This window comes from Methylobacterium sp. GC_Met_2 (assembly GCF_026540795.1).
Lineage (GTDB): Bacteria > Pseudomonadota > Alphaproteobacteria > Rhizobiales > Beijerinckiaceae > Methylobacterium.
Map to the genome: position 1 here is coordinate 1 of NZ_JALNUM010000027.1, position 54,721 is coordinate 54,721.

Here is a 54,721-nt window from a genome sequence, read left to right on the forward strand (position 1 = left end):
TGAGCTACACCAGGGAACGGGGCGGGCGGCAGCGACGGAGAAGGTAGCAGGGGGACGACGGCGGGATGACGACCCGCGGGGAACCAGGAGGCCCGGGCCCAAGGGGACAACGGGGGGCCAGGGGCCCATATGTGGAACCAATCACCCGATTATCGTTGAGGGAGAACGGGTTACAGCGCCGAGAACGCCCGTCAGGATTTCGTCCATCTTGGCCTCCATCCACGGGCCCTTGGAGGCCGGTACGATGAAGCTATCGTGGACGGGCAGGCAGGGGATGGACGCCTTCTCGCAGGCCTTGAGGACATCCACCGCCATGGCGCTGTCTACGGCCATGCAGCGGATCCCACGGTCTGCAGCGATGTCTGCGGCGATGGGGGTGTTCCGCGCCACGACGGCCTTGAGCAGGCCGCGGGTGTAGTCCCAGCCGTGCTCCCAGTCGTCCTTGTCCATAATGGCCGCCGCTGCCGCGTTCATGGTCTTCGCGTTCAAGGCGACGTTGAGGGCGAGCTTGCCCTCGTCACGGGGAAATGTCCCCGTGACGTAGGGATCGTGGCGCAAGACGTGACCACGGGCTGCGTAGAGGATCCGCGGATGGAGGGTGGCGAAGTCCGGCTCGAAGGCCGCCTCGCCGTTGATGAGGAGCTCCCAACGGCGTCCCTTGGGGAGGTTCTGCCACCATCCGTAGAGCCGGCCGTGGCGGTCCCAACGGCCACGGCCGAACACGCGGTAAACCTCGGGGCTCGGGGTCGGGACGACGCTGGCCCACGTCCCCTTCTCCTTGCGGTCGTTGCGGGCCCGGACAACGCGCGTGGCGTGCTCCCACCCGTCGCCCGTCGGCATCGTGACCGAGACGTTGCCGAGGTAGGCATTGATGCGGTCGAGCTCGGCCTCCAGGCGTCGCGTCTGACGTGTCGGGTCGTAGCCGATGACGTCGCCGGCCTCGTCCTTGAGGATGAGGCGGCAGCGACGCGTCTCGTACTCGAAGGGCGCGTCGCGGAAGGCGTGGACGAGGTCGGGGGTCGCACGCAGGCGGCTCTGCATCCCGGTGGAGAGGTGGTCGCCAGGGCGGGCCCGGACCTCCTCGATCAGCCCGAGCTCGACGAGTTCAGCCACGGCGGCGAGCACGCGGTCGTAGGTGTAGGGCAGGCCCATGTACCGCGATTGACCGGCGTAGAACGCCTTGCGGCGCGAGTAGCTGACCCAGCGATCCTCGCCGGGCGCCATGTCGGCCGCGATGCACGCGGCCGCGAGGACGCTGCGCCTGGCGACGTCCTGCCTGCGATCGGGGATGTCGGGGATGCCGGCGGCCGAGAGGATGTTCTCCGGGATGCGCCAGTGGAAGTCGAGGGCGCGGTCGCGCGCCTGTGCCGTGTTGAGCATGTCGTATCCATCGACACGTCAGGCACCACACCGCCGTGTCGGGACCGATGATCCGCTCGACATTAGCCTTAGTCTATGGGTCTGTGTTTTGGAGATCAGCTGATATACTTCGCGAGACCAGTAGTTCTACCGCCCCGACGGGGTGCATGATCTCACGGGGGTAAAGCATCGATTTCAGCCTCGCCCACGGCCTAACTTCGAGGCACCGGAGGATTCAGCCAACAAGCCCCGTGGACGGCTCCACGGGGCTCTAATGCGGTCGAAAATTTATTTGTGCTCGCATGCGGCCGTCGCCTGATGCCGTGAGGACATATCGAATCCGCGAACAGCTTGGTGAGCTGGTGGCTCGAACTCCTAACCCGATCGGGGTCTACCCGACGACCTCGCGGCGGCCCTGGAGCGGGCCCTGTCGGCCGTGAAGCACATCGACGCCGGTAGGATCGGAGCCGAGGCGTGATGCCCAGTAACCAGGCGTTCCTACTCACCTTCGCAGGCCTGCTGCGAGTCGGCATCCTCGCCGACCCTGTCCCGACCTACCGGGCATGCCGATCGGCTTGCGCCGCCCTTGGGGACGCATCCGTGCCCGTTGACTACACCTGACCGATTCGCGCGGTCCGCTCAGTCCACGAGGAGGATTGGGAGAGTCGGCTGAGGCCCACCCCAACCGCGGCCGCCGTGCGGGCCACGCTGGCGAGCGAGGGCGTGGAGAGCGTCCTGGCACGGTGGGGCGGGCGCTACCGAGGCAAACTCATCGCGGCAGCGAACCGCGCCGCGCGCAGGTCACCGCCCGCCAGACATCCCCTTACGTGTCCGGGATCGGGGGCACGTCCGGAGGCGTCGCCTGCGTGTAGGTGACGGTCTGCACCGTGTAGTCGGGCGTGCCTGAGAAGCTGATGCCCAAGCCGGCGTAAAACCCCATCACGGAGTGGAGCGCGCTCAGGGACGACTTCCTCATCTCGACGGCGACCATGGTCCTCTGGGACAGGCCGACGCGTCGGGAAATTTCGTCCTGCGTCAGGCCGACGAGGGTCCGCGCGGCGCGCAGCTGCATTGGGGAGGGATACACGACGAGGCACTCCGAGCCGGATTCGATGGAAGGCCATTATCACCAAAGCGCCCGAAACGTGCAATGACGGCACATCGAATCGCGTTCTCAGAAGAAGGTGATAACCTTCGATTCGTGCCGACATCGCCGGATCCACTGGCGAAAAAAATGGCCCCGGAAGCGCGCGAACGCCGCCGAGGCCTGGTCAGCCACAGGAGCATCCCCGTGACCGAACCGTGCACCCACCTTACCACCACGACCGCCCCGAACGGTAGCCTCGCCGCGTCCCTCGCCCAGGGAATTTCGCAGTACGCCGAGCGCTTCGAGGAGGCCTCGGTCCTTGAGATCGCGGCGGCCATGAGCGTCGAGGATCCCCACGCGGCGCGGTCGTTCCTCCTGGAGCGCACTGCCGAGCCGGCGTTCCCGATGCTGCGCAGGAGCGTCCTCGGTACGATCGAGCTCCGGATCGAGGCCGCCAAAGCCGCTGCGCGTGACCGCCTCCTCCTGGTGACCGGCGACGACGCGCCGGGCGGGAAGAACGACAAGGCGCGCGAGGCGATCTTCCGCCGGGACCCGGGCGCATTTCTGCCGGGCGCCGAGGTCAGCAAAGTCCGCCCGTTCGCCCGGGCCTTCTGGCACGTCCTGATCGACGGGAAAGACGTGCCCTGCGTCTACGTCTGCCGGGCCGCCGTCGTGAGCGACCTGCACGACATGGTCGAATGCCTGGCCGAGAACAGACAGTACGAGCGGGGCATCGTCATCGGTGCGCCCGAGACCGCGCGGGACATCGCCGGCCTACTGCCCCCGAACATCGCCTTCGTGGCCGTACCCCTCGCCACCGACGGGAGGCGCGCGTGAACGCCATCGTCCGCATCCCGGCCGCGCCGGCGATCTCGATCTTCCGCTTCGACAACCACGACATCCGCGTCGTGGAGATCGACGGGCAGCCCTGGTTCGTCGGCGCCGACGTCTGCAAGGCCGCCCGCCTCTCGAACCCGTCCGTCTCGCTCAAGGCGCTCGACGAGGACGAGAGGGCTAAGATCTTCTTAGGGCATCCCCAGGGCGAGGTCCTGGTCATCACCGAGGGCGGTCTCTACACCCTGCTGATGCGCAGCCAGCGTGCCCTCGTGAAGGGCGCGACGGCATGGCGGTTCCGTCGGTGGGCGATGAACGAGGTCCTCCCCGAGATCCGGCGGACCGGTTCCTACGCCGTGGCACCCGCCCCGACGCCGGTCGCGATCCCCGAGGACCTCGACGACAACAGGGTGCTAAGGAGGATGCTCCTGGCCCCGATGGATCGGGAGGACGCCCTCGTCGAGCGCCTCGTCATCACAGACCAGGAGCTCATCGACACCTCTCGCCAGCTCACCGCCTCGCAGCGGCAGGTACAGCGGGCCCTGCCGGCGGTGGAGTGCGTCGAGCGGTTCGCCGAGAGCGAGGAGCTCTACAGCCTCCAGGCCGGTGGCAAGGCCCTCGGGCAAAAGCCGAACAAGTTCATCGCTTGGCTGAAGGAGCGCGGCGACCTGTTGGATCTGAACAGGTCGAACCTCCCCCGGCAGGACCTCATCGACCGTGCCCTGTTCCGCGTCCGGATCGAGGAGTACGGCGGCAAGCCCCGTGCGACGCCGAAGATGACGTCGAGGGCATCCTCCACTACGGACGCGAGCTCTGCGTCTCCGTCGACTGGCGGGCCGCACGGGAGCCCGACCTGTTCGACTGACACCCCTCAGACTCTGAGTGGTGACGAGGGGCCCGGGTGACCGGGCCCCTTTTTCGTGCCTGAAATCTGGTGCAGCGAAATGGGAGCGAAGGCCGGTTCGGTATCATTGGCAACCCGGCCCGGGCACGCCTGCGCACGGTCTCGGCACGCTCTCAGCATATTTTCGCGCGTTTCAGTCCGCGCGATCGGCGTTACACCGCGAGCGAAATCCGGCCTCGCTCGTGGAGCGCGCTGCAGCACCCCCCGATCCAGGCGCTCGGTGGCCTACGGGCACGGCCCCCCGGACGGCCGCCGCCGGTACCGGACGCCGTAGTGCAGCAGCACGCCGCTGGGCAGGAGGCTGAGCTCCGCCTCGTAGGGGACCGGCCGGCCCCCGTTGCCGTAGCACCGGGAGGCCGTCACCCGGCCGCCTGAGATCCTCGCCCCGTGGCACTCCATCAGATCGATGCCGACCTCGCCGGGGGCGGGCCCGACGACGATGGCGGGGACGTCGGCCCCCTTGGGGCAATAGAGGCCCGGGGCGGGCTGGTAGGGGTCCGCCCCGGCCGGGCCAGCGAGCAGGGCGAGGATGGCGAGCGCACGCATGTCAGATCTCCAGGACTAGGGACGGGTCGAAGGCGGGGTTCTCGCCCCGGCGGCCGCGCGGGTTCGCGAGGATGCGGGTCCCACCGATCCGGTAGTCGGCGGACCGGTGGATGTGCCCGTGGATCCAGAGATCCGGGGCGTGCTCCCCTTCGAGGACGCGGCTGCAGTCCGAGGCGTACGCGGCATCGATCGCCTGCAGCGGCCCCTGCCGCCCGAGCGACGCGGGGTGCGGGGCGTGATGCGTGACGACGACCGTTGGGCCGTCCCACGGCTCCGCAAGCGCGCGCTCGATCCGACCGAGCTGCGTCACGTGTTCCGCGGCGGCCGCGCTCGGACGGAACGCGTTCGTCTCGCCCGATGGCAGCCGGACCTTGACCTTCCTGTGATCTCGCATGCCCGCGGACCGGTCCCCGCACGAGGCCATCGTGGGCGCCCGCCACGCCTCGCCGAGAAGCAGGTAGTCCGTCCAGATCGTGGCGCCGACGATCCGGAGGCCCTCGACGTTCAGGGTCTCCCCAACGGCCAGCAGGTGGATCCCGGCGGCGGCCGCGGCCTCGCGCCCGCGCTCCAGCTCACTCTGCCAACGCGACCCGTAGAAATCGTGATTCCCCGGCACGTAGACGACGGTCCGGACGAACGGCACGACGCACGCCGCGAGCCAGGGGATGGACCTCCGCGTCAGGCCGTCGGCGACGTCCCCGGCCACGACTGCGACTTCGCAGGCCGGCACGGCCGGGCCCTCCCAGGCGTCGGCGTCGTCGTGCACGTCAGAGAAAATCCAGAGCCTCGTCATCCCACCCTCCCACGCACCAAGCCGATCCATCGGCCTCGAACCACGCCCGCGCAGCCCGCGTGACGCACAGTCCATTCGTCCTGAATCCGGGACACCCGATCCGGTATCGAAGCCTCACCGCCGAGGGCGGCCGCGCCCCCTCCGCCACCGTGCCGGACGCCCACGCGTGGACGTCGCGGGCCCCCGTCCTGAGGCACCGCTGCCGGCTCGCCTCCGACGCCCGGAGGACGACGTCGGCAAGTACGATCGCCGGCACGTGGCCGACGACCCGGCCGCCGACGCGCACGGACCAGAGCCGGCGCGTCAGGTTGCGGTAGACGTCACTTCTTCCCGGCGGCATGGGCGTCGCAGCAGGCCTTCGACCAGCCTCCGTGCCGGATCCGACCAGGCGCTCCGCACGTCTCGCAGATGAAGGCCGACAGGTGCTCTACGCAGTCAACTATAGTGTTGACTTCATTGCGCATCGCCTTCCTAGTCTTGCCTTCGATTGAGTAATACCATCGCGCTTGCGCAAACTTTTCCTTCGTCTGCGTCGTGCGGAATCCCGTCGCGCCGGCCTCGGAGATCAGGCTCGCGCCCGCTTCCCATAGCCAACGCCACCCGCCACCCGAGTACGGTCCGCCGTCCTCGAACGTCCTCGGGTGGCGCGCCCGCAGGGTGGCGTCCCAGTCGTCCGGGACGACGGCGCGGCCGGTCTGCCAGCGCAGGGCGAGGGTGCGCGCCAGGACGCGGAGGACGTCCTGCGCGGGGGGCGGCGCCACTGTCCTGCCGTCGTCCTGCCGGGGGAGCACGCTGCCGCCCGTCCACGTCACGAGGGGGCCGTGAGGGCTCGGGCTGACGCCCGTGGGGGCGACGTCGGCGTGGCCCGGATGGCGGCACACGGCGTCGTCGGCGATGGTGCGAAATTCGTCGATGAGCATGGGAAGATCTCCTGGGATGCGGATTGGGCAGAGGGGGGCCGCGCGCGGATTTCACGCCCTGTCTCCGCGCGTGCCCGGCAGGGCGTCGACGAGGCGGACGACGCCCTGGACGAGGCGGTCGACGTCGCAGGGCCCGAGGCGGCCGAGGGCCTGCGCCCGCCGCGCCAGGTGAAGTACAGACAGGCCTGAGAGCTCGGCCTCCAAGCGGAGGTCGCTCGTCTCCCGGCGCGCGCGCAGGGAGAGGATCGCCTCGTCGAGGGAGGCGGCCGGGGCGGCATTCGGGCGTGCGTCGGACATAGAGGGTCTCCTTCAGTGATGAGGTGTCAGTGGCGACGGGCGAGGGTCTCGCGGCCGTCGAGAAGCGTCGTCACGGCGCGGCGGAGCGGGCGCAGGCTGCCCCCCTTCCACACGCGCGCCAGCAGATGCAGCTCGTCGCCGTCGAGGTCGGGGAGCCAGCCGGCGTCGAGGCCACGCTCGTCGCGGAGCTCGGCGACGAGGTTGGCCGCCGCGACGGGGAGGTCCTCGGCCCTGGGAAGGCCGACGTGCACGACGCGGAAGCGGTCCAGGAGGGGGCCGGGGACGCCTCCCGTCCCGTTGGCCGTCGCCAGGAACTGGGTGCCGCTCAGATCGGCGTTCGTTTCCAGATAGACCTCGTGAAAGGCGCGGCTCCCTGCCGGCTCCAGCAGGGCGATCAGGGAGTCCGTGAGGCGCCCGTTCTCCGACCTCGTACCCGCCTTCTCGATCTCGTCGATGATGATTACGGGGTTGGCGACGCGGAGCCGCTGGATCGTCTGCAACGGGACGCTTGCGCGCCCCGTGCTCCACTGGCGCGAGGTTCCTCCGAACGCGGCGTCGGCGACGCCGGCGGCGTTGTAGAGGACGCACGGGATCCCGGCCGCCTCGCAGAACGCCTGCAGGTAGCTCGTCTTCCCACTGCCCGGCGGCGACACCGCGAGAGTGTTCCGCAGCCGGGCTACACCCCCGTTGGCGAGGTCCCGCAGCAGCAGCGCGGTGAGGTCCGTGAACCACGGGAACCGCGCGTCGAGCAGCTTGCCGACGGCCACGACGTCGACGCCATGGACGAGCGGCAGGGCCTCCCCGGCGAGCGTGTTGAACTCCGCGCGCGGCGTGGACCCCCGCGACGTCCGCGATGAGCCCGTGGTCTCGGAACCGGGTAGGTGGTCCAAGGCCCCCTTGGCTAGGACGACGAGCGTCGGGGTGGCGCGCGCCGCCCGGTCCCTCCAGCCTCCGTCGCCGAGGGGCCAGTCCAGCTGCGCCAGCGCGGCGAGGCCGTCCGCCTGCGCGTCGACCCAGTCCTTGGCGGTGCCGCCGGCGCCACCGCGGGCGAGGTCCTCCTCGACGCCGATCTGCCGGTGCGCCGCCGCGATGATCGCGAGCGTCTCGGCGAATCGGGCCACGTGGTTGTCGTACGGCGCCAGGCTGCTGGCCTGGTCCTCGGAAACGTACCCCGCCTCGTCCAGCTCCTCCGTGGCGTCGCTGCAGTATCGAAGGGCGTTCCGCAGGGCGAGCCAAGCGGCGGCGTGATGCCCGTTGGAGGCCGACGCCAGCGCCAGGCGCAAGCAGATCGAGCTGCAGCACGCCGCCGCCTTGGCGGACCCCAGCGCCGCCTGTGCGAAAAGCAGGTCATCCGCCAGCAGCGCCGCGGCGTTCCGGCTCGCGTCCGAGGTGGTCTCCGCGTTGGCGTGCCCGCGCAGCGCCGCCTCCGCCTTCTGCAGGGAGGCGATGCTGACGTCCCGCCGGGTCTGCCCGAGCTGCCGGACTAGCGCGGCCGGGAGCCGGGGCTCCTCGCCGAGGAACCGGGCGAGAGCCAGGCCGGCGTCGACGCGGGCGTCGTACCGCACGTGCTCGCCGCCGAACGCCTTCGCACGCGACCCGATGGGAGCCTCGGGCTGGCGGGGCCCCGTCAGGGCGGTGGAGTCGAGGAGCGTGGCACGGGCGGCCTGGACGGCAGCGGCGCGCGCCCGAGAGGCGTCGTCGGTCATGGGGATCTCGCTGGAACGGGAGTGCACGCGGGGCGCGCCGAGCAGGGCTCAGGCGGCGGGGCGATGCATCCGTTTCGAGCGAGGGAAGGTCATGGCGAGAACTCCGGTGTGACCCCTATGTGCGCCAAGCCGGCTCAGGGTGCAAGGGATGTGCAGCCGTTGCGGACCGAGTGGGGTTCCTAAGGTTAACCAAGCCCTAGCGCCGCCTTCAGCACCGGGCTGCTATCGGCCTCCTCGTCCTGCGCGATGAGGTCGTCGAGGCTGGGCCGGCCCTGGTTGTACGTCGACAGCCGCAGGTCCAGCCCAAGCACATGGAGGCATCGCAACACGCGGTGCATCGATGGCTCCATGCTGTCACCGCGCTCGAAGCGGGACACCCACTCGACGCTTACGTCGGCCTTGGCCGCGAGGGCCCGCTGCGAGAGGCGGCGATGGCGGCGGGCGGTGGCGAGGGACTCGCCGAGTTCGAAGATGCTCATGGCCGAAGCCTACCCGATCGGCATGCAAGGAACCCCCTGCGACTCAGCCGGCTGCGCGAATTTTTGGACGCCGTCCAGTGGAAATCTTCGGGGCGTGGCAGACTGCTGTTCTGCACGGATTCGATGGGGGAAATGGGATGGCGCAGGTCAAGGAGCTGGGTGGCGAGGCGCCCAAGCGCCACGTCGCGATTGAGGACGACATCGCCGCGGTGCGGGCCGCCCTGCGCGAGGCCGAGGCCTGCACGGACCCCGACGACATCGATGGGATGACGCTCGTCCGGGCGCTCCGGGACAGCCTCGACGGCCTGCTCGCCGAGCAGCGCCGGGCGGCCGAGGCCAAGGCACGGAGGCCGGCATGACCAAGTCTGAGCGTGGCATCCGCCGACAGCTCCGGCGTTCAGGCCTGTCGGCACACGCCATCCCGCGGACGGCCAGGCGCTTGGCGGCCCAAGCCGACTGCGACACCTCGGCCGGTACGCTGGAGGCGCTGATCTCACGCCGGACATGGCGGGAGGGAGATCCTGCGGCTGCGCATGCGGCTCAGCAGGGAGCGACCATGGGCGCGGCCTTCGCTCTCGGGATGCTCGACGCTGGTCGCTGGATGAGCACCGGGCTGCGCCGCCTTCAGGCTCATGTGAACGGACGGGATGCCTGACCATGCGCATCTACACCGAGACGCCCTTCCGCATGACGCCACCCCGGATGGCCGTGGTCATGCCGGGAGAGATGTCGTCCCTATGGGTTGCCTCCATCAACGGGCCGATCGCGAGGGAAGCCCTCGAAGCGATCGGCCTCCCCTCGGACAGCGAAGAGATCCGGATCGGGACCTAAGGCGACGTCGTCACCGTCAACGGCTCGAGGGTGACGCAGGGCGACGCCGTGATCGTCTACTGCGCCTGGCACTGCACCCCGAACGATTTCCGCGAGGACCCCTCCGAGGAATTCGTCCGCCAGGTTCGCCACGCCATCGCCGTCCGCCTCGGCATTGAGAGGCAGCTGCAGGGGCTACGGGCATGAGCGAGAGCATCCACATCGCCGGTCGCCGGATCCCCTTGAGGCGCATGGGCGTGCGCGAGGTGGTCGAGCGCATGGCACGATCCACCGAGCTCGCGGCCGAGTTCGATGTGACCTGCCGGGAGATGAGCCCGTTCGTCGCGTCGCTGGCCTTCCGCCGGCCCGACGACGCCGGCCCCAACCGCAAGACGCGCCGGGCCTCCGAGGCCAAGGCACGGAGGCGGGCATGACGAAGGCGACACTTACCCCCAACGGCGACGGTACATTCGCCTTGTCCACGGACAGGATGCACCTCAACCGCGTGGCTCTCCAGTCGCTGCGCGGGGTGGTGACCTGCCGAACCCTGCAGGCGACGGTCACCGGTAACGAGGGTTCGAAGGATGGGTCCTGGTCCGTCGCGCTCGCCGACTTGAAGCTCTCTGCCGACCCCGTCTTCAAGGTCGAGCCGACCTGCCCGCTCGCGGAGTACCTGAGGAAGCGCGTGCAGGCCGCCATCGACGCGGGCTCGTACACCCCGCCGGAGGGCCTCAACGCCGGGGACATCGTGGCCGGAATGACGTTCAGTCCGGTCGGATCGAAGACCTTCATCGGCGAGGGTGACGTCGAGCGGGTCGAGCGGGTCGAGCGGGTCGAGTTCGGCTACGTGCGAGACCTGTGGTGAGGCAGTCCACGATCGACGAGCTCGCCCGCGGCGCCACGAGGACCGTCGAGCGCATCATCGCCGCGGATCCCGGGGACGGCCCGGCCGCGCGGGAGTCCCGGATCCGGGACGCGCTCGCCCTGTGGATCGGGCACGCCGTGGAGCGCGAGGCCCGCAACGACCGGCGCCGCGTGGGACGCAGGCAGGCCTAAGGACGGGAGCCCTGGACGGGGCGTCGCCAGCCCGCGAGAGTGCCTCAACCTCGGGGGGGCACATGGCGAGACAGGACAAACGCGCGCGGCTGAAATCGATCGTCACGGACGGGACGATGGCGATCCCGGAGGTCGAGGGAGAGTGGCACCACGACCCCTATCGGACCCTCTGGGTCGAGGTCTCGAACCTCAAGATGGGTCAGGCCGTCTCCACGGACTACGGGACCATCAGCCGGACACCCCAGCTGTCCGGGATGGCCGCGATCCGGAGGGACACCGTCCGGCTCGCGGGATGGGGCGACACGTGCCGGGTCCTGCCCGTGACGATCCGGCCCGCCATCCCCCAGGAGGACGGCAACGGCTACACCCCGTTCACCGGCGTGCTCGGCTTCATCGCCGGTGACCGGGAGTTCAAGAGCGAGGACGCCTGGTTCCTGGAGTGCTGGATCCCCGAGATGGACATGGCCGCGATGCTCGCGGCCTACCGCGCTGGCGAGATGCCGTCGTTCCACCTCGGCGTGAAGCTCGATCTCTGGATCACGAAGGGCGACGAGCACACGCCGCCCGGCTACGGCGTCACTTGGTATCTGGCTCCCCATGCGGACAACGCGAGCGAGAGCCCAGAGGTGGCCCGCGGCACCGTCCGCCATCTCAGCTGGAGCGACGCGCCGCAGCCGAAGGTCGACGAGGATGATGGGGTGCCGGAACAGGGGCCGCCGCCTCAGGCTCCCGCGGATCCCGTCCCCAACCTGGATGCCGCCAATCTGACCGCAGCGATCGACCGCCTGCGTTCCACCGTTCTGCAGGTCGGCCTCGGCATCGCGGTCGCCCTGGTGGTCAGCTGGTTCGTCTGACCGAGGGCCGAAACGTCGCGTCCAGGGATCGACTCCCGCACCAATTTGTTCTCCATTCGTTCTCATGTGCGAATCAATGGAGGTGCTCGTGGACGAAATGGAGCGGGCGTACATGGAGGCCGCCGACGGCGACGCGAGGGACGCCCTGAGGAGGGCGCTCGGCGATGCCCTGACGGAGATGGCCGAGATCTCGGGGCAGGTCAGCCGCGGCTTCGTGCGGGCGCAGCGGCCGGCGGACCTGGCAAGGAAGCTCGGTCCGGAGCGCCGGGCCCGCGAGGCCGGCCGCTCCGCCGGCTGACGGGCGGTTAACGGCTCGCCCGCATCATGCGGGCATGTCCGACGTCAAACCCGAACCCGTCATCGAGACCTTCACCCGGGTCGACGCGCCCCCCGGCGAGATCGTGTTCACGCCCCTGCCGGTCGGCGAGCTCGCCGGGCACGCGCTGTTCCTGGCGTCCCAGCTGTCGAACGTGAACCGGAAGCGCGTGGCCAAGGAGGCCTGCGCGGCCTGGATCGCAACGTCGGATTGGTTCAGGCAGCAGACGCCGGACGCCCTCGTGGTGTGGTTCAAGCCCGGCCCCCCCGGGTACGACGGCGTGTACCTGACGCCCGAGAAGGGGGCCAAGAAGCTCAAGCCCGCCCCGGCCGTCATCCTGCTGCGCGACGGGGCCTACCGTCTCCTCGACAAGCGGGAGATCGCGGCCGCGGTCGGGCCGCTGCTGGAAGCCCAACCCGAGATCCTCGCGCCGCCGGATCCGGAGGACGCGAAGTATCTCGGCCGGCTCGCCCCCTGACGCAGGATTTAGCCGCCCGCGGGAATCCGGGTGGCCGGCGCTGAAATCCCTCGATCGGCTAAAAACCGTCTATGTGCGACAGCGCACACGAGGTCGGAAATTCCTGGCTTGGGACTGTCCACGGCGCGTGAGAGCGTCGGCCTGCAACCGAATGGCCGGTCCCGTTTCAATCGGGGCCTGCGATCGCCTTCCACCCTGCCGGGGGTCTCCCGGGCGGGGTTTTCGCACGTTTCGGGACCAATAACGGGACCAGGGGGCCAGGAACGCAAAAGGCCACCCGAAGGTGGCCTCTGCTAACGCGCTGTAATCGCGTTCTGATCTGTCCGAGTGAATTGGAGCGGGCGAAGGGATTCGAACCCTCGACCCCAACCTTGGCAAGGTTGTGCTCTACCCCTGAGCTACACCCGCTCACTAGTGCCGCGCCGCCTGGACTTTCGTGCCGGCGGCCCCGACGGCGCTTTCTAAACACCATTCCGACGGGCGACGCAAGCGTCTCTTTGCCCGCTCACGACGATTCACCAATGCGGGTCCGCAGGGAGGCCGCGCCGCACCTCGTCGAGGCGGGCGCGGGTGCCGCGGGTCGTCCCCTCTGGCAGCGCATCGGTCGGGAAGAACGCGCAGGCGGCGATCTCCCGGTCGGGTGCCTTCGGCCGCAGCACCGTGAAGGCCGACAGGACGAACAGGGCCACGTGATCGCGCGGCTCGGCGGCGGCGTTCCGGTACAGGCCGACGAGGCGGGGCGGCGCATCCGGGACGATTTCCGATTCCTCGCGGAATTCGCGGATCATCGCCTCGGCCGCACTCTCCCCGCGTTCGACGCCACCGCCCGGCAAGTGCCATCCACTGACATAGGTGTGGCGCACCAGAGCCACGCGGCCCTGCGGATCGATGGCGATTCCGCGGACGCCGAGCGTCATGCCCCGCGAGGCGAACGCCCCGAGGTGAAACAGGCGCCGCAGCAGCCAACGATCGAGGAGCATGACGGTCCGCGGCTGCCGGATCAGATGACGTCGAGGGTGATCGCGCCGAGGCCGGCGACCGAGGCCACCATGCGCTGACCGCGCTCGACCGGACCGACGCCCGACGGCGTGCCGGTGAAGATCAGGTCCCCCGGCTGCAGCGCGAAGTAGCCCGACAGGTAGGCGATCTGCTCGGCCACCGACCAGATCATATCGCCGAGGTCGCCCGTCTGGCGCGTCTGCCCATCCACCGCCAACGTGATGGCTCCGCGCGCCGGATGGCCGACCAGCGAGACCGGATGCAGGGCGCCGATCGGGCCCGATCCGTCCGCCGCCTTGGCGGTGTCCCAGGGCCGCGACAGCCGCTTGGCCTCGTCCTGAACGTCGCGTCGGGTCATGTCGAGACCGATCGCGTAGCCGTAGACGTGATCGAGAGCGTTCTCGACGGGAAGATCGGTGCCGCCGCCGGCGAGCGCGGCCACCAGTTCGACCTCGAAATGGTAGTTGCTGGTCTTGGACGGATAGGGGTGCGGCGTCGGTTCGGAACCCACGATCTGAAGCGCGTCGGCGGGCTTCATGAAGAAGAATGGCGGCTCGCGATCCGGATCGGCCCCCATCTCCCGTGCATGGGCGGCGTAGTTGCGGCCGACGCAGTAGACGCGGCGGACGGGGAACAGATCGCTGCTGCCGACGATCGGGAGCGCGATGCGGGGCGGGTTCTGGATGACGGAGAGCATCTCTGCCTCTGCGGTGGAACGTCCGGGATCGGGCAAACCCTGCCCGCGATCGACGCGACCGTTGTAAGGTGCCTCCCGCCGCGCGCCAGACGGCCGCTTGCCGAGGGCGCGCCCTCGTCTAAAAAAATCTTCGCGATGACACCCATGGCGTCCAACCCCGATACCCTGCTCGCCGCGCTCCGCGACGGCCTCGGCGCGCGACACGTGCTGACCGAGCCGGCGGATCTCGCCCCCTATCTGATCGAGACCCGGAAGCTGTTCACCGGCTCGGCCGTGGCGGTGCTGCGGCCGGGCTCCACCGATGAGGTGGCGTTCGCCGTCCGCGCCTGCACGCAGGCCGGCCTTCCGGTGGTGCCGCTCGGCGGCAATACCGGGCTCACCGGGGCGGGCGTCCCGCAGGGCGGGGTGGTCCTGTCGCTGGAGCGGATGACGCGGCTGCGCGCCGTGGACCCGGTGGACGCCACCATCACGGTGGAGGCCGGGATGATCCTTCAGGAGGTTCAGGAGGCCGCCGACGCGGCCGGCATGCTGTTCCCGCTCTCCTACGCGTCGCGGGGCTCGGCCCGGATCGGCGGCGGGATCAGCACCAATGCGGGCGGCATCGCGGTGCTGGCTTACGGCAATGCCCGCGATCTCGTCCTCGGGCTCGAGGTCGTCCTGGCCGACGGGCGGGTGTGGAACGGTCTCCGGGCGCTGCGCAAGGACAATGCCGGCTACGACCTCAAGCAGCTCTTCATCGGCTCGGAGGGTACGCTCGGCATCGTCACCGCGGCGGTGCTGAAGCTGTTCCCGAAGCCGCGCAGCACCAGCGTCGCCTTCGTGGGCTTGGACTCGGCACAGGCGGCCCTCGACCTGTTCGTGACGCTGCGGACCCGGCTCGACCGGGATCTGACGGCCTTCGAGTACCTTCCGCCCTTCGCGCTGGAGATCGTCCTGCGGCATGTCCCGGGCACGGTCCCGCCGCTGGCCGGCGCGCACGGTGCCTACGCGCTGATCGAGGCCGCCTCGGCTCGGCCGGACGCCGACATGCAGGGCTCGCTGGAAGCCGCTCTGGGCGATGCGTTGGAGGCCGGGACGGTCGCAGATGCGGTGATCGGCGCCAGCGGCGCGCAGAACGGCGCCCTCTGGCGGCTGCGCGAGGGAGTTCCCGAGGCGCAGACCCGCGAAGGCGCCTCGATCAAGCACGACGTGTCGGTTCCCCTCTCGCGCCTGCCGCATTTTCTCGCGCGGGCCGGCGCGGCCTGCGTCGCCGAGATGCCGGGCCTGCGCCCCTGCGGCTTCGGCCATTTCGGAGACGGCAACATCCACTTCAACCTGTCGCAGCCCCCCGGCATGCCGGCGGCGGACTTTCTGGCGCAATGGGGCCGGTTCAACAGGATCGTCCACGACATCGTCGACGATCTCGGCGGCTCCATCGCGGCCGAGCATGGGGTCGGCCTGATCAAGCGCGAGGAACTCGCGCATTACGGCGATCCGGCCGGTCTCGACCTGATGCGGCGGCTCAAGGATGCCCTCGATCCCGGGCACATGCTGAACCCCGGCAAGATCCTGGCGGATGTCGCCCCCGAACGCGCTCAAGCGCCCGAATCCAAGTCATGAAAAATTGTGCGGCGCGCCATAATTCGGCGCTGAGGCCGGTGCAGGACAGACACGGCCCGCCACCATCCGCGGCGGCCGACTACCGCGTTAAGCGTCTGCTAACGCGGTGGCCAGACCTTCTCAGATGACGGCGCAGGCGTGTCGGTAGTAGCCCGGCATGGCAATTGCTCTGGAGCCTTCCTATCTCGCACGTGCGAGATCGAGCGACGAACCGTCAACGACAGGCTGGATCACGTCCTTTAGGAGATCGACGGAATGCCTACCTCACTGGCCCGCGTGCAGACCGCGGAAGCGAGCCGCTACCTTCAGCAGCTCTGCCGGCACTGGAGCCACAAGTTCAAGGTCGAGGCGACCCCGGAGCACGGCACCGTGCCGTTCGGCGAGGATCGCGTCTGCACCTTCGATGCCGAGCCCGACGCGCTGGTGATGCGCATCGACAGCGCGGACCCGGTCAACCTCACCCGGCTGGAGAACGTCGTGGCCGATCACTTGGCCCGCTTCGCCTTCCGTGAGAGCCTCGGCGACATCCGCTGGTCGCGCGCCGCCTGACGGCGCGGGAGCGGTTGGATCGATCCCAGACGCTTGAGGGCGTGAGCGCGCGCCCTCAGCCGACGCCCATCAGGCTGGCATTGCCACCGGCGGCGGCCGTATTGATCGCGGTCGACACCTCCTCGACGAGTCCGGCCAAACCGTAAAGATCGCCGTCCGCCAGCGCGCCCGAAGTGCGGGCCTGGACCGATAGGATCGCGCCGTCTCGGGCCGCAACCGCCATGTTGATGGCCGCCAAGCCGACTGCGTCGCCCTCGAACAGGACCGCCCGGATATCGCCAGCGGCGTCGAGATCCGGTGCATGCGCGACCCGCGCCGCCACGTCGGACGGCAGGTCCTGCAGGAGGGCCCCGTGCCGCTCGCCGCGCACCACGACGACGTGGTTGCCGCAGGCCAGAATCATCCCAATCTGAATCAGAAGCCCCGGTCCCGTCTCGGCGATCGCAGCGACGCGCCCGCGCGGTCGAAGGGCGTAGAGATTGCGCTCGCCGACCGGTCCCACCAGTTCGATCTCCCTCTGGGCCGGATAGCATAATGTGGCCAAGCGATCCGCCAGCGGGCCATGCCCCGTCGCGATCAGCCAAGCGCGGTAGGTCGGTACCGGAAAGGCATCAGCCACGAACCGATCGTACGCCCCCTCGGGCGCTCGCCGGACCAGCCGGTCGAGGTAAAGCGGGCCGCCCGCCTTCGGGCCCGTACCCGAGAGGCCTGACCCGCCGAAAGGCTGCACGCCGACCACGGCGCCGATGATGTTGCGATTCACATACCGGTTGCCGGCCCGGACGCGGCCGAGGGCCCGGGCGATCGTCCGGTCGATGCGGCTGTGCAGGCCGAAGGTCAGGCCGTAGCCGGTGGCCTCGATCGCGCCCAGCAGATCGTCGAGGTCCGCCCGCCTGTAGCGCAGCACGTGCAGCACCGGCCCGAAGACCTCGCGCTCGACATCCGCCACGCGGCCGATCTCGATCAGGGTCGGCGGCACGAAGGTCCCGCTGGTGGTTTCGGGCGACAGGTCGAGCTGGTCGACGGCAAATCCCCGGGCCTGCATCGCCGCGACGTGTCGGCCAATCCCCTCGGCCGCTTCGGGGGTGATGACCGGACCGACATCCGAGGAAAGGCGGCGCGGGTCGCCCACCGCCAGCTCGCGCATCGCGCCCTTCAGCATGCCCAGAATCCGGTCGGCGATCTCCTCCTGCAGGCACAGGATCCGCAGGGCCGAGCAGCGTTGGCCCGCCGAGTCGAAGGCGGAGGCGATCACGTCCGCGACCACCTGCTCGGCCAGGGCCGAGGAATCCACCACCAGGGCGTTCTGGCCGCCGGTCTCGGCGATGAAGGGCACGGGCTCGCCGTAACGGTTCAACCGCTCGGCCAGGCAACGCTGAATCGACTTGGCGACCGCCGTCGAGCCCGTGAACATCACGCCCTGGACCCGCGCATCCGCGACCAGAGCGGCGGCGACCGCGCCGTCCCCCGGCAGGATCTGCAGCACGTCCTGCGGAATGCCCGCATCGTGCAGCATCCGCACCGCCTCCGCGGCGGTGAGCGGCGTCTCCTCGGCGGGCTTGGCCAGGACCGTGTTGCCCGCCGCCAGGGCGGCGGCCACCTGCCCGACGAAGATCGCCAGCGGGAAATTCCAGGGTGCGATGCTGGCCACGGGCCCGAGCGGTTCATGGCCACGATGGAGCGTCCGTTCCGCCTCGGCCGTATAATAGCGCAGGAAGTCGACGGCCTCGCGGATCTCCGCGACCGCGTTGCCGGCGGACTTGCCCGCCTCGCGCATGATGAGACCGAGCAGCGCCGGCATCCGCGCCTCGAAGGCGTCGGCAGCACGGCGCAGGATGACGGCCCGCTCGGCTGTGGGCGTCGCGGCCCAGCGCGGGGCGGCCACGTCCGCCTGCGCCAGGGCCCGATCGATGTCGGCGGCCGTTGCCGCTCGGTAGAAGCCGACCACGTCCTGATGATCGGCCGGGTTGCGTACGGGTGTCTCGGCAGTACCGGCCCCCTGCGGCATGGCCCGCCACGCCGTCCGGCCGCTTTCCGTCAGCCCGTCCGCCAGATGGGCGAGCACCGCCTCATCGGCGAGATCGAGACCGGCGGCGTTCGCCCGTCTGGGTCGGAAGAGATCGCGGGGCGGCGCGATCTGCGCGTGCTGCGCACCGGGCACCGGCATGGCCTGCACCACGGCCACCGGATCGGCCACCAGGGTCTCGACCGGCACCGACTCATCAGCGACGCGATTGACGAACGAGGTGTTCGCTCCGTTCTCGAGAAGCCGGCGCACCAGATAGGCCAGCAGCGTCTCGTGCGTCCCCACGGGCGCATAGATCCGGCACGGGCGCCGCAGATTCACGCCCGACACCACGTCTTCGTAGAGCGGCTCGCCCATCCCGTGGAGGCACTGGAACTCGTACTGCCCGAGCCGGAAGTCGGGCCCCGCCATCTCCACGATGGCGGAGAGCGTCTGCGCGTTGTGGGTCGCGAATTGCGGGAACACCGCATCCGGCACATCCAGCAGCCGACGTGCGCAGGCGAGATACGACACGTCGGTGTGGACCTTGCGGGTGAAGACCGGAAAGTCGGCGAGCCCATCGACCTGAGCGCGCTTGATCTCGCTGTCCCAGTAGGCACCCTTGACCAGCCGCACCATCAGGCGCCGCCGGCTGCGCCGGGCGAGATCGATCAGCACGTCGATCACGAAGGGGCAGCGCCTGCCGTAGGCCTGGACCACGAAGCCCAGCCCGTCCCAGCCCGCGAGTTCCGGGTCCAAGGCGAGCCGTTCCAGGATGTCCAGCGACAGATCGAGCCGGTCGGCTTCCTCGGCGTCGATGTTGAGGCCGATGTCGAAGCCCCTGGCGAGGCGCGCCAAGCCCTGGACGCGCGGCACCAGCTCGGCCAGGACGCGCCCGCGCTGTGAACGGACATAGCGCGGATGGAGCGCCGACAGCTTGATCGAGATCCCCGGCCCGCGCAGCACGCCGCGCCCATCGGAGGCCGCCCCGATCGCCCGGATCGCGTCCTCGTAGGCGTCGAGATACCGCGTCGCATCCGCGGCGGTGACGGCGGCCTCGCCCAGCATATCGTACGAGTAGGTGAAGCCCTTCGCCTCCAGCGTGGCGGCGTTGCGCAGGGCCTCGGCGATCGACCGGCCGGTGACGAACTGCTCGCCCATCATCCGCACCGCGAGATCGACGCCCCCGCGGATCAACGGCTCTCCGCCGCGGGCGATCAGGCGGGTCAGCGCGGCGGACAGGCCGGCCTCGTCCCGGGTGGCGACCAAGCGACCGGTGACCAGTAAGCCCCAGGTCGCCGCGTTGACGAAGGGCGACGGGCTGTGGCCGAGATGGGCCGCCCAATCGCCCGGCGCGATCTTGTCACGGATCAGCGCGTCGCGGGTGGCGGCATCGGGGATACGCAGCAGCGCCTCGGCGAGGCACATCAGCGCGACACCCTCCTCGCTCGACAGGGCATATTCGTGGATCAGGGCCTCGACGCCGCCGCGGCGGCCACGGCGGCGCAGGGACTCAACGCGGCGGCGGGCCGTGGCGACGACGCGCGCGGCGGCCTCGGCGGGCAAGCGCGCCTGTTCGAGGAGCGGCGCGATGCAATCGGGCTCAGGACGCCGGCAGGCGGCCACGACCGCCCGCCGCAGGGGCGATAGATCGGTGACCGCGTCGGCGAACGCTGCGAATGGGTCGGGATTGCCGGATTCGGACATGATGCCCCTTGCGGGATCGCGCTTCGCCTCAGCGATCCCCGCCCCAGGCTACATCGTCCGCAGCAACCGGCCAGACCCGCCGCGGATATCCGGATGGCGCCCAGCGCCACACGGCGATGCCCTAGGTCACCGCGAAACCTAACCGCCGGGCGACGCCGAAGCTAAGACAAACTGCTCCGCTGGTGGCCTGAACGGGCAAACAATCGCGATCTGCCCGAAGACACGCGCTTGCCGGATCGACTTCAAATCGTCGCCCTGCCCGCCGCCGGGATCGCGGATCGAAACGCCGTTGCAGGGAGCCAGCATGCCGCGTGTGGAGATCACCGGAACGGAGCGCCACTTCAAGACCGTGGCCGCCGTCGAGGACCAGGGTACATGGCGCCTGTTCCGGCCGTTCCGGGACGGCAAGATCGTTTCAGCGGTGTGCTTCGGCGACGATCGCCTCGCCTGCTTCTCGGAGGGAGGAGAACTCGCCCTGATCGACTGGCGCGCGAACAGGGAGATCCTGCGGAGAAAACTTTCCGTCAAGTCGACTTCACTCTATCGCCTGTTCGTGACGGCCGACACGGAGCTGATCGCGCTCTATCAACGTGCTCGCCAGCCCGACGGCCAGCATTATGTCTTTCACCTTCAGCTTCTGCGGGTGCAGGACCTGCAGATGGTCGCGGAAGGCGAGGGCCTGCGATGGTCGGAGGACCATTCGGTCGCGCGACTGGTCATGGGATACGTCTACCCGCCCACGGACAACGACCCGCTCTACCTGTCGATCTGCAGCGACCTGTTCGAGGACCCTGCCGGACGGCTCTCGTTCATCGGCTTCGATTGCCATCCCACGGGGCTGCACTACGGAGTTTTCCATCTGGATCGTTCCGATTGGACCGTGCGCTACGAGCCGCTCACGGACGAAACGAAACCGTGGTGGCTCAGTCCCGGCCGCCGGTATCTGGCGACGCTGTCTCGCGGATTACCCGTCATCCGCGAGGGCTCGGCCAACACGCCGGCCGCGCATCGGGATGCCAACGGGGCCGGGCGCGTTGAGCAGGCCCTGGATGTCTGGACGACCGTCCCCCTTCAACGCATCGCCGCCGGCATCGCATCGGAGCGCCATCTCAAGATCAGCCAGATCGTCTGGGAGCCGGATGAGACGGCGTTCTGGATCCGGTTTGGTTATTCCTGGGACACGCGGACCGAATTTCAGCGCGTCGCTCTGGATGGCACCCTCTCGCCTGTCTTCAGCTTTCAGCGTTTCGACGGAAAAAAACTCGTCCTCGAGATCGCCGACGTGACGCGTGCGGATCACGTCGTGATCAGTGCGTTTCCCGATACGGTCACCATCCCACGCGCCTGGTGTGCGAGCACCGCGGCCAACCGCGTGATCTCGGAAGACGAGGACGGCTTCCAGGCCGGGGGCTTGACGGGCCCGAGCGGGATGGCGGTCCAACGGTTCCTGTCCAAGACGAGTCGCCGGCCCGTGGTGCCCGTCGCGAGCTTTTCGCAGGCCGACATCGCCGCCGCGCTGGAACAGCTGACGCAGGAGATCCGCACGCGTCTGGTCAACCTCATGCAGGGCGAGTACCTGGAACTGTCCTTCGTGGTCGCCGGCCGCAAGATGACCGAGACGGCGTTCTTCGCGCGCGTGGCCAGCGAGCGGATCCCGGTCGCCTCGGCCCTGCGCGCGCTCCTGACCACCTATCTCGAAGTCCAGCCCGCCGCCGTCGAGGCCATGCGGCTGTTTCGCCAGATCTGGGGGCCGAAGGCGGATCAGGGCGCCCTCGCCCCAGCGATGGAGGCCCTGCTCCGTCTCGATCCGGAATCCCACGACGTGTTCCGCGACTATCTCGCGAAGCGCGACGGAGAGCACGAGACCTATTCGACCGACGTGATGGTGAAGGCTTACCTCGCCGAGACGGGCTGGCGCGACGCGGCGATGCTCGGCTTCGGCATCTACGTCGCGCTGATCCAGTACCGGGACGGCCTCATCTGGCTCGGCGGCGGCTTCCTGGCGAATCACGGCCTGCTCGACGCTGCCGAAACCCAGCTCGGCGCAGGCATCTTCGCCGATCTGATGCTTCAGGAACTCGACCGGTTCGTCGCGATCCCCGACATCGACTGCCGGTTCAGCAGGGACGAGCTGTATGGCCACCTTTTAAGCGGTCTGGAGGGCACGCCGTTCGGTGTGCGGGTGATCCGATGCGCTCGCGGCACGGCGCCCCCTCCCGGCGCCCAGCCGAGGCTGAGCGCCAAGCCACGCGTCACCGGCTTGCGGCGTGGGCCGCGTCGAGGGCGTCGACGAGGACGGGTTTGGCGCCCTCCCGGCGCAGGATGGCGGTTGGGATCACCACCGTATCGGCACAGGCCTGGACGACGTGCGCCAGATCGAACTGCACCGCCAGACCGCCCTCCTTGGCGTCGAGCCAAGCCATCATGGCCGGCGGATCGCCGGAGAACGTCTCCGTCACGGCCTCGCGGCACTCCTTGTCGTCCGCGTCGTCCTGCTTCGAATCGCCGGTCTTCGGGCGGTATCGTTCGAGGTAGAGTCTGTGCAGCCTCTTGGAGGCCAGCGTGACCATCTTGGTCCCGTCCATTCCCTCCGCGAGCGCGACCGTTCCAGTCAGGGAGGGCGGAAGCAGCTTGGTCCAATCGACCGGCGCGCCGGTGGTCAGATCGTAGACGATCGACATCGTGCTGCTGTTCGGATGTGCGCCGCCGCAGAACGAATCGTCGTGAATAACGAAACTCACGAAACTGGGGCCGCGCATCGAGGTTTCGACGCTCCGACCCCAGTCCCCGGGCTTCCCGTCTCCGAGCGTACATTGCTTCGCAGCCTTGCGGACATTGCCGTCGAGCCGCTTCAGCGCGGTATTGATCCGCCGCTCCGCCTCGTCCACCGGCGCATCGATCTGCGGCATCACCACGATGTCGGCCTTAGCCTCCGGCTGAGCCTTCAGCGTCACGGTCCGGTCTGCGGCCCAGGCCGGCGCAGCCATGGCGAGGAGGACGGCACAGGCGCCGTGCCGGATCGCGGCCCTGCCGCCCCGCGATGCCGTCGACCGGAGGTTCCGCTTCATCCTCTTGCCGCTCCCAAACGTGACGGAGACCGGGCGATCCGAGCCGCCCGACGCCTCGCGTTCCAATCGTGCGAATCCGCGTCGTTCCTCGGTGTGCTTTGATACGAGCCGACGCGGTGGCAGAAGTCGGGCATGAGCACGATCCTCATCTACGGCGCCACGGGCTATACAGGCAGACTCATCTCCGAGCGCGCGCGCGCGCAAGGCCTGCGGCCGATCCTGGCGGGGCGCGATCCGGACAAGCTCCGTCCGCTCGCCGAGCAGCTCGGCCTCGAAGCGCGCGCCGCCCGCCTCGACGAACCGGAACGCCTGCGAACCGCGCTTGCCGGAGTCGCGGCCGTGATCCACGCCGCCGGCCCGTTCTCCAGGACCGCCCGGCCGATGGCCGAGGCCTGCCTCGCCGCGGGGGCGCACTACGTCGACATCACCGGCGAGATCTCGGTGCTGGAGGCGCTCGCCGCCCGCGACGCGGAGGCGAAGGCGGCCGGCATCGTGCTGCTCCCGGCCGCGGGCTTCGACGTGGTGCCGAGCGATTGCCTCGCAGCCCATGTGGCGCGTCGACTCCCCGGCGCGACACATCTGTGGATCTCGATCGGCGGGTTCGGCGGGTTCAGTCAGGGCACCGCCCGCACCATGGTCGAGGGCATCGCCTGGGGCACGCGGGTGCGCCGGGACGGCCGGATCGTCGAGTTGCCGAGCCCGCCCCGCGGCAGCGCCGATTTCGGCCGCGGCCCCCGGCGCACGGTCGGCCTCGGCTGGGGTGACGTGTCGAGTGCGTGGTACTCGACGCGGGTCCCCAACATCGACGTGTATTTCGAGGCCTTCCCCGCCATGGCGGCCGCCGCCGGTTTGCCGGCCGGGATCCGGCGGATCATCGCGGGCGGGGCCGCACAGCGGCTGATCAACCGCGGCATCGATCGGCTTCCCGCCGGGCCGTCGGAGACAGCGCGGAAAACGGCACGCAGCACCTTCCTGGCCGAGGCCTGGGATGGCGCCGGGCGGAAGGCGGCCAGCCGGATGGAGACGCCCGAAGGCTACACGCTCACGGCCGCGACGGCCCTGGAAGTCGCCCGGCGCCTCGCCTCGGGCGCGGTGCCGGCAGGCTTCCACACGCCGGTGACCGCCTTCGGCCCCGACTTCATCCTGGGTTTCCCGGGCGTGGTGCGGACGGACCTCTGAGCCTCACACCGTCGCGCCGATTTGCCAGGGCGCGAATTCCGAGGATCCGAAATCAAATTGCTCGCTCTTCGTGCGCTCACCGCCCGCGACTTTCAGGATCCGCTCGAAGATCCGCCGCCCGGCCTGCTCGACACTCTCGTCTCCATCGAGGATCGTGCCGCAATTGACATCCATGTCCTCCTCAAGCCGCCGGTACATCGCCGAGTTGGTGGCGATCTTGATCGACGGCGCCGGCTTGCAGCCGAACACGCTGCCCCGACCGGTGGTGAAGCACACGAGGTTCGCCCCGCCGGCCACCTGCCCGGTCGCCGAGACCGGATCGTAGCCGGGCGTGTCCATGAACACGAAGCCCTTAGCGGTGACCGGATCGGCGTAGCGCAGCACGTCCACGAGGTTGGTGCTCCCAGCCTTCGCCATGGCGCCGAGCGACTTTTCCAGGATCGTGGTCAGGCCGCCGGCCTTGTTGCCGGGCGAGGGGTTGGCGTCGATCTCCGAGCCCTCCTTGCGGGTGTACTCCTCCCACCAGCGCATCAGATCGACGAGCTTCTGGCCGACCTCCGGGCTCTCGGCGCGGCGGGTGAACAGGTGCTCGGCGCCATAGGTCTCCGTGGTCTCCGACAGGATCACCGTGCCGCCGTTCTGCACCACGAGGTCGCTGGCGATCCCGAGCGCCGGGTTGGCCGAGACGCCCGAATACCCGTCCGAGCCGCCGCATTGCAGCGCGACGATCAGCTCGCTCGCCGGCACCGGCTCACGATGGACCACGTTGGCCTCGTCCAGAATCCCCTTCACGAAGTCGATGCCGGCCTCGACGGTCTTGCGGGTGCCCCCGAGGCTCTGGATGTTCATGCTGCGGATCCGGTCGCCCAGCCCCTGCTCCTCCAGGAAGGCGCCGATCTGGTTCACCTCGCAGCCGAGCCCGATCATCACGATGTGCGAGAAGTTGACGTGCCGCGCATAGCCCGCGAGCGTCCGGCGCAGGAGCCGCAGCGGCTCGCCCATCGCCATGCCGCAGCCGGTCTTGTGGGTGAGCGCCACCACACCGTCGATGTTCGGGTACGCCGCGAGCGGGTCGAGCCCGAGGATCGGGTGGCGCCGGAACGCGTCGGCGATCAGGTCGGCGACGTGGGCGCTGCAATTCACCGAGGTGAGGATGCCGACATAGTTGCGGGTCGCGATCCGCCCGTCCGGGCGGCGAATGCCCTGGAAGGTTGCGGGCGGCGTGACCAGCCGGGTCGGCTTCGCATCGACCCCGAACGCATAGTCGCGGGCGAACGCGCCCATCCCGAGATTGTGGACGTGGACGTGCCGCCCGGCCGCGATCTCCTCCTTGGCGAAGCCGATGATCTGGCCGTACTTGGTCACCGCCTCGCCGCTCCGATGCGTGCGCACCGCGACCTTGTGGCCGGCCGGGATCCGCTCGGCGGCGGTGACGCCCTCGGCGACCGGCGTGCCGGGCTCGATGGCGCCGCGGGCGACGACGACGCCGTCGTCCGGCCGCAGGGCGATGACGGGATAGGCAGGCATGGCTGTCTCCTAGCGGTGCGTCGTGTCGCTCATCGGGCAGCTTCGGGCTGCAGCCCCGGGGCGCGAGCCTCCCGGACCGGCAGCGGCGCGATCTCGCCGACCACGAACAGGTAGATGACGGCGCCGAGCAGGCAGAACCCGCCGGCCACGATCAGCGGGATGACGAACGAGCCCTGCGTGACGGTCAGCATCACGCCGGTGAAGGTCGTGGTCACGATGCCGGCGACGTTCGAGGCGAAGTTCTGGATGCCGCCGATCGAGGCCACATGGGCCGGCGTCGGCGCCACGTCGCCGGGGAGCGCCCAGATCGAGGCCGCCGTGAAGGCCAGGCTGCCATAAGCCACCGCGAAGCACAGCAACGCCACGTAGACGTTGGGCGCGATGATCGAGAGCGTGATCACCGAGGACATCAGCATGCCGCCGACGAGGCAGGTCTTGCGGGCGGCCGTCAGGCTCCAGCCCCGGCGGTAGAGCGCGTCGGAGGCAAAGCCGCCGAGCCAACCTGCCGGGATCGAGGCGAGCGCGGGCAGGCTGCCCAAGGTGCCGAGTTCGGCGAGCGAGAAGCCGCGCGCCTTGACGAGGTAGGTCGGGAACCACGTGATGAAGAAGTAGATCACGAAGTTCAGGCAGAAGAACCCGGCCATCATCCCCCAGACCGTGCGGTAGCGGAACAGGGACAGCCACGGCACCTGTTCCTGCGCCTCCGCAGCATCGACGGATTTCGGCCGGTCCTGTGCGGCGCGGAGCCGGGCGAGGTCTTCGGGCGAGACGGCGGGGTGGTTCTCGGGCTCGCGATAGAGCCACATCCAGAACACCGCCCAGACGAAGCCGAGCACGCCGGTGACGATGAAGGATTCGCGCCAGCCGAGCGTCGCGATCACCCAGGAGACCAGCGGGATCGCCAGCGCCGAGCCGACCCGCGAGCCGCTGTCGAAGATGCTGCTGGCAAAGCTCCGCTCGCCACGGGGGAACCACGAGGCCGTGACCTTGGCGAAGGACGGGTAGGCGCCCGCCTCGCCGACGCCGAGCAGCATGCGCAGGCCCAGCAGCGACAGGAAGCCCCGCCCGGCCGCGGTCAGCGCCGTGCAGGCCGACCACCAGACCACCGCCACGACCAGCGAGAGCCGCGCCCCGACCCGGTCGGCGACGTAGCCGAACGGCAATTGCATGATCGCGTAGGTCCAGAAGAAGCCCGACAGGATCAGGCCCATATCGGTGGCATTGAGGCCCAACTCCTTCGACATGGAGGGGGCGGCGACCGCGAGATTGGCGCGGTCGATGTAGTTGATGGCGTTGGCGGCCATGCAGAGGCCGATCATGAGCCAGCGCAAGCGAGGCATCGCGTTCCTCCCGAAGCGCGGGGATGGCGTCCCCGCTTGGCGCGGCGCCCCCATTGTGACCGGGGGTCGCCGCAAAGACCGTCGTCCGCCGCGCCCGATCAGGCGCGGTAGGCATCCCCGTCGAGCCCGTGCGGGCGACCGGCGGCGAGCAGCGTCTCCCAGACCGGTTCCGGCAGAGGTACGCCCTCCGCAAGGCGCTGGACCCGCATCCGGCGCTCCGGCTCGCCGGGCAGCAGCACCTCGGCGCCGGGCATCGGGCGGGCGCTCTTGAAGAAATCGAGATAGGCCCGCGCCTCGGTGGCCAGCACATCCTCGGTCCCGAGCGCCGCGGGCGTCACGTAGATCGAGAGCATGCCGTTGCAGATCCGGCGCTTGCCCGGCCCCGCCGTGCCGGATCCGGTGAGCGCGCCGGCGAGCAGCTCGCACATCAGCGCCAGCCCCGAGCCCTTGTGCTCGCCGAAAGCCCGGATTGCGCCGACGCCGCGCTGGTTGTCGCGCTCGTCCCCGTCGAGGGGGCCGAACAGGGTCGCCGGATCCGCGCTGAGGCGACCGTCGGGCTCGATCAGCGCGCCCTCCGGCAGCGCCTTGCCGCCCCGGGAGGCGACCAGCACCTTGCCCTCGGCCACCAACGAGGTGGCGAAGTCGAGGATGATCGGATCGGCATCCGGCACAGGAAAACCGGCGGAGAACGGCGCGGTGGAGAACCGCCGCTCGACGGAGCCGAACGGTGCCACCAGCAGGCTGCCCGCCACATTGACGAAATGGACCGAGACCAGCCCGGCAGCGGCGGCGCGCTCGGACCATTCGCCGATCCGGCCGATATGCCCGGAATGCCGGAGGGCAATTATCGCGACGCCGTTCGCCCGCGCCTTCGCGATTCCGAGATCGACCGCGAAAGGTCCGGCGGTCTGCCCGAACCCGTAGAGCGCGTCCACGAGGGCGAAGCACGGCGCGTCAGTGACGATTTCGGGCGTGCGGCCCGCCTCGACCTCGCCGGTGCGCAGCCACGCGACGTAGCGGGGCACCCGGACGACGCCGTGGCTGTCGTGGCCCGTCAGGTTGGCCGCGACCAGGAAGCGGCCGATCCGCTCGGCCTCCGCCTCCGCACAGCCCTCGCGCACGAAGATGTCCCGCACAAAGGCGGACAGCCCGTCAGCCGAGATCCGCATTCCGGCTCCTCCCTGGCCGCGCCTCGCCGGGCGCGTGCGGGATGAAGCTAGTGCCCACGATCGTGCTGTGCGAGCCGTTCGGGTGACGCCTTCACCGGCGGCGTCACGAAATCTCGCGGATCAACTTGGCGATGATGGCGCGTCCGAACGCTGAGAAGGTCTCCGCGCTCATCACGAACGCGCCCGCGCCGCCGATGACGTGATCCCGGTAATACGCCGCGAGGCCCCCGGGCGGGTTGGTGTGCTCCCTCAGGAAGTTCGGCATGCCATCCGGATCGGTGAGGACGACGATGCCGTTCACCGTGATGCCGGCCGAGATGGCGGCGTCGCGCGCGTCCGAGATCGGGCGCCCGGCATTGCCGGTCCCATCGCCCGAGATGTCGATCACCTTCCGCTCGGTCCGGAACGGTGCCCGCGCCAGGAGATCGGCCGCGAAGTCGAGGGCGGAGCCGATCGCGGTCCGGCCGTAGAACGGACGCATCGCCGCGTCGAGCCGCGCTGCGAACAGAGCTGCGTCCTGTGCGGACGCGATGGTCATCCAGTCGACCGCGACGCGCTGCTCTCCGGGCCCGGCCCAGTCGAACAGCGCGACACCGATGCGCCCGGCAGGCCCATCACCGATGGCGCGCAGGACTCTGGCGTCGGCGAAAGCCTCGGCATAGCCGCGCCGTTCGAGATCGAAGCGCGCCTCGCTGATGCTGAGCGACACATCCACGGCGAGCACCAGGAGAACATCGACCTCCGGGTCGGCCGCCTCGGCGCGGCGTCCCGCGAGCGAAAGTGTCGCGAGCAAGCCGGACAGGAGGTGGCGTCGCCGCATGGTCGACACTCGATCTGGATGGCGACGCGAAAGCGCCGCCGTATCGCAGGCAACGGGCTTGCTGCCCCTGCGGTTCGCGAACCCCAACCTCCGTCGAGCCCCCCGCCGGATGCGCTTCGATTTGGTTCCGCACGCCCTCGTCGAAGCAGCGCCGCTTTTGGTCTCATCGCGCCGGCCTTCGACAACGCTACTTCGCGCAGGCAAAGGCGTTTCCCGCGCCGCAAACATCGAGACTGCCGTCCATGCATCGTGTTCGCCGGATCGTACGCGCCATCGAGAGCCTCATCGTCGCTGCCGTGATCGGTACCGTCGCCCTGGTAAGCCGTGTCATCGATGGAACGATCGGCTTGGTCGGCCGCCTGTCCGACCGGTTCGATGCCAAACTCGCCGAACTGGCGCACGAGTCGAAGACGCGGCACAGGCGCGAGGGTCGCCGTCAGATCGACCCGATCAGTCTCGAATAGGGCGTCCCGGGGCACGGAAAACCCGGCGGTTCAGAGCCCTGGTCCCTTCGCGGCTCCCAAGATGCGGCCGGGTTTGGTGTCGGCGCCGCCCTGAAGCAGCACGACCCAGCTGTCCGCATCGGCGATCTCGGCCAGCGTGCCGGGCACGTCGAAGCTGAGCGGCTGACCGCCCCAATGGCCGAGATGCTGCAGGCCCCGAACCACGTTGACATAGGTTGCGGTCCGCCCGCCATTCTCGCCGGACTGGATCGCGACCGCCCGGCGGCGCAACACGGGGACCAGCCAGACCTCGCCGCGCGCCTGCGTCTTGGCGTCCGGCGCAGCCCCGATCTCGACGCGAATGCGGTCGCCGCGCGCCTCACCGTGAACGGCGATCGGCAATCCATCTTGCTGGACGCCGTCCCGCATCAGCCGGTCGAGGGCGACCCTGTCCGAACCCACGGCCACGCCGCTGCCATCGACCACCGCCTGCGGCGTGAAGACCTGCCGGCCCCCGCGTCCCCGGGCATACGCGCGCTGGCGCTCGGTCAGCGGTCGCGACGCCAGCGTGTCCTTCCAGCCCAGATAGTCCCAGTAGGTCACCGGCAGGGTCAGGGCGATCACCCCGGGCTGACGCGACAGGTCGCGCAGGATGGGCTCGGCCGTGCGGCAGGCACCGCAGCCCTGACTGGTGAACAGCTCCACGACCGCGCGGACCGGCTCGGCCCGTGCCGCGGAGGTAGCCACGGCGGCCACGAGCAGGACCGCGGCGCCAAGCGCGCTGCGTTCGCGGATCCAGGCTTGGTGCCGAGACGTCATGGCGCTATCAGAGCGCCTGGTCCGCCGCCTGGGAAATCACGTTGGCTTGAGACGGTTGTACCGGTACTGCGGCCGATGGCGGCATGGCCCGCGCCTTGGGCAGCATGTCAGGCCTCCAGCGACGGTGCATCCACAGCCACTGGCCGGGATTCTCGCGCACCCAGGATTCGACCACGGCGGTCATCGCCTGCATGGCGCCGGGCACGTCGATGGTGCCGTCCGCGGCCCGCGGCAGATCGAGTGGTGGTGTCAGTTCGAGCCTGAAACGGCCCTCCGGCAGCCGGACGACCCGGACACCGTGGACCGGGCATTCATAGTGCCGGACGAGCTTGGCGAGCAGCGGATTGGCAAGGCAGGGCCGCCCGAGGAACTGCACCACGACGCCGCGGGTGAAGTGCTGGTCGATCAACTGGCCGAGATGACCGCCCTGCTCCACGACGTCGCGCATGGCGAAGACGGCGCCCGGCTTCGAGGCGGCCAGTCCGCCCATGGACCGGCGGCGGACCTCCTGCACGAGACGCGCGGCCGCCGGATTGTTGGGCGGCCGGAACACGGCCGTCGCGTCCAGGCCGAACCGCGCCGCGGCGATCGCCGGCAATTCCCAGTTGGCGAGATGCGCGGAGAAGATCAGGCCCGGCTCGCCGTCGTCGCGCAGGGTGGCGAAGTGCTCGATCCCGGCGACCTCGGTCCGCAACGGGCCCGCTGCCGCCGGATCGTAGTCGAACAGGCTGTCGAGATGGGCGTACTCGGCCCCGACACGGCCGAGATTGTCCCAGGCCTCGAGTGCGATGAGTCGCCGTTCGGCCTCCGGCATCTCCGGGAAGGCTGCCCGCAGGTTCGCCAGCGCGGTGCGATGAGCCGGCAGGAGCGGCCCGATCCGGCGGAGCAGGCCTGCGCCGAAGGCGGTCGAGCGCTGCGGCCCCAGGAGGCGCGCCAGCCAGACCAGAGCACGGATCAACGGGATCATGGCGTAGCCCGCAAGGCGCGGCCAGGACCGTTTCAGAACGAGGGCGAGACGCAGCACTGTTACTTCCCAGGCAGATCCGGGCCGCCCCCACGCACCCTTACGGCCCCGTTTACGCCATGTCCGGCGCAGCGCGAAGCCCGCTACAGACCGACGAGGATCTTGCCGAACACCGTCCGCGATTCCAGGCGTTCCAGCCCCTGCGCGAAGTCGGCCAGGGGGTAGACGGTGTCGACGACGGGCCGGATGCCGGCGGCCATCTTGTCGAGGGCCTGATGGATATTGGCGAGCGAGCAGCCGAACGAACCGGTGATGCGGTATTGCTGCTGGAACAGTTGCATCAGGTTCATGGTCGCCGAGACGCCGGAGGTCGAGCCGCAGGTGACCAGACGTCCGCCGCGCTTGAGGCAGAGCAGCGAGCCGTTCCACGTGTCGGCGCCGACATGCTCGAACACGACATCGACGCCCTTGCGCTTGGTCAGGCGCCGGACCTCGCCCTCGAACCGCTCGGTCCGGTAGTTGATGACGTGGTCGGCGCCCAACTCCGCGGCCCGGCGTCCCTTCTCGTCGTCGCCGACCGTCGTGTAGACCGTGCAGCCGATCGCCTTCGCCATGCGGATCGCCGCGGTGCCGATCCCCGAGCCGCCGGCATGGACGAGCACGCTCTCGCCGGGCTCCAGACGGGCGTTGTCGAACAGCATGTGCTGGACGGTGCCGAACGCGATGCCCGCGCAGGCGGCATCGGTGTCGCTCACCCCATCCGGCACCTTCACGACGAGGCGCGCCGGCAGGGTCACCAGTTCCCGGGCGAAGCCGTCGAGATGGAAGCCCATCACGCCGGAGACGTCCTCGCAGAGGTTGTCGCGCCCCTCGCGGCAGGCCCGGCACTGGCCGCAGGTCATGGCGCCGTAGGGCACGATCCGATCACCGGGCGCGAGACCCGCGACGCCCGCCCCCACCGACTCGATCGCGCCCGCGGCTTCCGCCCCGACCACGAGGGGCAGCTTGCGCTTGACGAAGGCCATGCCGCGAAAGCCCCAGACGTCGATGAAGTTGAGCCCGACGGCGCGGATGCGGATCCGCACCTCGCCCGGACCGGGCGCCGGCGCGGCCTCGATCTCGGTCAGGCGCAGGTCGCGGTCGCCGAAGAGCTGAAGGGCTTGTACCATCATCGTCTTTCCATCATCGGCGCCCTTGATTTCGGATGCGCCGCGATCAGCATCAGGCATGCAGGATCGCTTCGAAATGGGTTGCGAGTTGCGCGCGATCCGCCTCCGCGAGATGTCCGATCCGGCGGCCGATCTGCGTGTTCGGCAGCGTGAAAAGCTTGCAGCGGACCACCGAAGGATGCTTCAGGCCGGCCGCCGTCAGATCGATGATCAAATGGTCGCTCGGCCAGTGGCTACCGATGCCTGTCGTGATCATCGCACTCACGACAGGCCCGTTCGCGGTGTTGAAAGTGCCGTTCGAGAGCACCTTCACCGGCCGCGGTTTGCGGACCGGAACGTCGATGAAGGGAAAAAGCGCCGTGAGAACATCAAAGCGTTCAAAGGCCGTCATAGGCTGCGGCATCGTCCGGGCTGTTCCATTCCGTCAGCGTCGCGCTCAGAGGCAGTAGATACGGATCAGGCATCGGCCGCTCTGGATCTACGGTGATCATCGAACCGCGGCGGGTCTGCAAGTCATGCCAAATCTCTGCATCGGCCGGCTCCGGCCGGACGCCATCGGTCGGGTGTCCGGTCTCAGTGTCGACGATCTTGCGGAAGCGCAGGGGCTTGCCCTCGACCCGGAGAACGATGAGTTGGTCCGGCCGCAGCGTGCGGATCGCCCGCGCAGGATCAGGGTCGCCATCGTTTCACCTCTCACCGAGAGCTACGCGCCGGCCCGTCGCAGATCAACATGGCCTCGCGCATCGAAGCACAGAGCGGCAGCAGCCAGCTCGCGCTGGCGCCCTATTCCGGCGCCAGATACCGCCGCCGCGCCCAGCCCAGGGTCCGCCCGGCCTTGACGCGGCACCATGTCGTGCGGCTCGGCGTGTCGTTGGTACAGCCGAAGACCAGGGCGCGGACACGGATCTCGCCGATCTGCTCGGCGGCGGCGTCCGGCTCAACGCGAATGCTCAGTGCCTCGCCCGGCGCCAAGCCCGTGACCCGGTAGGCTTCGGGCTCGGCCCGGGCCGGCCCGGCGGCGAACGGCGCCCCGATACAGAAGACCATGGCGAGGGCAGAGCTGGCACGCATCGGCGGTATCGTCCGGTTCGGCATGCTCCGGTCAGGTCCGGTGGACGCCCATCATCGCGGTCAGACCGCCGTCCACCGGCAGCACCGCCCCGGTGATGTAGGACGCGCCCGCGCCCATCAAGAAGGTTGCGAGCGCTGCGACATCTTCGGGCTGCGCGAACCGCCCGGCCGGGATCTGGCGCTCCATCCCATCGCGATACGCGGCGTAGCGCGCCATCATGGCGGTGTCGACGAAGCCGGGCGCGATCACGTTGACGGTGACGCCGCGCTTGGCCGTCTCGATCGCGAGCGTGCGGCAGTAGGCGATCAGCGCGCCCTTGGTGGCGGCGTAGGCGGCGTTGCCGGCATTGGCCCGCAGGGCGGCGACCGACCCGATCGCGACGATGCGGCCGGACCGCGCCCGCGTCATCGGGCGGATCAGCGCCTTGGCGAGCCGGGTCAGCGAGAAGAAGTTGACCTGCATGGCGGCCTCGGCCTGCTCCTGGTCGAGCATGGCGGCGAGCGCGTCGTAGGACTGGCCGGCATTGTGGACGAGGCCGTAATAATCGCCCTCCTCGGCTGCCGTGCAGAAGGCGTCGAGGGCCGCCCGATCTGCGAGGTCCAGGGCATGGGCCGCGAAGCCGCAGTCCGGATGGGCCGCTCCGAGCTCGGACAGCAGCGCCTGGGCGTCGTCGGCCGAGGATCGATAGGTGAATTCCACCGCAAAGCCCGCGCCGGCCAGGGCCCGGACGATCGCCGCACCGATCCCTGACGCGCCGCCGGTCACGAGGATACGGCGGGGGGCCGTCGCCGCGCTCACGCCGGCTCCGCTCCGAAGACGAGGCACGTATTCTGGCCGCCGAACCCGAAGGAATTCGACAGCACGGTGCGCACCGGAAGGTCCCGGGCCGTTTCGACGATATCGAGGGCGATCGTCGGATCCGGCACGCGGTGGTTGAGGGTCGGCGGGATGCGGCCATGGCGGATGGTCATGAGCGACACCGCCGCCTCGATGGCGCCGGCGGCCGTCAGGGTGTGGCCGATCATCGATTTGTTGGAGGTCACCGGCAGGGCGGCTGCGCGGTCGCCGAAGACGGCACCGAGACCCAGCGCCTCCATCTTGTCGTTCTCGGGCGTCGAGGTGCCGTGGGCGTTGACCGTGTCGATCCCGTCGGGTTCGAGCCCGGCATCCCCCAGGCTCGCCCGGATCGCCGCGATGATCGGCGCCCCGTCGGGGCTGGAGCGGGTGCGGTGGAAGCCGTCGCCCTTCTCGCCGCAGCCGAGGACGTAGCCGAGGATCTTTGCGCCGCGCGCCCGGGCCGACGCAGCGTCTTCGAGCACCAGAGCGGCGGCACCCTCACCCATCACGAAGCCGTCCCGGTCCTTGGAGAACGGCTTCGAGGCCGCCTCCGGATCGTCGTTGCGGGTGGACAGGGCCGAGAGCAGCGAGAAGCGGATCAGCGATTCCGGGTTCACCGAGCCGTCCGTGCCGATGCACAAAGCCGCTGTGGCCTCGCCGCGCCGGATCGCCTCGACGCCGAGCTGGATTGCGGTGGCGCCGGAGGAGCAGGCGGTCGAGAGCGAGATCGGCGAGCCCTTCGTGCCGAACCGCTCGGCGATGCGATCGGCCACGGTGCCGAAGATGAACAGATCGTGCCAGGCGTCGAACCGGCGCGTCGCGGCGGCCCGAAGCAGGCCGGCGTAATCGACCGGGCCGTCACCGCCGGCTGCCTCGGCCAGGGCCTGCCGCTGCGGCCATTCCATCTCCACCGGGGGCACCGCGATGAACAAGGCGCCGGGGAAATCACCCGCCGTGCCGATCCCGGCCTGGGCGATCGCCTCCTCGGCCGCCACCGCTGCGAAGCGCTCGGACAGGAGCGGCGCCACCAGCGGCTCGGTGTCGAGGAAATCAACCGTGCCGGCGATCCGGGTGCGCAGGCCCTCGGTGGGGAACCGCGCGATGGCGTGGATGCCGGACCGACCCTCGGTCATGGCAGCCCAGGTCTCGGCCTGCCCCTGGCCGAGGGAGGAGACGACGCCGAGGCCGGTGACCGCGACGAGCGGTCGGCCCCTGGCGTCGCGGTAGGATTGCGCGCTCATGGGGCGGCCCTTAGCGGATTTTCCGCCGCCTTACACCACCGGACATCCGATGGCCGCCCCGTCATTCCGAGGCGGACGCGCCGGGTCCGGTCTCGCGGGGGGCGTTGGCGAGGCGCAGCACGGTCTGGAGCAGCACGTCGGTGCCGGCCGCGCAGTCGGCCTGGGTGGCGGATTCCGACTCGTTGTGGCTGATCCCGTCCTTGCATGGCACGAAGATCATCGCGGCGGGCACCCGGGCGGCGAGGTTGCAGGCATCGTGCCCGGCTCCCGAGATGATCCGGCGCCGGGGATGGCCGAGTCCTTCGGCCGCCGCGTCGATCGCCGCCACGATGGCGGGGTCGAACGGCACCGGCTCCTTGCGCCAGATCCGGTTGAGCTGGATCTCCAGGCGGCGGCGCCCGGCGATCTCGGCAGCCGCCTCCTGCAGGGCGGTCTCCATGGCGTCGAGGGTGGCCGAGCGCGGGTCACGCACGTCCACCGTGAAGGCGACCCGTCCGGGCACGACGTTGCGGGACGGCGCCAGAATCGCGGCCTCACCGATCGTGGCCACCGCCGAGGGGGCGTGCGCCAGGGCGATGCGCTCCGCGGCCAGCGCGAATTCGGAGAGCGCCAGCAGCGCATCCCGGCGGCGGGGCATCGGCGTGGTGCCAGCATGGCTCTCGAAACCGGTGATCACCCCGTCGAACCACATGATGCCCTGGCCGCCCTCGACCACCCCGATGGTCTTGCCCTCGGCTTCCAGGATCGGCCCCTGCTCGATGTGCAGCTCGACGAAGGCGCCGATCTCGCGCGTCCCGACGGCCTCGACCCCACGATAGCCGATGGCGTCGAGCGCCTCGGCAACCGTGGTCCCGGCAGCATCGCGCTTGGCGAGGATCTCGTCGGTGGTGAAATCTCCGGCGTAGGCTGCCGAGGCCATCATGGCGGGCGCGAAGCGGGAGCCTTCCTCGTTGGTCCAGTTGACCACGAGGAGCGGCGCCTCGGTCTCGATGCCGGCATCGTTGAGAACTCGCATCACTTCGAGACCGGCCAGAACGCCGAGCACCCCGTCGAACTTGCCCCCCGTGGGCTGCGTGTCGAGATGCGAACCGAAGGCGATCGGCTTCCGGCCCATATCCCGGCCGGGGCGGAGGGCATACTGCGTCCCGAGCGCGTCCACCGAGACCTCCAGCCCGGCCGCGATGCAGGCCTCGCGGAACCAGTCCCGGACGCGGCCATCCTCGGCCGAGAGTGTCAGACGATTGATGCCGCCGGCCGGCGTGCCGCCGAACGCGGCCGTCTCCAGGATGGTGGACCAGAGCCGTGTGCCATCGGCGCGCAGGTTGTGGGTCTTGCTCAGATTCGTCTCGGCCATGCCGGTTCCTCTCACGGCGCAGCGCCGTGTCACGCCTGGGTCGTCGATCCGCCCGCCGTTCTGCGCCGGGCGCACCGTCTCAGCAACGCCGATGCCAGTCAGGCCGGCGGCCGACGCACCGGGTTGGCCCGCAGGAGCCCGACGCCGTCGACCTGCAGAGCGGCGGCGATCGCCCCGAGGGCACTCGCCTCGATATTGCTGATCCCGTCCTGATCGGCGACATCGGCGGCGATCAGGAAGACGTTCTCGCGCTGGCTGTCGGGCCGCTCCGCGATCGCCGTGACGTTGCGCAGGTTCTCCGCGCGGCCGAGGCGGGTCCGCGCCCGGGCGATCCCCTCGTAGAGTTCGGTCTCGAGCATCAGCGCATCGTAGCCCTTCATCAGCACCGGATCGGCGCTCAACCCGAGGAGGGCAGCGTCAAATTCCTGACCGGCCACCTCACCGTCGGCCACGATGACGTTGGCCGCAGCCGAGACCGCAGCGAGCATCAGCGCCTTATCGCCGACATAGGCCGTAACGGTGCGGCCCACGTGGCCGAGGAGGTCGCGGAGTAAGCTCATGAAGGCTGTGCCGGGGGCTGGGCGCGGGCTGAATACGGGAGGGATAGCAGAGGCTGGCGCGGAAGGAAGCCGAGGTCGCGCAACGGCTCGACGCACCGATCGCCGGCGCGACCAGAATCTGCAACTTCTGCGGTCTCTTGGCTTGGTAGACACGCTCGGGCAACATCGCCATGCGACGAGTCGGTTCAGCCGCGCCGATGCGCGGTCGACGGGTGGCGGGCCAAGTCCCCCCAGCGAGTTCCGCCACCGTCGTCACGCCGCCGGAACGAGGTTCGGGTGCCCCCCAGGCCCGACCTTCGCGCCGGCGGCGGTTTCTACCTGTGGGCGATCTTCGTTTTCGATGCGCCTGCCCCTGGACCCGATCCGAACGCCCCGTCGGCCCGTGCGGCCATAAGCGGCTACGATGTGTGCGAATCTGACTTCGGTTGCTGGCTACTGGATAAGTAGTTTACGGGACACGACAGTCATCCGCTGACATGCCTGACAGGCGCTCTCCCTCCCCCTTTGCGGGGGAGGGAGGGAAGCGGCTGCCGGATCTGCCTTGTCCAACGCCGATATATGAACCCGGTATGCCACGCCGGAACAGGAACCCGCGCCCCCTCCGCAGGGCGCGAGATCCGCAAGCGGTAGCGTGCGCCTCAGCGCCAGAATGGCTTCAGGTCGAGGAGATCCGACCGGGCATCGGCGGCAGCCTTCAGGAGCTGCTGCGCGCTCGGATCGTCCGAACCGGGCATCGGCGGCCCCGAGAGGCGTTCCGTCATCGCACGGGCGGTCTCAAGGTCGTTGAGCGCCCCGAGATGATCCTGCAGATCCGACAGGGCGTCGCCGAACTTTTCCTGCCGACGGCGCGCTTTCTTCTTGTGGTAGAGTCCTGCGAAGAATTCCGCGCCGTAGCGCAACTTCTTGGCCGCGATCCGGGCCCTGTGCCGAGTGTGCGGATCGAGATGCTTCAAGCCGCGACCGCGCTTCCTCAGTCGCTCGCGCGCCTTGTCGAGTACGCGGACGGCAAAGTCGCGCCCGTCCTCGGCGGCGGCCGGCTGCGTGGTCCAGGCGCCGGTCTCGACCCAACCGGCGAAATCGATGATCAGGCTGCGCCATTGCGGGCTCTGCAGCGTCGACAGGACCACCGCGTAGGCGCGCTCCCGTTCGGCCTCGGCCCGCTCGCGAAGCCCGTCGAGCCCGGCCTCGTCCGGGCGCTCCTTCACCAGGTCCGGCAGGGTGTGTCCGAGGAACACATCGAGGTTGCGGCCCTCACCGAAGGGTTCGGTGACACGCTTGATCTCGTCGGCGAAGCTCACCGCCCGGGGATCCCCCGCGAGCATCGGGGCGAACAGCGACAAAGCCGAACGCAGGCGACGCAGGGCAACGCGGATCTGATGGAGAGCCTCGGGCGGCTGCCCGTCCTCCAGGAACACCGTCTCGTTGAGCCGCATGTGGCGCAGGCAGGCCCGTGCCACCGTGCGAAACACCGTGCCGGCGCTCGCATCCTCCGGCAGATCGATCGCCTCGGACTTGACGATGGAGCGTCCGCCGCCGTCGATCAGCGCGAAGCCGATCGCGCTCTTGCTGTAGACGCTCAGGCGCAGCGGCACCGTCTCGGCCAGGGCCTGCGCCAGCTGGAACAGGTCGGCCGGATCGCCCTCCTGGAGCTCCAGCTCGATCTCGCAGAGTGGCGCCTCGCCCGAAGGGCTTTCCACCCGGCCTTCGTCGAGGGTGACGAAGATCCGCGACTCGCCTTGGGTGACCGGGATTTCCCGGCGCATCACGACAGTCGAGAAGAGCCGCTCCACCGGCGCATCAGCCTCGCGCAGCACCGCCTCGGCGGCCGTTCCGGCCCAGGCGGCGGGATCGGGATCCTCGCCGGCGATCTCGGTCTCCCACTCGGCCCGGTCGAACAGTCCGATATCGCCCGCGCCCGCCTTCACGGTCTGGATATGGCGGCCACCCTTGGCACGCACCCGCAGCGTCAGGCCGGCCGCCTGCAAATCGCGGTTGGCTGTGTCGAAATAGACGCTGATCAGCTGGTCGGGCTCGACATCCGCCGCGCCCGGCAGCCGCGGATGGGCGGCGAGCACCGTCAGATCGGGCCCCGCGCAGGCGAGCTTCAACTCGACTTCGCGCGGCTCCCCGGCGTTGCGTCTGCTCTCGCTCATGCTCTCCTCGTCGTAACCATGCATGCCCAACCGTCTAAGGCATGCGTCGGGTTGCCGCGACCTGTCGCGGCCAGACCAAACGGCCGCGATCGCAATCGACGTCAGTGTAGCAAAATCGCGCGGTGCGCGGAGTCGCACCGAAATCGCTCAGTCGCATTGCAAGCCGGGCATGTTGCACTGCGTAAAAATCGCTCTTCCCCAAATCGAAAACGCATGGCAAAACAAATTGTCCACAATCCATCTGCCGTGCATGCCCCGGCCCCGACCGCCCGGCGGCCCCTGGTTCGACGATGAGCCGGCACGGCGGGATTCCCGACGATTCGAGTGGTGTGCGCGGCATGGACGGCAGCGTCGCGGAGATAGTCAGGTCGGTGACTGCGTTGAAGACACTTCTCGTGGGCGTGGTCGGACACGTGGATCACGGCAAGACGGCGCTCGTCCGGGCGCTCACCGGGGTCGAGACGGACAGGCTCAAGGAAGAACGCGCCCGCGGCGTCTCGATCGTGCCGGGCTTCGCGCTCCTGCCCACCAACGCGGGAGAGATCGACCTCGTTGATCTGCCCGGCCACGAGCGCTTCGTCCGCGCCATGGTGTCGGGGGCGACCGGCATGCGGGCCGTCCTGCTGGCGGTGGATGCGCATGAGGGCATCAAGCCGCAGACCGTCGAGCACCTCGAGATCGCACGGCTGATCGGCGTGCGCCGCGGTGTCCTGGCGCTCACCAAATCCGATCTGGTCAGCCCCGAGGTGGTCGCGGCACGTTCGGCCGAGATCACGGCCGCCGCGGCTCGGGCCGGCCTTGAGGCAGGACCGGTCATTCCGACCTCCACGGTCACCGGCGCGGGCCTGTCCGACCTCGGGACGGCCCTCGCCGAGCTGCTGGCCGACGCCGAAACCGGCCGCGACGACGGTTTCCCGTACCTTCCGGTGGACCGGGTCTTCTCCCGCGCCGGCTTCGGGACGGTGGTGACCGGAACCCTGCGACGGGGGGGGCTCTCGGTCGGCGACTTAATCGAGATCGTACCGGGCGGGCGCAGCGCGGTTGTGCGTGGTCTCCAGATCCACGGGCGTCCGGTCGAGCGGGCCGAGCCGGGGCGACGCACGGCGGTCGCCCTGCGTGGGGTCGGGCTCGATGAGATCGCTCGGGGACAGGCCCTGGCGCCGGCGGGTCTGCTCGAGTCGAGCGCGTGGCTCGACGTGGCGATCACGGCCGCCGCCAGCGCGGACGCCGCCGTGGCGAGCGGTACGACCTGTCGCCTGCTGTTCGGGACCACCGAGGTCGAAGCCCGGCTGCGCCTGCTCGATCGTGACGTCCTGGAGCCGGGAGCCAGCACGCAGGCGCAGCTGCACCTCGCGCAGCCGGTCTCCGTCCCGGCGCGGGAGCCCTATGTTCTGCGGCTCGATTCGCCCGCCGCGACCATCGCGGGCGGGCACATCCTCGATCCGGCGAGCCGGCGCCGGCGCCGCAACGATCCGCGTACCATGGCCAATCTGGCCGCGCTGGCATCGGGAGGGCCGGCGAAGGCGATCTCGGTCCGTCTCGGGCAGGTCGGCGCGGCCGGTGCCCCCCTCGCAGAACTGGCCAGGCTCGCCGGCACGGCCCCGGACCGCGCCCGGGAAATCCTGACCGCATCCGGCGCGCGCGAGGTCGGCGACCGCTTCATCGGCGCGCCGGCCTTCGAGGCTTTGCAGACCGGGATCCTGGCGACGCTCTCGCAGCATCACCGCGACTTCCCGATGGAGCACGGGATCGCCCTGGAACGCCTGTCGCGGTCGCTCGTGCTTTCCGACCTCCTCGTTAGCTCGGCTCTGCGGGCCCTCGTGGCGGCGGGGGGTGTAAGTCAGGCCGGCACCCTGTGGCGGCGCGCCGATTTCGATCCTGCGCGCAACGAGAGCGAGGCCGCCCGCCGGCTGGAACAGATGTTCCGACGTGCCGGACTGAACCCGCCCGACGAGAGCGAAGCCGTGGGGCGGGACGTGCGCCGTCGAGAAGCGCTGACTTATCTGGTCGGCGCCGGGACGGTGATCCGAGCCGTCGACCGCGTGCAACGCCGCGCGGTCCTGTTCCACCAGGAGGCGGTGGCCGATGCCCGGACGCGCCTTTTGGAGGCCTTCCCCAACGCCGGGACGCCGGAGACCGGCTTCCTCGCCCGGGAAGCGGGCGCGACGCTTGGGATCTCCCGCAAGTTCTCGATCCCCCTCCTCGAGCATCTCGACGCCACGGGCTTCACCCGGCGGGCAGGCGACCGGCGGATCCTCGTAACCCTCGAATCGCCCTCCGGCATCGCGGAAGCCGGCTAGAAATCTGCGCCGGGCCAGTCCCCCGGTCCGGGCTCGTAGCAGGTATAGCCGATCAGGCAGTTCGGGTTGTCCCGGGTGGGGCGGAAGGCGCGCTTGGCGATCTCAGTGGGCTCGCAGAACGACCGGTCGCGCACGAACCGGTCGTAGGTCATCCCACCGGTGCCGAGGACGAGGGCACCCCGCCCCTGGATCAGCCGGCTCGTCTGCTGACAGGTCATTGCCTTACTGGAGGGCCGCGTCTGCGCTCCGACGGGCGTCGCGGCCAGGACGAAGGCCGCAGCAATCCGGGTCACCATAACGTTCGTCTGCCTCGATCGTGAGCCGTGCGGCTCGGACCTGACGACAACCCCTGTTCGCATGCGTTTATCCCGAAGCGAAGCACGCAAGGCGCGGCGATCACTCCTCGAAGGCTTCGACGTATACGGTTCCGGAATCCTGGCGGCTGGCAGCCTCCTCGATCCGGGCGAGTTGCGCCTGGGCCCGCCCGCACGGAAAGCCGTAGCGGGCCTGAACGCGCTCGCTGGCGATGCCGAGGGCGACGCGGCTCAGGCCCACGAACTCATCGAGCGGGTAGTCCTGCCCGACCGCGAGGTGGTCCTTGATGACCAGCGAGGGCGAGTAGCAGGCCTCGCGGGAGCCGTCCGGCCAGCGGATGTGGAAGCGCATCTCAGGCATCGGTGGGTACCCGCGTGATGTTCCAGGCCGCCGCGCCGGTGGCCGGCGGCACGGCCAATCTTGGTTCCTGTAGGAGCGTCGCATAGCCCGGCAGATGCCGTGCCGCGCAGGCCGCCCAGGTATGGACGCGGGCCGCATCGATGCCGGCATTGCGCAGACGGGCGCGCCGCGCCGGTGCCAGGCTCTCCCGCATCGCCACCGTTAGGGCTTCCCCATCTTCGGGATTGACCATCAGGGCCTCGCCGGGGGCGAGATACTCGGTGAAGGGTGGCCGCTTGGAGACGATCACCGGGATGCCGCAGGCCATGGCCTCCAGCACGCATTGGCCGTACCCCTCGGCCAGGGAGGGAGAGACCAGCGTCGTGCAAAGTCGGTAGAGCCCCGGCATGTCGGCCTGGTCGACCGGCCCAGTGCGAATCACCGGCTTGCCCGGACCGACCGCCAAGCCCGCGCGTTCCAGCGCGGCGCAGCAAAAGGCCTCGTAATCCGTCGGTTCAGGGGATGACGCTGTGCCCACCACGACGAGTTGAGCCTTCGGGACGCGTCGGTGCAGCGTCGCGAACGCCTCGATGATCGCGAGGCCGTTTTTGCGGGCATCGAAAGCGCCGATGCTCAGGAAAACCGGTCCGCGGCCGAGCCCAAGGCGCCGGCGCAGGGCCTCGTCGCCGGGTTCCGGATCGGGCCTGAAGGCCGTCCCGTCGACGCCGGTGCCGACCACCTCGGCCCGCGCTCCGTACTCGGCCGCAAGCGTCGCGGCCCAGGTTTGGCTGAGGCAGAACAGCTGCCCGGCATCGACGATCGCGCGATCCTGCCATCGGGCCAGTTGCGGGTCCGAGAGCATCTCGGTCCGGTGGACCGTGCGCGCGAAGCCGGCGATGAGGCGTCGCCGGGTCAGCGTCGTCAGCGCGTTGCCGCCGATGCCGCACTGCGCGTGGAAGACATCGAAATCGCAGGCCGCGGGTGTCGAGAAATGCGCCAGATAGTCGGCGATCCGTGCCCCGACCAGCGCGGCTCCGGCGCCGCGGATCGGTTTTGCCGCCACCGACACCACCGGACAGCTGGCATCGCGGAAGAAACCGCGGCCGGTCGGATCGGGGGCGTGAACCACGGCCTCGTGGCCTAACGCGCACAAAGCTTCGCCGAGTGCCAGCGCATGGATCCCGGTGCCGTGGGGTTCGGTGGAAGAGGTGAGGATCGCGATGCGCACGCTGTCGACCCTGGGACGGCGCAACCCGGTTCGCGGCCGGTTCGGACGTCATGCCCAGCGACCCGAACCCCGGTCTCCGCCGCCCTCTCGGAGACCCGGAGCCCGACATACGCATCGTCCGTGCCGCAGATCGATCAAGGGGACGGACGCAAAGCGGTGGGCGATCCGCGGGCGTTAATTTTGTGTTACGAATTCACTTCAGATTAACACCGCTGGCCGAACGGCCCTTTTCAAATCCCCGTGTGAGACTGTAACCATTGCTCGCGAGTGCCGGAGCTGTCGGTCCAGTGTTCAAGTCCGCGAAAAACCAGTCCTCGAACACTCAGGTCGCCCCCCGGTCGACCCGCGGTATGCTGCGCCGGCTCGGCCTGCTGTGCGGCCTGCTCGTAATCCCGACGGCGGTACTCGCCTACGCGGATCTGTTGCCCGAATCGCTCGACCTCCTGGGTATCGATCTGCGCGAAAGCCCGGATCTTCCGCATGTCGCCCGCCAAATCGCCATCGGTGCGCCGCTGAAGATCGTGGCGTTCGGTTCGTCGTCGACCGAGGGCATCGGCGCGTCGAGCCCCGCGAACGCCTATCCGGCCCGGCTGCAGACCGACCTGCGCAAGAAGCTGCACGGCATCGACGTGGCGGTGATCAACCGCGGCATCGGCGGCGAGCACGTGGATGACATGCTGGCGCGCCTGGACCGCGACGTGATCAAGGCGGAGCCGCAGCTTGTCATCTGGCAGACGGGCAGCAACGATCCGCTGCGCGGCGTGTCCGTGGCTCATTTCCGCGCCGCCACGGTGGCGGCGATCCGTCGGATCCGCGAGGCCGGCATCGACGTGGTGCTGATGGAACCGCAATGGTGCCCGAAGCTCGAGTCGACGCCGGGTGCCTCCCGCTTCCTTGAGGCCGTTCGCAGCATCGGGGACGAGCTGGACGTGCCGGTCATCCGGCGCGCCGACCTGATGCATGGCTGGGTGCAAGACGGGAAGCTGACCACGAAGCAGCTCTTCGCCTCCGACGGCCTGCATATGGCCGATGGCGGCTACGCCCTCCTGGCCGAAGCTGCGGCGCAGTCGATCCTGTCGGATGCGGGATCGGTGCAGACGCCTGAGGCGGTGGCCGAGTAGAGCAAGCCGTCGGGTCCCCGCGAGAACCGGGCAAGATCCCAGGATTGCGGTGACGATCCGGCTGGACGTGGCCGGCCAATCTCCCCATCTCGACGCGATCGAGATCGGAGCCGACCGTTGAGCCAGGACACATTCAGGTACGACGACCGGGGCGCGGTGCCCCAGATGCATGCCACCACCATCCTGATGGTCCGAAAGGGTGGCCGCGTGGTGCTGGGCGGCGATGGACAGGTCAGCCTCGGACAGACCATCGTCAAGGGCAATGCCCGGAAGGTCCGGCGTCTTGCCAAGGGCGCCGTGATCGGCGGCTTCGCGGGCGCCACGGCCGACGCCTTCACCCTGTTCGAGCGGCTCGAAGCCAAGCTCGAACAATATCCCGGACAGCTGACCCGCGCCTGCGTGGAGCTGACGAAGGATTGGCGAACGGACCGCTACCTGCGCCGGCTGGAAGCCATGATGCTGGTCGCCGACCGCGACGTCAGCCTGCTCCTGTCGGGATCGGGCGACGTGCTGGAACCCGAGAGCGGCGTGATGGCCATCGGCTCGGGCGGCAACTACGCGCTGGCGGCAGCGCGGGCCCTGGAGGATGGCGATCTCGACGCGGAGGCGATCGTGCGCCGCGCCATGGCGATCGCCGCCGAGATCTGCGTCTATACCAACGGCAATCTGGTCATGGAGGCGCTCGATGGCGCCTGACTTCTAGCCAGGTGAGATCCATCGTTGCGGGTGCGCAGCACGGTCGTGCGAATACAGATCCATCCGCCCACGGGCGGTTAACGGCCTCTTGAACTATCAACGATATTTTGCATCCAACCGAGCCTCTAGGGTTGGAGCACTATGAATATCGGCGGGAAACTTCTGGGCTTCGTGGGCGCGTGCAGCCTGACGACGCTGGTGGTCGCGGGCGTCGGCGTGGTGACGCTGCGAAGCTTTGAGACGTCCCTATCGAACGTCGAGAATGCCTCAATCCGTGCGCTCAACGCGGCGAACTTCAACCGGCTCGCCGCGGAGGTCACGATGGACTCCCGGGGCGTCTACGCCTCCGCCGACCGGGCCGAGGCGGCGAAATATGCCGCCGGCATCCGGAAGGGCCTGAGCGAGATGGATGCCCTCCGGACCGAGTGGGCTCCGCAACTGGCCGAGTCCGAGCGTCCGCTCTTCGAGGCCATGACCCGCAACTTCGAAGCCTACCGCACCCTCCGAAGCGCCCTGGCGGACGCCGGAGAGACGGCCGGCCCGCGCGCCGCCGCCGAGCTCGGCTTCAACGACTCCAACCGCGCCAATCGCAAAGCCTTCCAGGCCAGCATCGACGCCCTGGTCAGCCAGGGACGGGTCGAGATGGCGGCGATCCGGGGCGATACCCAGGCGCTGTTCCAGGCGCGGACGATCCTCCTTCTGGGCCTCGCGCTCCTCGGCACGTTGATCTGCGGCGCCCTGGGTCTGCTCGTCGGACAGCGGCAGATCGCCCGGCCGCTACGCGCGGTCTCGGACGCGATCGAGCGCCTGTCGCGGGGGGATCACGCGCTGCCGGCCGTAACGGTTCGCCGCGACGAGATCGGCGCGATCTGGACGAGCACGCGGATCCTCAGCGAGATGCTGCAGAAGGCGGAGGCGCAGCGCCAGGATCACCAGCGCTCGGACGCGGATTCGACGACGCGCAAGCGTAGCGAGATGACCGCCCTCGCCGATCAATTCCAGGGCAATATCGGTGGCCTCGTCCAACACCTCGCCGGTGCGGCCGCCGGGATGGAGCGGGCCGCCGCCACGATGGCCGGCAATGCCGAGCGGACAGGCAGCCAGTCGCAGGCCGTGACGCGCGCCGCCGAGACCACGTCGCACAACGTCGAGGCGGTGGCAGCCGCGACGGAGGAACTCGCGGCCACGGCGAGCGAGATCGGCGTTCAGGTTTCCCAGACCTCGAGCGCCGCCGAGAGCGCGGTCGAGGCGACCCGGCGCACACGGGCCAGCGTCCAGGCCCTGGCCCGAAGCGCCGATGGGATCGGGCGGGTCGTGTCGCTGATCTCGACCATCGCCGGGCAGACCAATCTGCTCGCGCTCAATGCCACGATCGAAGCAGCGCGCGCCGGAGAGGCCGGGCGGGGCTTCGCGGTGGTGGCGACCGAGGTGAAGGATCTGGCGACGCAGACCGCCAAGGCGACCGAGGAGATCGCCGGCCAGATCGCCGCCATGCGCACCGCGACGCACGAGGCGGTGGCGGCGATCGAGGAGATCGGCGGCACGATCGAGCAGGTCCACGGCATCGCCCTCGGCGTGGCCGCCGCGGTCGAGGAGCAGCAGGTCGCCACGCAGGAGATCGCGCGCAGCATCGCCGAAGCGGCGAGCGGCACCCGCTCGGTCACCGACACGATGGCCCTGGTGCTCGGCGCGGCAAACGAGACCGGCATCAGCGCGGCACAGGTGCTCGAGGCTGCCGCCGACATCGCCCGGCGGTCGAACGGGCTCGGCGGAGAGGTGGCGGGCTTCGTCACGCAGGTCCGGGCCGCCTAAGCAGGGTTCGCGAAAGCGGCCACCGGTTTTGCGATAAAAACCTGCAACCGGCCAAGAACCCAAGCAGCGTTGGCACGCCAACGCTGCTTCGGGGCGGTCCTGCACGGGGCGACGTTGCGTTGCAGCGCGAAGCGCCGTAGGGATACGGCATTCGCAAGGACCCGGTGAAAGCCCGGGTGGCTCTTCCGGCCGCCGATCCGCCGGACCACGCATCCGAGTCGCCAGTTTGTCCGCTCCAAGGCGCGGACGTGCGCCTCGTGCGGAACATCCCATGCAATCCAGCTTGTCCGGACCCACTGGCCTTCGCGGCCGGTGGTTCTCCAATCTTCGCGGCGACACCCTTTCGGGCATCGTCGTCGCCCTCGCCCTCATCCCGGAAGCGATTGGCTTCTCGGTAATCGCCGGGGTCGATCCCAAGGTCGGCCTCTACGCTTCGGTGGTCATCGCCTGCACGATCGCGTTCGCGGGCGGACGCCCTGCGATGATCTCGGCCGCCACTGCCGCCACCGCCGTCGTCATGGTCGAGCTCGTGCGCGAGCACGGGGTTCAGTACCTCTTCGCCGCGACCATCCTGATGGGGCTCATCCAGATCCTGGCCGGCGTGCTGAAGCTCGGCCGGCTGATGCGGTTCGTCTCGCAATCGGTGATGACCGGCTTCGTCAACGCCTTGGCGATCCTGATCTTTTTAGCGCAGCTGCCCGAACTCACCGGCGTGACCCCGGCGACCTACGGGCTGATCGCACTGGGACTCGCGATCATCTACGGCGTCCCGCGGATCACCCGGGCCGTTCCGTCCCCCCTGGTGGCGATCGCCGTTCTGACCGTCGTCACGGCTGTGTTCCACCTCGACGTGCGCACCGTCGCGCACCTCGGCGCCCTACCGTCGTCGCTGCCGAGCTTCGCGCTGCCGGACGTGCCCCTGAACTGGGAGACGTTGCGCATCATCCTGCCCTACGCGGCGACGCTTGCCGCCGTCGGCCTTCTGGAGAGTCTGCTGACCGCGCAGATCGTCGACGACATGACCGACACCGGCAGCGACAAGAATCGCGAATGCATGGGTCAGGGCGTCGCCAACATGGCGTCGGCCGTGTTCGGCGGCATGGGTGGCTGCGCGATGATCGGCCAGTCGGTGATCAACGTCTCCTCCGGGGCGCGGGGCCGGCTATCGACTCTCGTGGCCGGGGCCTTCCTGCTCCTGCTGTTGGTGGCGCTTCAGGATCTGCTCGCCGTCGTGCCGGTGGCGGCGCTCACCGCCGTGATGATCATGGTCTCGCTCAACACCTTCTCGTGGCGCTCGCTGGCGCAGTTGCGCACCAACCCCCTGCCCTCGTCGGCGGTGATGCTGGCGACGGTCCTCGTCGTGGTTGCCACCAAGGATCTCGCCATCGGCGTCCTGGTCGGTGTGCTCCTGTCGGGGGTGTTCTTCGCCGGGAAGGTTTCGCGCCTCAGCCAGGTTACGTCCGCGTTGTCGCCCGACGGGAAAACCCGAACCTACCGGGTCACCGGGCAGATCTTCTTCGCCTCCGCCGGCACCTTCGCGGAGGCGATCGATGTGCTCGAACCGGTCGAGCGCCTCGTCATCGACGTGACGGGCGCGCATTTCTGGGACATCTCGGCCGTGGCTACCCTCGACCGCGTGGTGCTCAAGGCCCGTGCGCGAGGGCGCGTGGTCGAGGTCGTGGGGCTGAACGCAGCCAGTGCGACGCTGGTCGAGCGATTCGGAACGCACGACAAGGCCGATGCGGCGCCCTCGCTCGGGACGCACTAAGGCGGCACTACGACCCCGCGCAGCCCCTTGCGCGGGGGCGCGCGGGACCCCATTCCCGACCGTGGGCCGCGGGATGCGGCCGGCAACAGGGATGGCACAGCGGTGACGACGTTCTCTCCGCGCGAGATCGTGTCCGAACTCGATCGCTTCATCGTCGGGCAGCATGACGCCAAACGCGCCGTGGCCATTGCGCTGCGCAACCGCTGGCGCCGCCAGCAGCTCACCGGGCCGCTCCGCGAGGAGGTCGCGCCCAAGAACATCCTGATGATCGGGCCCACGGGCTGCGGCAAGACCGAGATCGCCCGGCGCCTCGCCCGCCTTGCCAACGCGCCCTTCCTGAAGATCGAAGCCACGAAGTTCACCGAGGTCGGCTATGTCGGCCGCGATGTCGAACAGATCGTACGCGACCTCGTGGAGGTGGCGATCGGCCTGACCCGGCAGACCAAGCGCGACGGCGTGCGGGCCAAGGCCGAGGCGGCTGCCGAGAACCGGATCCTCGATGCCCTGGTCGGTCCCACGGCCAGTGCGGCCACCCGTGACAGCTTCCGCCGCAAGCTGCGCGACAGTGAGCTCGACGACAAGGAAGTGGAGCTGGAACTGGCCTCGGGCCCGCCTGCGGGCATGCCGATGTTCGAGATTCCCGGCATGCCCGGCGCGTCGATGGGGGCGATCAACATCGGCGACATGCTGGGCAAGGCGCTCGGCGGCCAGCGCGGCAAGCCGCGGCGGATCCTCGTGCGTGACGCCTTCGCGCCGCTGATCGCCGAGGAATCCGACAAGCTGGTCGACGATGAGGCGCTGGTCCGCGAAGCGATCCGCGAGGTCGAGAACAACGGCATCGTCTTCCTGGACGAGATCGACAAGATCTGCGCCCGCGAAGGCCGCTCCTCCGGCGACGTCTCCCGCGAGGGGGTGCAGCGTGACCTGCTGCCGCTGATCGAGGGCACCACGGTGGCGACCAAGCACGGGCCGGTGAAGACCGACCACATCCTGTTCATCGCCTCTGGGGCCTTCCATGTCTCGAAGCCGGCCGATCTCCTGCCGGAATTGCAGGGCCGTCTCCCGATCCGGGTCGAGCTGCAACCGCTGACGGTGGACGACTTCCGCCAGATCCTGACCTCCACGGAGGCGAGCTTGCTGAAGCAGACCGTGGCGCTGATGGAGACCGAGGGTGTGACCCTGACCTTCACGGACGATGCCGTGGACGCTCTGGCCAAGGTCGCCGTGGAGGTGAATTCCTCGGTGGAGAATATCGGCGCCCGGCGGCTCCAGACGGTGCTGGAACGGGTGATCGACGAGATCTCCTTCACGGCCACTGACAGGTCGGGCGAGACCGTGCCGATCGACGCCGCCTATGTACGGTCCCGCGTTGCGGATCTGGCAGCCAATGCGGATCTGAGCCGGTTCATCTTGTGAGCGTGGTCGGACGGGCGCGCCCGTCCCCCGTCATCCTCTCAATCGCCGCCCTCGTGACCGGCATGGTCTCGCTCCAATGCGGCGCCACCTTCGCCAAGAGCCTGTTCCCGGTGCTCGGCGCGGCCGGTACGTCGTCCCTGCGGGTCGGCTTCTCGGCGCTGATTCTCGTCGCGATCTGGCGACCGTGGCGTCGCATCCTGCCGCTCCGTGAGGCCGGATGGATCGCCCAGTACGGCGCGGCGCTGGGGGCGATGAACCTGCTGTTCTACCTGGCTCTGGCCCGTCTACCGCTCGGACCGGCGGTGGCGATCGAGTTTGCCGGACCGCTTTCGGTCGCGCTGATTGCCTCGCGCCGCAGGTCGGATTTCCTGTGGATCGGCCTTGCCGTCCTCGGGCTGATGCTGCTTCTGCCGATCGCCACGACGGACGGCCTCGATCCGATTGGCGTCGTCCTCGATCTCGGCGCTGCCGCGGCCTGGGCGCTCTACATCCTGTTCGGGCAGCGCGCGGGCCGAATCGATGGCGGTCAGGCGGTCTCGCTGGGCATGCTGACGGCCGCCCTCGTGGTCGCGCCCTTCGGCGTGGTTGAAGCTGGATCCGCATTGCTGGCGCCGGGCGTGCTGCTGGCCGGCCTCGTCTTGGCGCTGATGTCGAGCGCCCTGCCCTATTCCCTTGAGATGGTCGCCCTGCGCCGCCTCGACCGGAAGAGTTTCGGCGTGTTGATGAGCCTGGAGCCGGCGGTCGCGGCCTGCGCCGGGCTGATGCTGCTGGGCGAGCGAATCACGCTCGTGCAGTGCCTCGCGATCGGCCTCGTCATCGCCGCTTCGATCGGAATCACCGCGGGCTCGCGGCGTCCGCCACGCGAACTGGCGCTTCTGGAAGCCTGAAAGCCTATTTCCCGGCGAGCACGCGGGAGGCGACGTTGATGTATTTGCGCCCCGCCTCCTGGGCGTGGAGCACAGCATCGCCGAGATTCTCCTCGTCGCGGACGCTGGCGAGCTTGATCAGCATCGGCAGGTTGATGCCCGCCACCACCTCGACCGACCCGCCATTCATGCAGGACAGCGCAAGGTTGGAGGGAGTCCCGCCGAACATGTCGGTGAGCACCACGACCCCCTCGCCGGTATTCACGCGGCAGACCGCGGACATGATGTCCCGCCGCCGCAATTCCATATCGTCCTCCGGCCCGATCGTGATCGTTTCGATCTGATCCTGGGGGCCGACCACGTGCTCCAGAGCGGCCTTGAATTCGGTCGCCAGCAGCCCGTGAGTGACGAGCACCATGCCAATCATCGACACGTGTTCCAACGTCCTGTGTGTGCCGCCATGTTGTGCATCGCACATCCCCCCACAAGGCGAACGCGACTTTTTTGCCCGGACAACCCTGCGATCATGGCACGGCTGCTGCGCGTGCGCCATGGGGCAGCACCACCGCTGCGCGACTCGGGCGACGTGTGCGGCTGCGAAGTCACGGGCATCGCTTTCGCAGCGCCGCACGAATGAGGAGCGGCGCCAAGCCGGCGGCGCGGACACCACGATCGAGGACGAGGCGGGGGAGCGGAATGCCCAGAAGGCCCTCGGAACCGGCCGGCTCCGGCAGGCGCGGCACAGAGGCGACGAGATCGACGATGAGATCGAGTACCGTCTCGGGATTGGCCGAGACGCCGAGGTCGGCCACCGAAAGGATCCCCTGTCCCCGCACCTCGACGCGACCGGAGAGCGCCGGATGCGGGCGGGCGATGACACGGCCGCGGACGATTACGCAGACGACCCGATCATCGGCTACGAAGGCACCGTCTTCGGCCGCTGCAAGCAGCAGGGCCAGGCTCGATTTCCCGGCGCCGGCCGCGCCCCGGATCAGAATACCGGCGCCGCCGAGCGCGCAGCAGGCGCCGTGGAGCGTCGTCGTCACGCGTGGAGCTGGCGGGGTGCGGCCGGCAGACGGACGATGAAGCGGGCGCCGCGCACGGTGGGTTCACCGTCCTCGTCGGGCGCGCCGGGGCGGTTCTCGGCGCGGATCGTGCCGCGATGGGCCTGCACGATCTGGCGCGAGATCGACAGGCCGAGCCCGGAATTCTGGCCGAACCCCTGTTCGGGGCGGTCGGTGTAGAAGCGCTCGAAGATGCGCTCCAGGGCATGCTCGGGGATGCCCGGCCCCTCATCCTCGCAGACCAGCTCGATCTCACTCCGAACCCGGCGCAGCACGACGCGGACCTTCGCGTCGCTGGGCGAGAACGAGCGGGCATTGTCGAGCAGGTTGTTGACGACTTGGCCGAGCCGGCTGTCGTGGCCGATGATCGTGAACGGCGCCTCGTTGTCGAACGCGGTCGCCTCAACGTCGAGCTGGATCAGGCAATCCTTCGGCCGCCGGCGCTCGTTGGCCACCGACACGACGGTGCTGAGCAGGCGCCGGAGATCCACGCGCCGGGCCTCCGCCCGGGCGAGTTCGGCATCGAGGCGCGAGGCGTCGGCGATGTCGCTAATCAGGCGATCGAGGCGCTTCACGTCGTGCTGGATGATCGCCATCAGGCGCCCACGCGAATCGTCGTTCCGGGCGAGCGGCAGGGTCTCGACGGCGCTGCGCAGCGAGGTCAGCGGGTTCTTCAATTCGTGGCTGACATCCGCGGCAAAACTCTCGATGGCGTCGATCCGTCGGTAGAGCGCCTGAGTCATGTCGCGGAGCGCCCCGGAGAGATGGCCGATCTCGTCGGTCCGCTCGGTGAAGTCCGGAATCTCCTCGCGGGTCTTGATGCCCATCCGCACCTTCTCGGCCGCCTCGGCGAGGCGGCGCACCGGGCCCGCGATGGCCCCGGCCAACAGGAACGACAGCACCACCATCACGGCCGAGGCGACCAGGAACACCTGCAGCAGGCCGAAGCGCTCCGAGGCGATCACCCGGTCGATGGCGTCGCCCTGCGTCGAGATCAGCAGCGCGCCGCGGACCGATCCGGCCCGGTGGATCGGTACGGCCACCGACACCGTGGTCTCGCCCTCCTTGTTGCGGCGCACCAAGCTGCCGCGATTTCCGCCCAACGCCGCCTGGACCTCCCGGAGCGAATGCCCGTTTTGCGGGCCCGTCTCCTCCGTAGGCTCGGCCCGGCTGCGGAACAGGCCGCTCAGCTTGGTCTGGACCGTCTGGAAAGCTGATTCGAGCATTCCAGGCTTGTGCAGCCGGGGCTCGAGCGAGTCCGTCCGGCCGGCATCACCGCGCTTGAACAGGGTCCGGGTGTCGAACAGGAGGCCACCCTCCTGATCGTAGACCCGCGCCCGATTGCCGGTCGGCGTGACGAGGCGCGAGAGAAGCGGCGCCACCTTCTCGGGATTAAGCGAGAAGGCCAGCGGTTGCGATTCCTCCTCGGCGACCTCGCCGGCCTGCTGCTGGAGCAGCTTGTCGGGGTCGATTCGGATCGTGTCGGTATCCACCGACGCGGAGGCCGCGATGGCGCCCGCGATGATCTCGCCCTGGATGGCGAGGCTCTGGATCCGCGCCTGGATCAGGCCCTGGCGGAACTGGTTGAGGTACAGGAACCCGACCAGCAGCGCGATCAGCCCGACGAGGTTGAGCACGACGATGCGGCGCGTCAGGCTCGATGAGGCGCGCTGGCCGATCGCGTCCCAGAGGGCACGGGGCCAGGTCAGTGGGCGGGAGAGGGCTTTTGCCAGGGAGGTGCGGGGTTCGCCCTCCTCGGTCTCGGTTTGTGTACGAGCGGACACGCGACGGATCCTGAAGATCACGCCTCCTTGAACCGGTAGCCGACGCCGTAGAGCGTCTCGATCATGTCGAAGCTCTGATCGGTCACCTTGAACTTCTTGCGCAGGCGCTTGATGTGACTGTCGATGGTCCGGTCATCGACATAGACCTGATCGTCGTAAGCCGCGTCCATGAGGGCGTTCCGGCTCTTCACGACGCCGGGGCGCTGCGCGAGGGCCTGGAGAATCAGGAACTCCGTGACCGTCAGGGTCACCGCCTCGCCCTTCCACGTGCAGGTGTGGCGCTCGGGATCCATCATCAGCAG

56 protein-coding genes, 1 tRNA gene and 1 other annotated feature (1 of these 58 cut by a window edge) are annotated in these 54,721 nt (G+C 69.4%); of the genes, 23 read left to right on the forward strand and 34 right to left on the reverse strand.

The genetic code is table 11. From position 1 onward, the window contains the following. Positions 1 to 141: 141 nt before the first annotated feature. Both OXS49_RS11970 and OXS49_RS11975 read right to left on the reverse strand, forming a co-directional pair. A complete protein-coding gene (locus tag OXS49_RS11970) occupies positions 142 to 1,380 on the reverse strand; it encodes a hypothetical protein (RefSeq protein WP_056251353.1) in 1,239 nt (412 codons plus the stop codon). Between the two features lie 802 nt (positions 1,381 to 2,182). Beyond that, a complete protein-coding gene (locus tag OXS49_RS11975; protein WP_147840852.1) occupies positions 2,183 to 2,446 on the reverse strand; it encodes a helix-turn-helix domain-containing protein in 264 nt (87 codons plus the stop codon). 204 nt (positions 2,447 to 2,650) lie between these two features. Between OXS49_RS11975 and OXS49_RS33625 the strand changes: the two genes are divergently transcribed. After that, positions 2,651 to 3,283, forward strand: coding sequence for a hypothetical protein (locus OXS49_RS33625; RefSeq protein ID WP_162240219.1), 633 nt, complete (start codon positions 2,651 to 2,653; stop codon positions 3,281 to 3,283). After that, positions 3,280 to 4,185 (forward strand): BRO family protein, encoded by a 906-nt coding sequence (locus OXS49_RS11985; RefSeq protein ID WP_056251347.1) that lies wholly within the window; start codon positions 3,280 to 3,282, stop codon positions 4,183 to 4,185. The genes OXS49_RS33625 and OXS49_RS11985 overlap by 4 nt, the downstream gene beginning before the upstream one ends. Before the next feature lie 224 nt (positions 4,186 to 4,409). Here the strand turns inward: OXS49_RS11985 and OXS49_RS11990 are convergent, their stop codons facing one another. The 6 genes from OXS49_RS11990 to OXS49_RS12015 form a co-directional block, all read right to left on the reverse strand. After that, positions 4,410 to 4,730: a hypothetical protein gene (locus tag OXS49_RS11990; RefSeq protein WP_056251344.1), complete on the reverse strand. Its 321-nt coding sequence runs from the start codon at positions 4,728 to 4,730 to the stop codon at positions 4,410 to 4,412. A 1-nt stretch (position 4,731) separates the two neighbouring features. Then, positions 4,732 to 5,598, reverse strand: coding sequence for a metallophosphoesterase (locus tag OXS49_RS11995; protein ID WP_147858679.1), 867 nt, complete (start codon positions 5,596 to 5,598; stop codon positions 4,732 to 4,734). A gap of 245 nt (positions 5,599 to 5,843) precedes the next feature. Further along, positions 5,844 to 6,443 (reverse strand): hypothetical protein, encoded by a 600-nt coding sequence (locus OXS49_RS12000; RefSeq protein ID WP_056251334.1) that lies wholly within the window; start codon positions 6,441 to 6,443, stop codon positions 5,844 to 5,846. Positions 6,444 to 6,494: 51 nt separating this feature from the next. Then, positions 6,495 to 6,740, reverse strand: coding sequence for a hypothetical protein (locus tag OXS49_RS12005; protein ID WP_056251331.1), 246 nt, complete (start codon positions 6,738 to 6,740; stop codon positions 6,495 to 6,497). Between the two features lie 26 nt (positions 6,741 to 6,766). Continuing rightward, on the reverse strand, positions 6,767 to 8,446 hold the full coding sequence (locus OXS49_RS12010; protein WP_056251328.1) for an AAA family ATPase: 1,680 nt from the start codon (positions 8,444 to 8,446) through the stop codon (positions 6,767 to 6,769). Between the two features lie 185 nt (positions 8,447 to 8,631). Next, entirely contained in the window at positions 8,632 to 8,925 is a 294-nt protein-coding gene (locus OXS49_RS12015) for a helix-turn-helix transcriptional regulator (protein ID WP_056251325.1), read from the reverse strand. A gap of 137 nt (positions 8,926 to 9,062) precedes the next feature. Here OXS49_RS12015 and OXS49_RS12020 point away from each other — a divergent pair, with 137 nt between their 5' ends. The 10 genes from OXS49_RS12020 to OXS49_RS12065 all read left to right on the forward strand — a co-directional run bounded on the left by OXS49_RS12020 (position 9,063) and on the right by OXS49_RS12065 (position 12,439). Then, positions 9,063 to 9,284 (forward strand): hypothetical protein, encoded by a 222-nt coding sequence (locus tag OXS49_RS12020; RefSeq protein ID WP_056251323.1) that lies wholly within the window; start codon positions 9,063 to 9,065, stop codon positions 9,282 to 9,284. Continuing rightward, on the forward strand, positions 9,281 to 9,580 hold the full coding sequence (locus OXS49_RS12025) for a hypothetical protein (RefSeq protein ID WP_056251320.1): 300 nt from the start codon (positions 9,281 to 9,283) through the stop codon (positions 9,578 to 9,580). The genes OXS49_RS12020 and OXS49_RS12025 overlap by 4 nt, the downstream gene beginning before the upstream one ends. A 2-nt stretch (positions 9,581 to 9,582) precedes the next feature. Continuing rightward, positions 9,583 to 9,756: a hypothetical protein gene (locus tag OXS49_RS12030; RefSeq protein ID WP_156462900.1), complete on the forward strand. Its 174-nt coding sequence runs from the start codon at positions 9,583 to 9,585 to the stop codon at positions 9,754 to 9,756. Between the two features lie 30 nt (positions 9,757 to 9,786). After that, positions 9,787 to 9,942 (forward strand): hypothetical protein, encoded by a 156-nt coding sequence (locus tag OXS49_RS12035; RefSeq protein ID WP_156462899.1) that lies wholly within the window; start codon positions 9,787 to 9,789, stop codon positions 9,940 to 9,942. Beyond that, positions 9,939 to 10,169, forward strand: coding sequence for a hypothetical protein (locus OXS49_RS12040; RefSeq protein ID WP_056251317.1), 231 nt, complete (start codon positions 9,939 to 9,941; stop codon positions 10,167 to 10,169). The genes OXS49_RS12035 and OXS49_RS12040 overlap by 4 nt, the downstream gene beginning before the upstream one ends. Then, positions 10,166 to 10,600, forward strand: a complete 435-nt coding sequence (locus OXS49_RS12045; RefSeq protein ID WP_056251313.1) for a hypothetical protein — start codon at positions 10,166 to 10,168, stop codon at positions 10,598 to 10,600. Before OXS49_RS12040 ends, OXS49_RS12045 begins: the two co-directional genes overlap by 4 nt. Further along, on the forward strand, positions 10,597 to 10,791 hold the full coding sequence (locus tag OXS49_RS12050; RefSeq protein WP_056251407.1) for a hypothetical protein: 195 nt from the start codon (positions 10,597 to 10,599) through the stop codon (positions 10,789 to 10,791). The genes OXS49_RS12045 and OXS49_RS12050 overlap by 4 nt, the downstream gene beginning before the upstream one ends. A gap of 62 nt (positions 10,792 to 10,853) precedes the next feature. After that, a complete protein-coding gene (locus OXS49_RS12055; protein ID WP_056251309.1) occupies positions 10,854 to 11,645 on the forward strand; it encodes a hypothetical protein in 792 nt (263 codons plus the stop codon). 97 nt (positions 11,646 to 11,742) lie between these two features. Then, positions 11,743 to 11,943 carry a hypothetical protein gene (locus OXS49_RS12060; RefSeq protein WP_346016943.1) on the forward strand — a complete coding sequence of 67 codons (201 nt, stop codon included), beginning with the start codon at positions 11,743 to 11,745 and terminating at the stop codon, positions 11,941 to 11,943. Positions 11,944 to 11,977: 34 nt separating this feature from the next. Beyond that, the gene (locus tag OXS49_RS12065; protein WP_056251302.1) at positions 11,978 to 12,439 is read left to right on the forward strand and encodes a hypothetical protein; all 462 of its coding nucleotides are present in this window, start codon (positions 11,978 to 11,980) and stop codon (positions 12,437 to 12,439) included. A gap of 333 nt (positions 12,440 to 12,772) precedes the next feature. On the opposite strand, the gene OXS49_RS12070 is transcribed toward OXS49_RS12065, so the two are convergent. From OXS49_RS12070 to OXS49_RS12080, 3 genes are all read right to left on the reverse strand, one after another. Next, positions 12,773 to 12,847, reverse strand: a tRNA-Gly gene (locus OXS49_RS12070). Positions 12,848 to 12,954: 107 nt separating this feature from the next. Continuing rightward, positions 12,955 to 13,419 carry an NUDIX domain-containing protein gene (locus tag OXS49_RS12075; protein WP_267424387.1) on the reverse strand — a complete coding sequence of 155 codons (465 nt, stop codon included), beginning with the start codon at positions 13,417 to 13,419 and terminating at the stop codon, positions 12,955 to 12,957. Positions 13,420 to 13,439: 20 nt separating this feature from the next. Then, positions 13,440 to 14,135 carry a fumarylacetoacetate hydrolase family protein gene (locus tag OXS49_RS12080; RefSeq protein ID WP_244002758.1) on the reverse strand — a complete coding sequence of 232 codons (696 nt, stop codon included), beginning with the start codon at positions 14,133 to 14,135 and terminating at the stop codon, positions 13,440 to 13,442. A 135-nt stretch (positions 14,136 to 14,270) separates the two neighbouring features. On the opposite strand from OXS49_RS12080, the gene OXS49_RS12085 reads away from it, so the two are divergent. Both OXS49_RS12085 and OXS49_RS12090 read left to right on the forward strand, forming a co-directional pair. After that, positions 14,271 to 15,734: an FAD-binding oxidoreductase gene (locus tag OXS49_RS12085; protein ID WP_267424390.1), complete on the forward strand. Its 1,464-nt coding sequence runs from the start codon at positions 14,271 to 14,273 to the stop codon at positions 15,732 to 15,734. A gap of 255 nt (positions 15,735 to 15,989) precedes the next feature. Then, on the forward strand, positions 15,990 to 16,283 hold the full coding sequence (locus tag OXS49_RS12090; RefSeq protein ID WP_243924984.1) for a DUF2218 domain-containing protein: 294 nt from the start codon (positions 15,990 to 15,992) through the stop codon (positions 16,281 to 16,283). Between the two features lie 55 nt (positions 16,284 to 16,338). Here the strand turns inward: OXS49_RS12090 and putA are convergent, their stop codons facing one another. Beyond that, positions 16,339 to 19,995 (reverse strand): trifunctional transcriptional regulator/proline dehydrogenase/L-glutamate gamma-semialdehyde dehydrogenase, encoded by a 3,657-nt coding sequence (gene putA, locus OXS49_RS12095; RefSeq protein ID WP_267424392.1) that lies wholly within the window; start codon positions 19,993 to 19,995, stop codon positions 16,339 to 16,341. 2,252 nt (positions 19,996 to 22,247) lie between these two features. After that, positions 22,248 to 23,063, reverse strand: coding sequence for a hypothetical protein (locus OXS49_RS12100; RefSeq protein ID WP_267424394.1), 816 nt, complete (start codon positions 23,061 to 23,063; stop codon positions 22,248 to 22,250). Positions 23,064 to 23,195: 132 nt separating this feature from the next. On the opposite strand from OXS49_RS12100, the gene OXS49_RS12105 reads away from it, so the two are divergent. Beyond that, positions 23,196 to 24,242, forward strand: coding sequence for a saccharopine dehydrogenase NADP-binding domain-containing protein (locus OXS49_RS12105; protein WP_267424396.1), 1,047 nt, complete (start codon positions 23,196 to 23,198; stop codon positions 24,240 to 24,242). A 3-nt stretch (positions 24,243 to 24,245) separates the two neighbouring features. Here OXS49_RS12105 and OXS49_RS12110 read toward each other — a convergent pair whose 3' ends face one another. From OXS49_RS12110 to OXS49_RS12125, 4 genes are all read right to left on the reverse strand, one after another. Then, positions 24,246 to 25,769, reverse strand: a complete 1,524-nt coding sequence (locus tag OXS49_RS12110) for an altronate dehydratase family protein (protein WP_267424398.1) — start codon at positions 25,767 to 25,769, stop codon at positions 24,246 to 24,248. Between the two features lie 29 nt (positions 25,770 to 25,798). Beyond that, positions 25,799 to 27,109, reverse strand: coding sequence for an MFS transporter (locus tag OXS49_RS12115; RefSeq protein WP_244002743.1), 1,311 nt, complete (start codon positions 27,107 to 27,109; stop codon positions 25,799 to 25,801). A gap of 98 nt (positions 27,110 to 27,207) precedes the next feature. Next, positions 27,208 to 28,278: a malate/lactate/ureidoglycolate dehydrogenase gene (locus tag OXS49_RS12120; RefSeq protein WP_267424401.1), complete on the reverse strand. Its 1,071-nt coding sequence runs from the start codon at positions 28,276 to 28,278 to the stop codon at positions 27,208 to 27,210. Between the two features lie 103 nt (positions 28,279 to 28,381). After that, on the reverse strand, positions 28,382 to 29,098 hold the full coding sequence (locus OXS49_RS12125) for a DUF1194 domain-containing protein (RefSeq protein WP_267424403.1): 717 nt from the start codon (positions 29,096 to 29,098) through the stop codon (positions 28,382 to 28,384). A 242-nt stretch (positions 29,099 to 29,340) separates the two neighbouring features. On the opposite strand from OXS49_RS12125, the gene OXS49_RS12130 reads away from it, so the two are divergent. Beyond that, on the forward strand, positions 29,341 to 29,562 hold the full coding sequence (locus tag OXS49_RS12130) for a hypothetical protein (RefSeq protein ID WP_267424405.1): 222 nt from the start codon (positions 29,341 to 29,343) through the stop codon (positions 29,560 to 29,562). Positions 29,563 to 29,592: 30 nt separating this feature from the next. Here OXS49_RS12130 and OXS49_RS12135 read toward each other — a convergent pair whose 3' ends face one another. The 10 genes from OXS49_RS12135 to OXS49_RS12180 form a co-directional block, all read right to left on the reverse strand. Beyond that, positions 29,593 to 30,360: a DUF1223 domain-containing protein gene (locus OXS49_RS12135; RefSeq protein WP_267424407.1), complete on the reverse strand. Its 768-nt coding sequence runs from the start codon at positions 30,358 to 30,360 to the stop codon at positions 29,593 to 29,595. A gap of 7 nt (positions 30,361 to 30,367) precedes the next feature. After that, the gene (locus tag OXS49_RS12140; protein ID WP_244002733.1) at positions 30,368 to 31,384 is read right to left on the reverse strand and encodes a lipid A biosynthesis lauroyl acyltransferase; all 1,017 of its coding nucleotides are present in this window, start codon (positions 31,382 to 31,384) and stop codon (positions 30,368 to 30,370) included. An 83-nt stretch (positions 31,385 to 31,467) separates the two neighbouring features. Beyond that, positions 31,468 to 32,493, reverse strand: coding sequence for a zinc-binding dehydrogenase (locus OXS49_RS12145; RefSeq protein WP_267424439.1), 1,026 nt, complete (start codon positions 32,491 to 32,493; stop codon positions 31,468 to 31,470). A 52-nt stretch (positions 32,494 to 32,545) separates the two neighbouring features. After that, a complete protein-coding gene (locus OXS49_RS12150) occupies positions 32,546 to 32,884 on the reverse strand; it encodes a type II toxin-antitoxin system PemK/MazF family toxin (protein WP_244002731.1) in 339 nt (112 codons plus the stop codon). Positions 32,885 to 33,276: 392 nt separating this feature from the next. Continuing rightward, a complete protein-coding gene (locus tag OXS49_RS12155; protein ID WP_244002728.1) occupies positions 33,277 to 33,564 on the reverse strand; it encodes an SH3 domain-containing protein in 288 nt (95 codons plus the stop codon). Positions 33,565 to 33,595: 31 nt separating this feature from the next. After that, a complete protein-coding gene (locus OXS49_RS12160; RefSeq protein ID WP_267424412.1) occupies positions 33,596 to 34,363 on the reverse strand; it encodes an SDR family NAD(P)-dependent oxidoreductase in 768 nt (255 codons plus the stop codon). Then, a complete protein-coding gene (locus OXS49_RS12165) occupies positions 34,360 to 35,643 on the reverse strand; it encodes a beta-ketoacyl-ACP synthase (RefSeq protein ID WP_267424414.1) in 1,284 nt (427 codons plus the stop codon). The genes OXS49_RS12160 and OXS49_RS12165 overlap by 4 nt, the downstream gene beginning before the upstream one ends. 61 nt (positions 35,644 to 35,704) lie before the next feature. Beyond that, positions 35,705 to 36,997: a Zn-dependent hydrolase gene (locus tag OXS49_RS12170; protein ID WP_267424416.1), complete on the reverse strand. Its 1,293-nt coding sequence runs from the start codon at positions 36,995 to 36,997 to the stop codon at positions 35,705 to 35,707. Between the two features lie 98 nt (positions 36,998 to 37,095). Then, positions 37,096 to 37,557 (reverse strand): tellurite resistance TerB family protein, encoded by a 462-nt coding sequence (locus tag OXS49_RS12175; RefSeq protein WP_244002720.1) that lies wholly within the window; start codon positions 37,555 to 37,557, stop codon positions 37,096 to 37,098. A 638-nt stretch (positions 37,558 to 38,195) separates the two neighbouring features. Further along, positions 38,196 to 39,710 carry a CYTH and CHAD domain-containing protein gene (locus tag OXS49_RS12180; protein ID WP_267424418.1) on the reverse strand — a complete coding sequence of 505 codons (1,515 nt, stop codon included), beginning with the start codon at positions 39,708 to 39,710 and terminating at the stop codon, positions 38,196 to 38,198. Positions 39,711 to 40,048: 338 nt separating this feature from the next. Between OXS49_RS12180 and selB the strand changes: the two genes are divergently transcribed. After that, positions 40,049 to 42,010, forward strand: a complete 1,962-nt coding sequence (selB, locus tag OXS49_RS12185; RefSeq protein WP_267424440.1) for a selenocysteine-specific translation elongation factor — start codon at positions 40,049 to 40,051, stop codon at positions 42,008 to 42,010. Here the strand turns inward: selB and OXS49_RS12190 are convergent. From OXS49_RS12190 to OXS49_RS12200, 3 genes are all read right to left on the reverse strand, one after another. After that, the gene (locus OXS49_RS12190; protein WP_267424420.1) at positions 42,007 to 42,306 is read right to left on the reverse strand and encodes a hypothetical protein; all 300 of its coding nucleotides are present in this window, start codon (positions 42,304 to 42,306) and stop codon (positions 42,007 to 42,009) included. The genes selB and OXS49_RS12190 overlap by 4 nt on opposite strands. 100 nt (positions 42,307 to 42,406) lie before the next feature. Next, entirely contained in the window at positions 42,407 to 42,685 is a 279-nt protein-coding gene (locus tag OXS49_RS12195) for an MSMEG_0570 family nitrogen starvation response protein (RefSeq protein WP_267424422.1), read from the reverse strand. Next, entirely contained in the window at positions 42,678 to 43,892 is a 1,215-nt protein-coding gene (locus OXS49_RS12200) for an MSMEG_0565 family glycosyltransferase (protein ID WP_267424423.1), read from the reverse strand. Before OXS49_RS12200 ends, OXS49_RS12195 begins: the two co-directional genes overlap by 8 nt. A 350-nt stretch (positions 43,893 to 44,242) precedes the next feature. Between OXS49_RS12200 and OXS49_RS12205 the strand changes: the two genes are divergently transcribed. The 6 genes from OXS49_RS12205 (at position 44,243) to OXS49_RS12230 (ending at position 51,592) form a co-directional block, all read left to right on the forward strand. Beyond that, positions 44,243 to 45,013, forward strand: coding sequence for a GDSL-type esterase/lipase family protein (locus OXS49_RS12205; protein WP_244002709.1), 771 nt, complete (start codon positions 44,243 to 44,245; stop codon positions 45,011 to 45,013). Between the two features lie 165 nt (positions 45,014 to 45,178). Then, the gene (hslV, locus tag OXS49_RS12210; RefSeq protein WP_243922869.1) at positions 45,179 to 45,709 is read left to right on the forward strand and encodes an ATP-dependent protease subunit HslV; all 531 of its coding nucleotides are present in this window, start codon (positions 45,179 to 45,181) and stop codon (positions 45,707 to 45,709) included. Between the two features lie 141 nt (positions 45,710 to 45,850). Then, a complete protein-coding gene (locus tag OXS49_RS12215) occupies positions 45,851 to 47,521 on the forward strand; it encodes a methyl-accepting chemotaxis protein (protein WP_267424425.1) in 1,671 nt (556 codons plus the stop codon). A 154-nt stretch (positions 47,522 to 47,675) separates the two neighbouring features. Beyond that, positions 47,676 to 47,731, forward strand: a sequence feature (sul1 is cis-regulatory element that is thought to sense ions involved in sulfur or methionine metabolism; They are found in Alphaproteobacteria). 61 nt (positions 47,732 to 47,792) lie between these two features. Then, positions 47,793 to 49,289 carry a SulP family inorganic anion transporter gene (locus OXS49_RS12220; protein WP_267424427.1) on the forward strand — a complete coding sequence of 499 codons (1,497 nt, stop codon included), beginning with the start codon at positions 47,793 to 47,795 and terminating at the stop codon, positions 49,287 to 49,289. Positions 49,290 to 49,391: 102 nt separating this feature from the next. Next, positions 49,392 to 50,705 carry an ATP-dependent protease ATPase subunit HslU gene (gene hslU / locus OXS49_RS12225; RefSeq protein WP_267424428.1) on the forward strand — a complete coding sequence of 438 codons (1,314 nt, stop codon included), beginning with the start codon at positions 49,392 to 49,394 and terminating at the stop codon, positions 50,703 to 50,705. A gap of 62 nt (positions 50,706 to 50,767) precedes the next feature. After that, positions 50,768 to 51,592 (forward strand): DMT family transporter, encoded by an 825-nt coding sequence (locus OXS49_RS12230; protein ID WP_267424442.1) that lies wholly within the window; start codon positions 50,768 to 50,770, stop codon positions 51,590 to 51,592. 4 nt (positions 51,593 to 51,596) lie between these two features. Here OXS49_RS12230 and OXS49_RS12235 read toward each other — a convergent pair whose 3' ends face one another. The 4 genes from OXS49_RS12235 to OXS49_RS12250 all read right to left on the reverse strand — a co-directional run. Next, complete coding sequence (locus OXS49_RS12235; protein ID WP_091714599.1) at positions 51,597 to 51,998, reverse strand: PTS sugar transporter subunit IIA; 402 nt, start codon at positions 51,996 to 51,998, stop codon at positions 51,597 to 51,599. Between the two features lie 175 nt (positions 51,999 to 52,173). Further along, positions 52,174 to 52,617 (reverse strand): aldolase, encoded by a 444-nt coding sequence (locus tag OXS49_RS12240; RefSeq protein WP_267424430.1) that lies wholly within the window; start codon positions 52,615 to 52,617, stop codon positions 52,174 to 52,176. After that, positions 52,614 to 54,419, reverse strand: coding sequence for a sensor histidine kinase (locus tag OXS49_RS12245; RefSeq protein ID WP_267424432.1), 1,806 nt, complete (start codon positions 54,417 to 54,419; stop codon positions 52,614 to 52,616). The genes OXS49_RS12240 and OXS49_RS12245 overlap by 4 nt, the downstream gene beginning before the upstream one ends. A gap of 17 nt (positions 54,420 to 54,436) precedes the next feature. After that, positions 54,437 to 54,721 carry the end of a response regulator transcription factor gene (locus OXS49_RS12250; protein WP_244002697.1) on the reverse strand. Its footprint extends 426 nt past the window's final position, so only the last 285 of its 711 coding nucleotides appear in the window; the start codon falls outside the window, past its right edge; the stop codon is at positions 54,437 to 54,439.

What these genes read in the sequence shown, in the direction of transcription:
- hslV (WP_243922869.1), top strand. Translation starts at nt 45,179, where the DNA reads ATGCATGCCACCACCATCCTGATGGTCCGAAAGGGTGGCCGCGTGGTG.
- OXS49_RS12205 (WP_244002709.1), top strand. Translation starts at nt 44,243, where the DNA reads ATGCTGCGCCGGCTCGGCCTGCTGTGCGGCCTGCTCGTAATCCCGACG.
- OXS49_RS12005 (WP_056251331.1), bottom strand. Translation starts at nt 6,740, where the DNA reads ATGTCCGACGCACGCCCGAATGCCGCCCCGGCCGCCTCCCTCGACGAG.
- OXS49_RS12030 (WP_156462900.1), top strand. Translation starts at nt 9,583, where the DNA reads ATGCGCATCTACACCGAGACGCCCTTCCGCATGACGCCACCCCGGATG.
- OXS49_RS12195 (WP_267424422.1), bottom strand. Translation starts at nt 42,685, where the DNA reads ATGCCTGAGATGCGCTTCCACATCCGCTGGCCGGACGGCTCCCGCGAG.
- OXS49_RS12025 (WP_056251320.1), top strand. Translation starts at nt 9,281, where the DNA reads ATGACCAAGTCTGAGCGTGGCATCCGCCGACAGCTCCGGCGTTCAGGC.
- OXS49_RS11995 (WP_147858679.1), bottom strand. Translation starts at nt 5,598, where the DNA reads ATGGACTGTGCGTCACGCGGGCTGCGCGGGCGTGGTTCGAGGCCGATG.
- OXS49_RS12020 (WP_056251323.1), top strand. Translation starts at nt 9,063, where the DNA reads ATGGCGCAGGTCAAGGAGCTGGGTGGCGAGGCGCCCAAGCGCCACGTC.
- OXS49_RS12060 (WP_346016943.1), top strand. Translation starts at nt 11,743, where the DNA reads ATGGAGCGGGCGTACATGGAGGCCGCCGACGGCGACGCGAGGGACGCC.
- OXS49_RS12130 (WP_267424405.1), top strand. Translation starts at nt 29,341, where the DNA reads ATGCATCGTGTTCGCCGGATCGTACGCGCCATCGAGAGCCTCATCGTC.
- OXS49_RS12235 (WP_091714599.1), bottom strand. Translation starts at nt 51,998, where the DNA reads ATGATTGGCATGGTGCTCGTCACTCACGGGCTGCTGGCGACCGAATTC.
- OXS49_RS12165 (WP_267424414.1), bottom strand. Translation starts at nt 35,643, where the DNA reads ATGAGCGCGCAATCCTACCGCGACGCCAGGGGCCGACCGCTCGTCGCG.
- putA (WP_267424392.1), bottom strand. Translation starts at nt 19,995, where the DNA reads ATGTCCGAATCCGGCAATCCCGACCCATTCGCAGCGTTCGCCGACGCG.
- OXS49_RS12085 (WP_267424390.1), top strand. Translation starts at nt 14,271, where the DNA reads ATGACACCCATGGCGTCCAACCCCGATACCCTGCTCGCCGCGCTCCGC.
- OXS49_RS12155 (WP_244002728.1), bottom strand. Translation starts at nt 33,564, where the DNA reads ATGCGTGCCAGCTCTGCCCTCGCCATGGTCTTCTGTATCGGGGCGCCG.
- OXS49_RS12115 (WP_244002743.1), bottom strand. Translation starts at nt 27,109, where the DNA reads ATGCCTCGCTTGCGCTGGCTCATGATCGGCCTCTGCATGGCCGCCAAC.
- OXS49_RS12080 (WP_244002758.1), bottom strand. Translation starts at nt 14,135, where the DNA reads ATGCTCTCCGTCATCCAGAACCCGCCCCGCATCGCGCTCCCGATCGTC.
- OXS49_RS12145 (WP_267424439.1), bottom strand. Translation starts at nt 32,493, where the DNA reads ATGGTACAAGCCCTTCAGCTCTTCGGCGACCGCGACCTGCGCCTGACC.
- OXS49_RS12000 (WP_056251334.1), bottom strand. Translation starts at nt 6,443, where the DNA reads ATGCTCATCGACGAATTTCGCACCATCGCCGACGACGCCGTGTGCCGC.
- OXS49_RS11970 (WP_056251353.1), bottom strand. Translation starts at nt 1,380, where the DNA reads ATGCTCAACACGGCACAGGCGCGCGACCGCGCCCTCGACTTCCACTGG.
- OXS49_RS12105 (WP_267424396.1), top strand. Translation starts at nt 23,196, where the DNA reads ATGAGCACGATCCTCATCTACGGCGCCACGGGCTATACAGGCAGACTC.
- OXS49_RS12100 (WP_267424394.1), bottom strand. Translation starts at nt 23,063, where the DNA reads ATGAAGCGGAACCTCCGGTCGACGGCATCGCGGGGCGGCAGGGCCGCG.
- OXS49_RS12065 (WP_056251302.1), top strand. Translation starts at nt 11,978, where the DNA reads ATGTCCGACGTCAAACCCGAACCCGTCATCGAGACCTTCACCCGGGTC.
- OXS49_RS12230 (WP_267424442.1), top strand. Translation starts at nt 50,768, where the DNA reads ATGGTCTCGCTCCAATGCGGCGCCACCTTCGCCAAGAGCCTGTTCCCG.
- OXS49_RS12010 (WP_056251328.1), bottom strand. Translation starts at nt 8,446, where the DNA reads ATGACCGACGACGCCTCTCGGGCGCGCGCCGCTGCCGTCCAGGCCGCC.
- OXS49_RS12135 (WP_267424407.1), bottom strand. Translation starts at nt 30,360, where the DNA reads ATGACGTCTCGGCACCAAGCCTGGATCCGCGAACGCAGCGCGCTTGGC.
- OXS49_RS11990 (WP_056251344.1), bottom strand. Translation starts at nt 4,730, where the DNA reads ATGCGTGCGCTCGCCATCCTCGCCCTGCTCGCTGGCCCGGCCGGGGCG.
- OXS49_RS12075 (WP_267424387.1), bottom strand. Translation starts at nt 13,419, where the DNA reads ATGCTCCTCGATCGTTGGCTGCTGCGGCGCCTGTTTCACCTCGGGGCG.
- OXS49_RS12190 (WP_267424420.1), bottom strand. Translation starts at nt 42,306, where the DNA reads ATGGTGACCCGGATTGCTGCGGCCTTCGTCCTGGCCGCGACGCCCGTC.
- OXS49_RS12215 (WP_267424425.1), top strand. Translation starts at nt 45,851, where the DNA reads ATGAATATCGGCGGGAAACTTCTGGGCTTCGTGGGCGCGTGCAGCCTG.
- OXS49_RS12125 (WP_267424403.1), bottom strand. Translation starts at nt 29,098, where the DNA reads ATGCGGCGACGCCACCTCCTGTCCGGCTTGCTCGCGACACTTTCGCTC.
- OXS49_RS12170 (WP_267424416.1), bottom strand. Translation starts at nt 36,997, where the DNA reads ATGGCCGAGACGAATCTGAGCAAGACCCACAACCTGCGCGCCGATGGC.
- OXS49_RS12055 (WP_056251309.1), top strand. Translation starts at nt 10,854, where the DNA reads ATGGCGAGACAGGACAAACGCGCGCGGCTGAAATCGATCGTCACGGAC.
- OXS49_RS12045 (WP_056251313.1), top strand. Translation starts at nt 10,166, where the DNA reads ATGACGAAGGCGACACTTACCCCCAACGGCGACGGTACATTCGCCTTG.
- OXS49_RS12150 (WP_244002731.1), bottom strand. Translation starts at nt 32,884, where the DNA reads ATGACGGCCTTTGAACGCTTTGATGTTCTCACGGCGCTTTTTCCCTTC.
- OXS49_RS12220 (WP_267424427.1), top strand. Translation starts at nt 47,793, where the DNA reads ATGCAATCCAGCTTGTCCGGACCCACTGGCCTTCGCGGCCGGTGGTTC.
- OXS49_RS12180 (WP_267424418.1), bottom strand. Translation starts at nt 39,710, where the DNA reads ATGAGCGAGAGCAGACGCAACGCCGGGGAGCCGCGCGAAGTCGAGTTG.
- OXS49_RS12090 (WP_243924984.1), top strand. Translation starts at nt 15,990, where the DNA reads ATGCCTACCTCACTGGCCCGCGTGCAGACCGCGGAAGCGAGCCGCTAC.
- OXS49_RS12175 (WP_244002720.1), bottom strand. Translation starts at nt 37,557, where the DNA reads ATGAGCTTACTCCGCGACCTCCTCGGCCACGTGGGCCGCACCGTTACG.
- OXS49_RS12015 (WP_056251325.1), bottom strand. Translation starts at nt 8,925, where the DNA reads ATGAGCATCTTCGAACTCGGCGAGTCCCTCGCCACCGCCCGCCGCCAT.
- selB (WP_267424440.1), top strand. Translation starts at nt 40,049, where the DNA reads ATGGACGGCAGCGTCGCGGAGATAGTCAGGTCGGTGACTGCGTTGAAG.
- OXS49_RS12040 (WP_056251317.1), top strand. Translation starts at nt 9,939, where the DNA reads ATGAGCGAGAGCATCCACATCGCCGGTCGCCGGATCCCCTTGAGGCGC.
- OXS49_RS12120 (WP_267424401.1), bottom strand. Translation starts at nt 28,278, where the DNA reads ATGCGGATCTCGGCTGACGGGCTGTCCGCCTTTGTGCGGGACATCTTC.
- OXS49_RS12110 (WP_267424398.1), bottom strand. Translation starts at nt 25,769, where the DNA reads ATGCCTGCCTATCCCGTCATCGCCCTGCGGCCGGACGACGGCGTCGTC.